Genomic DNA, 57,671 nt, shown 5'->3' on the forward strand with positions numbered 1-57,671 from the left:
GAAAGTAGGCTGAGTCATTCACCCTTAGAGCAGTTCTGCATGAAGCCAGAAACGGTTAGCCAGATAGCTATTAATGAGCGAAAAGCTAACTCTAATTCCTGGCCTGATTCCTCGTCTCTTTAGAGCGAGGAGCGGCTCAACTTCTGATTGGAGCAAATTTCCACTTGATAAGTGGGAACTGTATTTCATGGCAGAGGACCCGAATTTGACCGCTCGGGAGAAAGAACAATTGACACAATTGAAAGATCGGTACCCATCATTCGGCGCAGACCCAACTCAGTGCAAAGACTTAGCCGCACAATTCCCTGAAAAGCTCGAAGAGATGAAGAACATCTGGTTCGCGCAAGCTGGCAAGTACAATGGACTACCTCTCGACGATCGCTCAACATCTGCGGTGTTAGGTGAACCTCGTCCCCAGTTGAGTGAGCCGCGAAATGAATACACTTACTACCCTGGTTGTTCGGAAGTCCCGGAAGCCGTAGCTGTCAACATTCGGGGTCGGTCTTACAAGATTACCGCAACGGTCTGTTTCTCCGATTCAGATTCAGAAGAGATCTCGACAGTACCCGCGATTCAAGGAATGACTTTATCCGTGGGTGGTCAACTCCATCAGATTTCTGGACCTATGGACTTGTCACAAGGAGCAACAATCAACATCGACGGTCGCTCCTATAACATCAAAACAGTAGTTGAGAAAGTCCAAACTCTGCCAGCCAAGGTTTTACCGGAACTAAACCAACAAGTCAAAGGGGTTCTTTTCGCCCACGGCGGACGTTTTGGCGGTCACAGTCTTTACATCCATGAAAACCAGCTTTGTTATGTCTATAACTGGCTGGGACAATATGAGCAAAAAGTCAGTTGTCCCCTCCCAGAAAATCCCAGTGGCAGTTATTTGTTCTCTGTCAAGTTCGACAAGACTGGTACAGACGAGCAAAACAGCACCTTGGGGAATGTCAGTCTGTATATCAATGATAGACCGCAAAGTGTAATCATCACTACTAACGGGATGTCATTGCGATCTTATGCAGATAAAGCACCCTTTAAAACCCAACCAGGCAAATTTTCCCTCTCTGGTGAAGGGTTGAATGTTGGTCGAGATGGCGGACAGCCAGTATCCCGTGATTATGAATCACCCGGTGAATTTGAAGGAGCAACGATTGAACAGGTCGTTGTCTATGTAGAAAATGATCAAGGAGAAACAAATACAGACAAAGAGTTCGCTGGCATGTTATGGCGCGACTAATTTCACCAGCCCACAGTGAGTATTAGTTTGTCAAGGAAGTTTTGAGAGGAATGGCACTTCCTTAACCAAAACTTGACCCAACCCAGATTCCCGACTTCGCAGAAGTTGTCGGGAATCTAAATCCATTCGACTACTTAATTAAATCTTGCCAAAAATCCCCAAGTTAGTATGACTTCAGTTTCCCCAAAACCCCAAAACTCAGTTTCTCCTCCCAGCAGACCACCAGATAAAGATATGGTGTGGATTCCAGGAGGTACATTTCAGATGGGATCTGCCAACCCCAAGTATCCCGAAGAAGGTCCCATTCACACCGTAACCGTTAGCGGTTTTTGGATTGATAAATATCCTGTCACCAACAAGCAATTCCAGAAATTTGTCAAAGAAACTGGATACGTTACCTTTGCCGAAAAAGCCCCGAAGGCAGAAGATTATCCTGATGCTAACCCAGAACAGCTAGTACCAGGTTCAGCTGTATTTATTAAACCAGATAGACCCGTAGCTCCCCAGACTTTCTGTTGGTGGCAGTATGTACCTGGTGCTAACTGGCGACATCCCCAAGGACCAAACAGTTCGATTAAGGGTAAAGAAAATCACCCAGTGGTGCAGATTGTCTATGAAGATGTCGTCGCTTATGCTGAATGGGCAGGAAAACAACTCTCGACGGAAGCACAGTGGGAATTTGCCGCGCGGGGTGGCTTAGATGGGGCGGAATTTGCTTGGGGGAATGAATTTATGCCCCAAGATAAACCGATGGCTAACACCTGGTTGGGGCAGTTTCCTTGGCAAAATCTCAAATCTCAGCCACCAGGGACAGAAGCAGTTGGTTCTTACCCCCCAAATGGCTACGGACTCTACGACATGATTGGCAATGTTTGGGAGTGGACAGAGGACTGGTATCAGGAAAAACATCCAGAAAACCCAACTAAATCTTGTTGCATCCCCAAAAATCCTAGAGGTGGTACAGAAAAGGATAGCTATGACCGTAAAGTACCACCTTCTATGCAGAAGCCTCGTAAGGTACTCAAGGGAGGTTCTTTCCTCTGTGCGCCTAACTACTGTGCCCGCTACCGTCCCGCCGCCAGATATCCAGAAGCAATTGATACTTCGACGAACCACATTGGTTTTCGATGTGTAATCAATGTTGATTGAGAAGCAGCACTCGGAAAACTATCAGCAGATGTCTATTAACCCACATTCTTTCCCTGAAGTGTCACACTACGAATTTTGGTCGATTGAAGTTTGGGGACTAGCGACTGGGAGGAATAATTTAAGTAGTTAAAGTATTTTATATTACCAGTCGCTAGACTCCAATCCCGTGAAAACCGATTGTGCCAGTCGAGGGTGCGGAATGTGGGTTTTAACAAAACAGTCAAATTTGCTGGCGATAGTTGCCATATTAGTATCTGTTGGAACTTGTGCCTTCGTGCCAATACTGATTCGATCGTCCCAGACCGAAGTGGGACCAGATGCGACCATCTTTAACCGCTACTTGATAGCAACAACGGTTTTACTATTATGGAATGGCTTGGGGACTGCACACCGCTAGGACTTACGCAAAGAAACCCGGTTTCTTTGCTGGTTGTCCAGATGCCGAAACCATCGCTTATGACTCCAAGACTCTTTGGTCAATTCTGACACAGAATTATTTATCGCTTTATGCAGAACCCCAATGTTGCTGCTGTAGCTGGTGCATATGATTAAACAACTTCCAACAATATTGCTCTGAAAGTCCGCAAGTTACGGCACCGCGCAGCACAACATTGAAATACCAGTCATTGGGCGCAATTTCTTCTGGCAATTTATCGACAACTACATAAGTTCGTACATTGTTATACAGTTTTCCTCGGCAGGATACGCTGATAATTTCATGTCGATAGCCGCCGCTTGGCACTTCTTCTCGTTCGTCGAGGGCGTCGCTCAACCGCCAAGGTAACCGATACAGCACTCCTTCGACATGGGATGCTGAGTCTGGAACCACATCGAGCGCCCCACATTGGCGACGCCCTGAGAGGCGGTAAAAACCCAGTCGATACCCTTTAAGCGTTGCTACACCAATGACGTAGTTATGCGTGTTTTCACCAAGAGTCCGCTTCAAATCAACCGGACACATGCAGGAACCGTAAGCGAAATAATAAAATGTCGGTTCTTTCTGGCGCTGCTGTTGCGGGTTGTCAGGTAGTTCGCAAGGGTTGGCTAGTCTCTGAAACTGGTGCAGCGGGCTAGGTTCAATGTTCATAAACGACTAAGAGTTCTCGAGCAAAAAATTATAAAATAACACAACTCGCTAGAAAACTCATATATTTAGACAGCTAGGGAATGAGAAGAGCATGACTAAATTCTCCATTCCTCATCCCCATATCCGCTATCTGGTTAAGACGATATTAGAATTCAAAATCTTCTTTGACTTTGGCATCATTCAAACTCACCTCGACGCTAAAGCGTTTTCCAGGTTCACCTTTAAAGGATTTTAGTTGAATATAATTGTCTTGACTTCTAGAAGTCACGTCTTGAAGAACTTTCCCCGCTTTAGACAGCAAAGTTAATTTAAGATCGGGTGGCAAGTACTTTTGACCGCCCGTCGGATGTAACTGAAGTAAAATTCTTAATTTTTCATCAGTTTCTTCGATAACGTTCACTAGCAAGGCGATAGTTTGACTGTCTAGTTGTATGCCTAAATCAATGAGTTTGCATCTGCTCGCAGCACCCGATTCAACATTTCTGGTACTCCAAGCTAAACCAGCTTCTGGACTTATCAAGGCGTCAATTGCTTGCCAGGTGTCGTCAAAAATATTTTCTAACCATTGACTTAACTTGGTTCTGGTTTCCTTGACAGATTTGAGTAAGTTTTCATAATTTTTTGTGGCGCTTGCAGCGACAGGTAAATTGAAAGCTGACGGCGACAAGAAACGGCAGTAAGATAACAGGTGATTTGGCTCAGGATCGAATACATCAAAAGGGATATGGTAACAACCGTCTGGGCACAGTTGTAAATTTAATTGACTTAAGCAATCGACCAGTTGATTGTAATTTAAAAAACCTCTGATAATTACTTGCTCTGCTTCTTCTAGCACCTCAATTCCCACATAAAAATGAGCAATTTTTTCTGGGTATTGGATGGTATTTTGAGGGATAATTACCATTTCATCAAGTAGGTGTTCGGTAGCGATAGCACAAAATTTAAACTCACCCAATCCATCTGGTATTCTTGCCTTCAGCCATTCTTCAAAGCTAACTTGTGCCAGTGCATTGAGATAAGTTTGCCACTGAGTTGCTTCACCAGCTACTTTGTTGCTTAACTCTCTTGCTTGCTCAAAGTGTTCTGGTTCAAGCTCTATAACTTCGGGTGACAAAAGTCTGAAATCTGTTAAATTCATGGGGGAAATAAGCATGACTTTGCTCCTTTTGTTGTTTAGGGATGTTGTTCAAAATAAACACGAAGTTGTTGAGCATATAAGCTGTTCATCTCGCGGTTTTTCCCCGTTCTAATTTCTTCGACAGCTGCTTGGAAAACTTCTCTATCGGCAAAAGCTTCTGTAAGTTCAACTATGGTTTTGAGATAATCTGGTTCGGGGGGAATTTGAGTTAAACCCATACTTTGTGCCTTTTTCAAAATCTTGTCCAGAAATTGTTGCACGCTCAATGTTCGTATTTTATTGAGAAGTTCTCCCGGATTTAAGATGCGCCTTGCTTGATCCCAACTGGTCATCCCTAAAGCAGGAGCGATTTCTTTTAAGGATAAGCTTTGACAGTAATATAATTTTAAACCGGGAATGAATTTTTCAGCAAAATTAGCATACTTTCGGCTTTTTTGCAACTCGGTAATGCGCGAGGTTATTTCTTGCTGAATGGATTGGGTCAATGCTAACCTCAACTCCTGATGCAGAAAATCCATAAGTTCCCGCTGTTCTACATCTAATTCATTGAAAGAATCGTGAGGTAAATCGGGTCTGATTACATCACTTCCTGTATCGGGGTCGTGAATTTCTAAAGGTTCTCTATAACTCCAAATATCATACTGCCTCAATTGCGTTGCTAGCTGTTTCAGTCCTTTCATTAACTCGATTGGAGTCATGACAATATTTTGTTTCTGCAAGCGGGTGAGCATTTCTTGCAGTTGTTCAGTTGAAGGGTCTGGGGATTTTTTGGCACCTTTTTGTTGCTGGCGTCTGTCTCGACGGTAGACAGCGTGAAAGACTTCTATTAAGATGCGATCGCGATCTGATAATCTTTCTATTTGCTTGGGTCTAGCTCGATTCAACAGCGCCCAATCGCTCAAATTTTTCCAGCCAAATTCTGATAAAAAATCTTTGATTTCTTGATTTTGTTTAGTTTGTAAATAAGCCCAATTGGCTAAACTCATGCTCGATTTTGATTCTGAATTAAAGGTTCGCAGCACTTCAACGGTGAAATATTTGTAAGTTGTTGTGCTAGCTTGACCTTGTTCATCTAAGATTAATTGAGTTTTGCGATCGCTATCCAAAATAATTGCAGCTTGACCATCGTCATTGAGAACGTAAGGCAGCAAATCTCGATAAGTAAAAGACTTGTCCCCGCCGAACAGATTATCGATTTTTTGACAAGCTTTGAGGATAGGATAAGAAACATTACACCTCAAACAAAGCCCAGCATTGGCACGAGTTGCAGCATCAACAGAATATTTTTGGCTGTGAAAGTAGGAAATTAAAATAGATTGAATGTCTCGATTTTGGGCAGGGTGAGAATTGGAAAAATCTTCTAATTGTTTTTGAAAAAACTCCTGTGCTGCAGGAATGACCCGATATTCGTATCCAACTATCTCAGATTTCAAACTAATTTGGCACAGTTTCCAGTATTGCCACAGGGGTGCGATCTCTCCCATAGGTTGTTTGAGAAATGATTGACTACTTGCGGTACTTGCCATCAAAGGATTAGACATCAGTGTCCTCCTGGATACATTGAATTTGATTTTAGACTTTTGTCTGTTCAGGAATTACGCAAAGAAACTCCCAAATAAACCGGGTTTTTATAAAAAATTGTCGGTTTTTGATGTAGAAACGTTACATGTAACGTCTCTACATCGCAGCCAGAAACCCGGTTTCTAAGTGTTAACTCATCCAGTTGCATGGAATAAATAGATGCAGGGGTTTTGAGCTTATGCAGTTTCCGGTAACCGACCTCTACTATGATTAGACTTCGCCAAAAACTACCCTCAAAGGCGGGCGAGACGCCCACCCCACAAGAGATATGGTCGAGGTCTATTAGACTTCGATCATATCTCTTTTGGGGTAGGTATCCTGCCTGCCTTTGACTTTGTTTTTTGGAGAAGTCTCTTAGACTGCCAATAATTTTCTGAAATCCCGTTCTATGTAATCTGCTTCGCGGAAAGGTTTACCACCAAGCTCAACCCATGAATGCGATCGAAACGGTTCAGTTGCAACACCCACACACAAAGTTGCCGATAACCCCTTACTCAAAGCAAACAGAACAAAAGCCAAAGATAACTCCAGACAAGCTGCTCTTCCCAAGAAAAAAAAGCTCGATTGACGCACCGCTGACCATGCAATATCTGCCTCCTCAACACCGATTTCACGCTGACAAAGATGCTTCAACCCACCGAGAATTTTAGAGATAGTTTCAAACGGCAGACAACGCACAGCGATATACGCAACAACTACCGTACAGACTCCCATCAAACGTTCTATCAAACTCAGTTTCACAGTAATTGGTTTTAGCGACATTTCCTGAGCCATAATTTTTACCCACATCTTCTAGACATAACTTTTTTGGTTTTGTGGGGTGGGCATCTTGTCTGCCACCCCACAAGAGAGAACTTTTTTGGTTTTGTGGGGTGGGCATCTTGCCCGCCCCACATATTGTTTTTGCCAGAGTTATACTAATTCACGAACCGCTTGGCACCCGATGAATCAGCCCAACTTTCAGCAAAGAACTTACCAGCGACTCCATATCTTTTCTAACAACATCTGCATCAACTTCATATTGAGACAACACCTGTTTCAGCGCTTCCTCAAACTCACCTGTTTGCGTCATAGAATTCCAAAAATCGGCTGCACTTCCATTCAAAGCGTAGTAAACATTTTTCCGCAAATCCAATAGCACAGCACTGTCATCAAATAATGTTGTCGCTATGTATTCGGGTACCCAAATATCTTTCATTGTTTTCTCCTCCTTTGATTTGTTCATCTGTAAAATTAAACTTTAGTTTCCATCCAGAAACTACTATTAGCCTCTACAACACGACGCAGCCAGAGTTCCATCGCTAGTACCTGACTGAAATACCACGAACCAGGAGCGAGTCCCATACTGAATTGCTGCATAAAAGCATGGAGATCTCTGAGATCAATCAAACCCATCTCACCCAACAGAGAAGTCTCGAATAATTCGGCGATCGCAGCCTGATTTTTGCGGAAACCGACAATCTCATCAACTGTGTAATCACCTTTAGTAGTGCGTGTAAAAATGCTCTGAGGCAAATCGCTCTCAAGCGCTTTGGGCAGAAGCGGTTTGTATTTAAATGGATTTGTTCGTTCCTCTGGAAGAGCAGAGAGACAGGCATCAATTACCAACGAATCAAGAAAGGGAAATTCTAAATTGACATCAAAAGTTTCAGCTACCTGCTGCTGAACTAAACTGTGGAATGCGGTTCCGTGTATCGCAACTATAGAGTTTTGTTCTCCTGGAGAGTCGGCAAAAGGTCTTGCGACAGTTGCCCAATTCTGTAGCGAAGTAGCAACTAAATCCACAGTTTTTTTCGTACACCAACTAGCAATATTTGGAACAGAATCCCATACCATGTCCTCGCTTACAGAATGCTCGTCTATCAGCATCTGGGACGATAACTGTCCAGTCATCAGTTTTCTAGCTTGTTGAAGTATCCACCGACGATATGAAGTGAAACTCAAACCAAAAGCACCATTTATTAAAGCTAATGGCGACAAATGGCTAACACGAGACCACCCATAAGCGTGTTGGAAAAATGTTTTTATCTTGGCGCGGCGTAATAAATCTGCCAAATAGGAATGAGAAGCTAGAAGCACCGCATCTCCACCCTCTCCACTCAGATGAAGTTGAGAGCCTTTCGACCTAATAATTCCCATCTCGTAGCTGATTTGGCCTATATCGAGCATACTTGGCTCTGGTGCATCTGTGAGAGGGATTGATTCCAAGTTACTATACTCGGCAGGCAGCTCGTGACTTTGAATCATTACCGATTCAATATTTGGGTAAAGAGCGGCTGCATGAGTAGCCCATTTAACGTCTTCTGATTCATTTTGCGAAACGCTCTTGACAGTTATTGTATGTAACTTATCACCCGGCAACGCTAGGTTCTTTGCTGCTATTAAAGCCAAAGTAGTTGAATCAAAACCACCACTCAAATCGCTGGTAATGTTGCTGTATAAGCGCACTCTACCTGCAACAGCAGTTATTAGCTGTTCGCGCAATTTTTCGGCAGCTTCAGAGAAACTACTGTATTCCTGTGGTGCGTGCCAATACCGCTTACACGTCGGTTTACCCGAAGATATTTGTAAATAATGACCGGGGGGAATAGCTTGTACTTGGCAAAAAGGAGAGCGATTTTGTAGATTGTTTAGCGTTGTCAAACCTGCTAAAGAATTAGCCAGCCAACAGGGATCTACTTCTGCCTTGAGTAATTGCTGTAGGGCAACTCCCAACGAAGAGTAAACTATAAAATCATCATACATTGCATAAAACACGGGTCTAAGACCAGCCACATCTACAAATACGTATGTGTCAGTCTCGTTTTGAACAATCAGGTTATAGTTACCAGGCAATCTAATTAGTTGGCTGTAGTCGTTTTTTCTGACAGCATTTTGGAACAACTCAACCAAAGTTTCATAAGGTGCTAAACAAGTACCAACTATAGCCAGTTGAACAGTACCTTCAAAAATCGTAATTATTTGCTGTTTTTTCCAATTTCCGCATACCCAAAAGGAATTCGCCCCCTCCCAAACTATTTTTCCATCTATTGGTTTAGGAAGAGTTGCTCCTGAAGAATTAATTCTTGATGAAAAACCACAAAACCAGCGTTTCATAGGTTTTATCCTGCTTTTACTAACTGGGCAAATGTACAAGGGTAAACCTTGGTTCCTGGTTTTTTTACTCAGGAACCAGGAAACCTGAGAGACTTCTGAACAACTGAACCCGTTGGTCGATCGACTTACGATTTGATTGCCCATGCCGTCCCCTTGAGGGGACGACGTTGAGTTATTCGCTCTGGATTAGTGACAAATTAGCGGTAGTAGTAACGCCGATGATCGCGGTGTCCCCGGCGGTAGCGCCCCAATGTAGCCTTAATCGCATCGCCGACTTGAATTAGTTGGGGTTTACGGTATTGTTTGGTGTCCATTTTTTTCTCCTATTTATTGGTTGCTTGGAATTGATTTTCGATTTGATTACTCACGCCGTCCTCTTGAGGGGACGACGTTGAGTTATTTACTCTGGGTTAGTGACAAATTAGCGGTAGTAGTAACGCCGATGATCGCGGTGTCCCCGGCGATAGCGCCCCAATGTTACCTTAATCGCATCACCTACTTCAATTAGTTGGGGTTTGCTGTATTCTTTGTTGCCAGATTCAAAGTTAGTAACCATTTTGTTCTCCTTATTGGAAACATGGATTTGAGTTTTGTTGAGATTAGACTAGAGACAACCTTGTCTTTTGTCTTCTCTCTACCTTCTTAATAGGTGGAGTTGAAATCAACTGATGCACTTTTAGAAGATAGAGGAGAAATTTGGATTTGAGACAACCTTGTCTTTTGTCTTCTCTCTACCTTCTTAATAGGTGGAGTTGAAATCAACTGATGCACTTTTGGAAGATAGAGGAGAAGTTTGGAGTTAAGGTAACCTTGTCTTTTGCCTTACCTCTGCCTTCTTAATAGGTGGAGTTGAAATCAACTGATGCACTTTTGGAAGATAGAGGAGAAGTTTGGAGTTAAGGTAACCTTGTCTTTTGCCTTACCTCTGCCTTCTTAATAGGTGTTGTTGAAATCAACTGATGCACTTTTGGAAGATAGAGGAGAAGTTTGGAGTTAAGGTAACCTTGTCTTTTGCCTTACCTCTGCCTTCTTAATAGGTGTTGTTGAAATCAACTGATGCACTTTTGGAAGATAGAGGAGAAACTTGGAGTCGAGACAACCTTGTCTTTTGCCTTCTCTCTGCCTTCTTAATAGGTGGAGTTGAAATCAACTGATGCACTCGCGATCGCCAGATAGGATAAAGTTTTTACTACAGACAATATTGTCTTTTTCTTTATTCTGTATTTTTAAGATCAAGACTTATATGATGTCAGTTGAATTGCCCATAATAAAAAAACCTCACCCCGTTGTTACGTAGGGACACGGCATCATAGATATCTCGGACAAACAGATAACGTTAATAATGCCGTGTCCCGGATCCTGATTATGGGTAATCGACCGGACATGATATTACGCAGCAATGGGATATATAGTGATGATGGTGCGTTACGCTTCGCTAACGCACCCTACATTTACTCAATATTGTTGTTCAATCTGGCAGGAGATTAACTTTTACAAAGATGGCGATCGCTCGGACTCACATTTGGGTTGGTTTTGAGATAATCGTGCAAGCGATCGCACCCATGTTTCAATAAAATATCTAGCTCCAATAGCTCTAAGTTCCACAAGAATACATGGCGATCGCTACCTGCTGAAACCAGGGTCTTACCGTTAGGACTGATACTAACGCTCCTAACTTTATCGCTATGGCCTGTTAGTCTCCTAAGTTCTTTGCCGTCAATGCTCCAGAGTTTGATACTGTTGTCATCATTAGCAGCAGCGATTGTCTTGCCGTCGGGACTCCAAGCGACGCTATAAACCCAGCCGCCATTTCCGTTGAGCGTCAAAAGTTCTTTGCCTTCCAAGTTCCAGAGTTTGATGGTATTGTCAGTACTCGCTGAAGCAATTTTCTTGCCGTCAGGACTCCAAGCTACACTCCTCACTGAATTGCTATGTCCTTTGAGCGTACTAAGTAACTTGCCGTCGGCAATTCTCCAGAGTTGGATATTGTTGTCAAAACCTCCCGAAGCTAGCGTTTTACCGTCTGGGCTGATGCTGATGCTATAAATCGAATCGCGTCCTTTGAGTGTCAAAATTTCCTTGCCGTCGGCAATTCTCCAAAGTTTAATTGTGTTGTCATCGCTTCCTGAAATCAGCATCTTGCTGTCGGGACTGATACTAACGCTCCTCACGGCATTTTGATGTTTGAGCGTCAAAAGTTCCTTGCCATCTGCAATCCTCCAAAGTTTGATACTGTTGTCATCACTTCCTGAAACCAGCATCTTGCCGTTGGAACTCCAAGCGACGCTATAGACTTTACCGCTATGCCCTTTAAATGTATTAATTAGCTTGCCATCCCTACTCCAAAGTTTGATGGTTGCGTCATCGCTTCCGGTGGCAATTGTTTCGCCATCAGGGCTAAAGCTAGCACTCCTGACGACATCGTTATGCCCCGCAAGCTTCTTGAGTTCTTTGTCCTCAAAGCACCAGAGTTTGATGGTTTTGTCAATATTTGCCGCAGCTAAGGTCTTGCCGTTGGGACTCCAAGCGACGCCATAAACCCAACTATTATTGTTGAGCGTTTCAAGCAGTTTGCCTTCCAAGTTCCAGATTTTGATCGTCTTGTCAATGCTCGCACTCGCTAGCATCTTGCCATCTGGGCTAAAGCTAACGTTCCAGACTGAATCACTATGCCCCTTGCGCGTCCAGAGTTCTTTGCCGTCGGCTATTCTCCAAAGTTTGACGGTTTTGTCATAACCCGTCGAAGCCAGCATTTGCCCGTCTGGGCTGAAACTGACGCTCATCACATCTTCCTGATGCGCTTTGAGCGTCTTGATTTTTTTGCCATCTAAACTCCAAAGTTCGATCGTGCCGTCATAAGTCCCCGCAGCTAGCATCTTGCCGTCGGGACTGATGCTGACAGCGATGACTTCAGTATTATGTTTCAGCGTCCTAATTTCTTTGCCGTTCAGGTTCCAGAGTTTGATAGTGCCGCCACCAGCAGAAGCGACAATTTTGCCATCGGGGCTGATACTGACGCTATTAACTCCAGCCCCATATTTAAGCGTTCTAATTTCTTTGCCTTTAAGGGTCCAGAGTTTGATGGTGCCGTCATTACTTCCAGAAACCAGGATCTTGCCGTTGGGGCTGATGCTGATACTATTGACCGCAGCAGTATGCCCTTCGAGGGTCCCGATCTCCTTGCCCTCAAGATTCCAGAGTTTAATCGTGTTATCATCGCTCGCCGAAGCTAGGATTTTGCCGTTGGGACTCCAAGTGACGCTATTAACCCGATTTTTATGTCCTTGCAAGCGATTGTTTTCTCTCACCCAGTAAACTGCTTGTTGTAGGGCGTTCGCAGCTCGAATCTCTGTCAGGGGTTCTACGCCAATAGCGCTTTTGAGTAGTTTTCCTGCTTTTAAACCTTCGATCAAGGCATCTAACTTTTTGTCTGAGGCAAACAGTGCTTCTGAGGCTTCGCTATAAGCTTTGATCTCTGAATTCTGCCATCGCCACCAAGCAAAAGAGGCTACTGTGGAAGCGATCGCTAAGCCACCAATCAGTCCCCAGATTGTAAGTTGTCGCCGGAGTTTTTGTTTTTTGAGTTTCTTGTCGCGCAATTCTAAACTCAGTTCGATCAAACTTTTTTCTCCCTGACTGAGTTCATCTCGACGTTGCTGATACCAATATTGGGCATCTGCCAAAGGCTTCCCTCGCAACAGCGCCCCTTGATCGAAACTGCTAGCGATCCACTGACGTACAGAGGCTCGTAGTTGCTCTTGCCAGAGGCGAAACTCGGCGTTAACCTGCATCCAATGCCCCAAGCGTCCCCAGCAACGAATTAGCGCTTCATGCACGATTTCTACGGTTTCTTCCCCGGTGGAGGCGTTGCAGTTTGTTACCACCAAACGCGCAGATGCCAAGCGCGTCACCAAATCCCAGTTTTCTTGTTTTACCTCATCGCGAGTCGCCAAACGGCGGTTATCATCCGTCCCTACCCCAGGCTGCACTAGCTGAATCAATACCCGTTGCGTCCTCAGTCTATCTGCTTCATCAAGTTGGGCATACACCGTCTCGGCATGGTTAGCCAGCGCCTCCTCTACGCCGCCAATCTCCTCGTATGCCTGATGAGTCAACCACCCGTCTTTCTGTTTTGACCACAGTTGAGTTAGGGCAAATTCCAATAACGGTAAACGTCCTGAATGTCCCGATGCAGCATGAATGAGTTTATTTGTCAACCCTTCTTCTAACTTTACCTGCATGAGTGCCGCAGGTTTTGCGATCGCTCTTTGCAACTCCTCGCGGCACATCGGACCAAGATTATGCACTGCCCCTTGCAAGGCATCGCTAAATGAGCGATTGGATAGAGCATGTCCGTAAAAGTCCGCCCTCAAGGTAAGAACTAAGGTAAACGCTCCAGCTAATCTTATTGCTGTTAGCAATAAATCCAAAAAAGACTGACGCTCCTGTTCTGGAGTTTGGGTGTAAAGTTCCTCAAACTGATCGGCTATGAGGATGAAGCGAGAACCTGAGTTTTGCTGGAGTATTGTTTGAATAATTTTGTATAAAGCTTGGTCATCTTCTTTGAGTGCAATTTCTAATTCCAGTTCAGTTAAACGGCAGGAATTCGCTTTGTGATTTTCGTTTTGATACCACAGAGAAGCTAACGCGATTGCCAAAGCTTTAAAAGGATTGTTCCCCGGACGAAAAGAGATAATTAACGGCGTCCCATTCTTCAATTGCCAATCGCCAATCGCCAATCTCTCATCGCGTCGCAGCGACGGAATCAACCCAGCAAATACTACGCTAGACTTCCCACTGCCACTGGGGCCAACAACAGCCACCAACGGCTTTGTTTTTACTGCTTTAACCAAATCCAAAGTGAACTCTTCCCGTCCAAAAAATAAATGTACATCTTCTTCTCGGAAGGCAAATAAACCGCGATAGGGACAAGGAGGAATTCCGCCTAATTGTAACCAATTCGGCGGTTCTACTGCCGGATTCATGCAAATGACGGGCAACCAAGAAGCACCGGGAAAGTCATCTTCTAAACCTTGTAACTTTCTGCGCGATCGCTGCACGGAAACATATAAAGGAAGTCGTTCAACTGCAAAAGCTGCTAAAAACTGTTTAAAAAAATCCTGTGCCACGCGATTCGGTACTGGTTCCCGCATCACGATAGTTGCAGTCAGATTCAATTTTTCCAAAGCTAACGCTAATCCCAACCCATCGCAGGAATTAAAAATTGCCAGTTTTAACCCATTTTCAATAGCAGCTTTGAGAGCTTCTTGTAACTGTTCGATTGTCAGACTGTTGTTTGTCTTATTCTCATTTAAATAAATCCGGCCTGTTTCACCCTCGGTTTGACTATGACCGGCAAAAAACAGGATATCCCAGCCTAACTTGTGCCAAAGCTGTGCATTAAATTCAGCTCGCGAGGGATTGACGAGAAACTCAACTTCTGCATCTGGGAGTTGCTTGAGAAAGTTGGTTTCTGCCTCCAAATCGATGCCTTGACTATCACCCAGAATTGCCAAAATTCTGACTTGATTTCGCCAGATTTTTGGCTGTGAGGAGTTCCGGCGTTTATACTCAGGTCTAGAGAGGGCGATTTCTGCCAGAGGATAATCTTCAAACAAATTCCAGCGATGCCAAGGTAATCGGCGCAGCAAGTCATCGTTGGTTTCAATAATCACCCGAATTTCTTCTTTTGTGTCCAGTTGCGATCGCAATTGTCGGTCGATGTTAAGAAACTCGGCACAGCTGAGCCAACTATTGATGCCTTCTTGTAACTTTTGGCACGCCTCACTAAACCCAACAACAGAGACGTTAGTAATACTACCTTGATCGATTTCCAGTTCATCGTCATCATCTTCAACTGCTAACGAGGAACGCAGTTGTTTGCGATCGCATAAATGCTGATAAATTGACTGCCAATTTCTATACAAGTTAACCAAATCTGGTGCTGCGGGTAAGCTGCCAATAAATTGCTCAGCACCGGGGTGTTCTGCGATCCATAACTGAGCAGTGACTCGCGGAAATCCGCTGTATAGATCGCCACTTCCCAAATGGATAACAACTGTCTTACTCATGTCATATCTGTTGACCTCGCTGACAACTTGATTAAGACCTTTCCAGAGGTGTTCGTGCTGAAAAGTTATCATAAATCCTGGCTTAGTACCAACAGTTATATTGTGCCGCAGTTTCCCTGATATTGAAGCGAGCTACTCAATGAGCCACCTGTGAGAATTACAGATATGTTGAGCGATCGCGATTATTATAACTTTGCGTTCTAAATCACAATTTATTGTTTTTTCATGTCAAAGGCATCACCCGTTTGAGTGAAAGCCTCAGCCTAGCAAGACTAAATAATCCAAGTTGCTAGTTATCTCAATAGCTAATAGCTAATGGCTAATGGCTAATGGCTAATGGAAAGATATTATTGAGTTTGGCAATTAGCAATTAGCAATTAGCAATTAGCAATGCCCAAGTTTATAACTAGCAACTTGCGTTAAATAAAAAAGATAGGACTTACGCACGACCGAGCTTATTCTCTGTCATGTCATGGCAACCTCTGCAATAAGTAGGTGCAGGTAAATAAAGTGAAAATAGTTATGCAAGCGTGGGGCGGGCTCCAATGCCCACCCCAGAAGAATTTTATCTCTCTTGTGGGGTGGGCGCCTCTTGTTCAGTTTATTTATACTCACCTACTTATCTGATATCAAATCCACTCGCATCTCAATGATTCATCTTCTTTCTTCCTCTGTGTCCTCTGCGTCTCTGCGGTTAAATCATTCCAATCCAGCTGCAAGCCGAAAAGTGCATAAGTTGATTTCCATTGCATCTATTAAGGATCGGAACCTAAATAACACCGGCTTTCCAGCGCTAACTACAAACCCGTTATCTTAGTACCATTCGCTCAAAAACTGCTGGAAACCATAACCAATAAACAAAAACTCAACCTATGACGCAGTTTACACAAGTGCTTGATATTGTGCAAAGCTACAGAAGCGTTCTCTTCCGTTTCCTACCATTTTTATGGACAGCAGCGCGGGGAGAAACAATCTTTATGGTTACTGCCGTTTTGTTGCAGGGAATTGTCCCAGCACTGAGCGTCTGGATTACCAAACAAGTAGTAGATACAGTGGCAGTAGCTTTAAACCAAAATCAACAACTTGGCTTTGTAGCCTTGAGTAGCTTGGTAGCGGCATGGGTTGGCGCTTTGCTGTTAGAAACACTTCTGAGTCCTTGGGTGGGAGCAGTGCAAGGAAACTTGGGTGAAAAGCTTTCTGCTCATATCAACTTGCTTTTCATGCGTAAAGCCGATACTTTTACCGATTTAAGCCGCTTTGAAGATGCTAAATTTTATGATGAATTGCAGCTTCTCCAGCAACAAGTCAGCCATCAACCGCTGAATTTAATTATGAATTTGGCTGAAGCAGGCAAAACTTTATTCACCGTGGTAGCGATGTTTGGGCTGCTGGTTCCACTAGGGTTTTGGATTCCGTTTTTAATTGTAGCAACTACCATACCCCAAGCATATGTTTCTTTCCAGTACGAGCTAACAATTTGGGATAATATGTTGGAAAAAAGTCCGCAAGCTCGGCGGATGCAGTACTGTTCCACGGTAATGCTCACCGATACTTACGCTAAGGAAGTGCGGCTATTTAAGCTCGGTTCGTTTTTTATTAATCGTTATGTCCAAGCATTTGCGTCTTTCCATCAAACGATGCGTCACCTGCGGGGAAAGCAAGCTTTTTGGGCTTCAAATTTGGCGATATTAAGTACTTTAGGAAATGGCTTGGCTTTTTACTGGGTGGTGCAGCAAGCTTTTAGAGGGGAAATTAGTCCAGGTAGCGTTCTGCTGTTTGTACAATCGCTAGCTTACTTGCAGCAAAATCTAGAACAGTTGGTTAATACTGCCACACTTTTGTTTGAAACTCTGTTGTATATGCAGCAGTTCTTTAGTTTCCTAGATAGCCAACCAACAATGGCAGCGCACTATCAAAGTAAGCCGATGTTTGACCAAGAAGACGCAAAGACGCCCAGAAGGAGAGACGGGTCGAGCGACTCTTCTCAAGCGAGAAGCAACTGGTCTGAGCCTCCCGAATTTATTACTGGAGAAGAAGAAAAGGAAGACACGGGGACGCGGGGACGCGGTGACACGGGGAGTTCTTTAACAACACTCGACCCTCTCGCTTGTCTCCCATTCTCCACCTCGTCTTCAAAGTTGGAATCCCCTGACTTTAGGCATGGGGTTTCCCCTTGTCCTCGCGTCCCCGTGTCCCCGCGTCCTCTTCAATCAATTCGTCAGGGCATTACTTTTGATCGGGTACACTTTTGTTATCCAGATCGTCCCTCCGCTTTGATAGATGTTTCCTTTACGCTTTACCCTGGCGAAACAGTCGCTTTGGTTGGGGAAAATGGTGCTGGTAAAACTACATTGGTAAAGCTGTTGACTCGGCTATACGACCCTACAGCGGGTGCAATTTTAGTCGATGGTGTAGATTTAAAGGAATTAGATTTGGATGGATGGCGACGACAAATTGCTGCGGTGTTTCAAGACTTTGGTCGCTACGCGCTGACGCTTTTGGAAAATATAGCTCTGGGAGATCTTGAAGCTTTGGATAATCTTGAACGCATTAGACGTGCAGTTAAAAAAGCTGGGATAACTACATTAGTTGAAAAGTTTCCAGCCAGAGAAGAGACTCTTTTAGGCAAGCAATTTGGTGGGACAGAACTTTCTGGAGGACAGTGGCAAAAGTTAGCTCTTGCTCGCGCTTTTGTACGGGAAGATGCCCAATTATTAATTTTAGATGAGCCTACGGCTGCACTCGATCCTCGCAGCGAATACGAGGTGTTTTGCCGCTTTGTTGAGCTAGCGCGGGGTAAGACTACACTTTTGATTACCCATCGACTGGCTTCTGTGCGTATGGCTGACCGGATTTTAGTTTTGAAGCAGGGACGTTTAGTTGAGCAGGGGACTCACGAGGAGCTTTTGCGATGTGGAGGGGAGTATGCTGCGCTTTGGAATATGCAAGTTCAGCAATATGGTTTGTAGAAAATATGCCAGTCGGTTGATTGGCGCTCTTGTGTCAAACTGGGCGATCGCAAATGGTGAAACCCTGATGTGACGGTAGTTTTCCCTCTTGCTCAACTTTACTCGACGATCTTTGAGGCTTTCTCAGGGACAAGTTCTGGGACTGTCTATGTGACAGTTGATTGTCAGGAATATGCCCTAAAATGCGCGAATTACTGAAATGAGAAAGCCAACGGGCAAAATGAAAAAGTAAATTGCCATAAAGCTTGGGGAAAATACCAAAATGAATGCGCGAATTACTGAAATGAGAAAGCCAACTGGCAAAAGGAGAAAGTAAATTGCCATAAAGCTTGGGGAAAATACCAAAATGAATGCGCGAATTACTGAAATGAGAAAGCGAACAGGCAAAAAGAGAAAGCAGATCGCCTATGACAGATAAAATTACGCTGCGCGGGAAAGGGTTACCCCTAGGCGGCATCGATGAAAAAGTGTTGGCTACCTGTGGAGGGGCGTTCGCGCAGCGTGCGGTCGGCATATCGCTTGTATATTCCGGAAATTTGTCTGGGATTAAACGAAAGGTGGACATTGCCCACCAAAATGCTAGAAGCTAAAAGCAGGGATAGTCGCAGGCAATCCCCACTCTACAAATATGTTGGCTTTATGGAAAAGTACCAGTCATTGGGTGGCGCTGGTAATCTGATTCCAAGCTTGAACGACTTGCTGCAAAGGTTGAGGTAGATTATTTTGAACCATATCGGCGTAGCGGGTAGTACCGGCTGAACTAGAAATTGTGACGGTAATAAAGTCGGCAGATCCGCTGGGTGCTGGGTAACTCATACCATTGAAACGAGACAGCGAGTTGCGTTGTAGTAACCGCTGAAATTCTCGTAGTTGTTGGGGAGAAATTTGGCGCACGCTGCGATCGCTATCATTAGCATCGCCGATCCTGACTCGCATTAATCGTCCGTCATTCATCAGAACGGTTTCATAGGTCAAACCCGCAAATCCACCACTGGAGATAGCTCGAAAAATCATACCTTGCGTCAGAGGAGGCGGTAGTTCGCTGGCGGGAATTGGAAAGGGTTTGAGCTTGTTAGTATCTTTGGTTTGGCTAGCCGCTGTATCTAATTTGACTAAGGAACCGGAGTCGTTGGTACGATAAACCCAGGTTTGATTCTGATAGGTTACGACAACGCGCCACCCTTCGACTAAGGCTTGGGTGCAAAATTGATCGGGGTCGGGGAGTCCGAGACAGCCATCGGGCCAAGTTTGGCGGCTAAATTGAGTTATTCTTAGTTGTCCGGGAGCAATGCCGGTTTTGCCGGATAGATCCTGGCGCACGGCGTTTGCTACTCGCGGGGGTAGGCGGTTTTCGTTTGCTGGACGTTGAGCGATAGCATTAGCAGTTTGGGGTATTTCTGGGTAAGCAAGGGCAGCATTTATGACTGTCAGGCTGGTGCTTACAGACAAGATACTAGCTAAAATCAGAGCTTTTAAAATCCCCATAGTTTTTGTTTGATTAAAGGTTTTTTCAGGGTTACGGCGATATAGACTTGGTTCGCTGTTTATTGGTTCCGTCAGATCTGCTGTGGTAAGCTAGCTCATCTATATCAGTGTTTTTTTTAACGAACCGCTCCAGGCGCAGAGGACGCAGAGAAAGAGAAAACAGAGAATATTTCATACCAAATCCGTAAAGATTACCCTCTTTATTTTCTCTCTTCTTCTTCTTCTTGGCGTTCTTGGCGTCTACCCTACGGGAAGCCGCTGGCGCGTCTATGGCGGTTCATTTAAAAAGGGGGTTGTAATGTGCATATTTGGGATTTATATATAAAATATGCTGCCAAGTTTACTCAAACATAAAACCCAGTAACCGGCCTAAGCCTATTCCTAACCAAGAAGTTACGGTTAAAATTAAAACCGCGTTAAATTTGCTGAATAATGTTTTTAATTGCTGCAAAAATGAAGTGGAAAACGCACAGTAAATAATACCTAAAGCTGAATACCAAACTGCCATTTCAGATAAGGACACGGCTGTTGCTAGAAGGGGCAGGTTTGACAAGGTCTTACTTGAAGGTTCGACAATTAAATTAAGAGCTAGAACCCCAGCCGCAAGGGAACCAAAGATGGCGATCGCATACCCAGATATTTGGGGAATTAATGCACAAGCTAATACTAATGACCAAACCCAACCTGGAGCCATAATCTGAGCTAGAGCAAAACCTATCCAGCCGCAGCTTAATAAAACTCCTGCTAATAAACCCCAAGGAAAATCTTGTGAAAAAACCGTTTTTGTTGGCGACTGTTGCCTGGTTGTTGAAGTTGAAGATTGTGGGGAAGTAACCGGATCTTTGTAGAGCAATTGCAACCATTCTTGAATTGATTGCGGGCGTTCGTGAGGTTGAAATGCCATACCTTGGAGAATGGCTTGATTTATCCGATCGCTAATATCCGGATTCAACTGTTTCGGCGCTATTAATGGCGTATTCTCAGCTCTCGCAGGGGCTGCTACGGGCAACTCTCCCGTTAAAATTGCATACAATGTCGCCGCCAAACCATAAACATCTGTATACACACCCAATTTGGTTTCTTTTTCATACTGTTCAATTGGTGCAAAACAATCCGATCCAACTTCGCGGGCAATACTAAAATCAATTAACACTGCTTCCACACCCCCCTTGTGAAGGGGGGCAAGGGGGGATCCCCCCTTGTCAAGGGGGGCAAGGGGGGATCGCAACATAATGTTTTGTGGATTTACATCCCGATGCAGTAAACCTCGATCGTGAACGGCTATTAACGCCGCACCGATTTGCTCAATGTAGCGCAGTGCTTCATCTTCTTGTAAAATTCCTTGGTTTTCCACCCGACTGGCTAAATCTTCTCCCTCGATGTATTCCATTACCATGCAGAATAAACCACGTTCTTCTATTAATTCCTCAACTCGGACAATATGAGGATGGGTGCATCTGGCTAGTCGTAGTGCATCGTTGAGAAAATCTTGATGTAACTTGTCAAAATCAGGTCTTTGTTGCGCGCGATCGTTTAAAGTTTTGATAACAACGCGCCGATTGTTTTCATTTCGGGCCAGATAGGTAATACCAAAGCTACCTTCACCCAGCACTTTCTCGATCGTGTAGTTGCTACCCTGTAACTTTTGTCCAAATGTCCAAGTCATCGCCGTTAACTAGCCAAGGTACAATTTTTGAAATTTTAACGCAAGTAGGGGTGGGTTTAACGAAGCCATCACCTTTGTTTCGACCTAGATCTCTAGGTGACAAATCAACGATTTTTCAGAGAAACTTTGGTGTTGGCGCGGATTGGTTGGTAAAACCCGCCCCTACAGCTAATTGCGAGCTTACTCATATCCTTACATTAGCCATTAGCCATTAGCCATTAGCCGCCGATTTTTTACAATATTTCAACGTTTACCCAGACGCTTCTAAAGAATTTTTGCTCGCTTTCTGGCGGCAAGTCTTTACATGGAGTTTCGCCTTCCCGTTTGACGCTTCCATCATCGCTGAGGATTTGAAATTTGTTGTCTAGATTTGGATAGATTACAATTGCCTCTGGATTAAACCCTGGCGGTAAATCAACAATTTCTATTTCTTCTGGTTTTTCATCTCGATTTCCCGACCATTGATAAAATCTGAATTCGTCACCGCTGTGATAAGCTCCTGCGGCTATAATGTATAGTTCGTGGCTTTCCCAGTATTCGATACTCCTGATCCCCAACCCACCTAAATCCAGGTCTATTGGCTCTCCAAATTTTGCAGAGATATCTTCTTTTTGCACAAGCTCTTCCGGATTTTCCAGAGGCACTACCAGCGCTTTACCTTCTCGAATCGGATTGCGGAATCCAATTAATAATTGTTTGTCTGGTGTGGTACACAGTCCCTCAATATTTAACGCCCCCTTTTCTTTTGGGGCTAATTTTTCAGCTGATTCCAGTTTATACTTTTTAAGTCTTTCATCTTTTTCCATATCTTCTAAAAGTTTCGAGTAAGAATGCCCAACTTGTTGAGCGGGAAAACTTTCACCTTCAACTGCGAACTGATTGGCGAACAAGTTACGGCGTTCTGGTCTTTCTTTGCCATTTTTGTTTCTGCCATGGGATGTAATATAGTAAATTGATCCATTTAAGATGGTTGCAGCTTCAATATCTACTTCCCTGCCTTTGGGGTTATTTGTAAAATAGTTATTGATGTCGATTGATGCCAGCGGTTTTCCCGAAGAGGTTGAGTCATAAACTCTTAAAATATTGTCTTCATCATTCGCGACTACCAAATATTTTGTATCGAATAGAGCCACAGAACCCGAAGCATCGCAGGCGCCAAAATGCTTTAATTCATTTTCGCAGGTGAATCTTAATTTTTTCATTGTTATATCCTCCCACTTTGAGCGTAATGCTCCCAGCGTTCCGATTTTAACCCTGAATCTGTTCCATCATCATGCCCGTCACTGTATACTTGCGTTAATTTTGGCACATCCACAGTTGGGCAGATGTTAAAACAGTTGGTTAACAACCTTTTTACAACTTGGGCAGACGGACTGTTCTCGTTTCGCCGCACCTTTAAGGGTAAGGCTTGGCTTGCCTTCCTAGCTGCGCTTAGCATGATAATCTCCGTCTTGCTAACTCAGGCTTTAGCGCAGACGGGATTGAACGATATTCAAGGACATTGGGCGCAACCTTGTATTGAAGAATTAGTCCGGCGAGAGATAATTAGCGGTTACCCGGATGGTAGTTTTAAACCTAGCAATCCAGTAACGCGGGCTGAATTTGCGACATCAATCGCTAAGGCTTTCCCCAATGTAACTCCTGTTCGCGATCCGATGAGATTTGTCGATATTCCGTCTAATTATTGGGCGGTGGAGGCAATTGGCAGCGCCTATCGAACGGGTTTTCTTTCGGGTTATATTGGGCGGACTTTTAACCCAAATTTAAAGATTACCCGCGAACAAGTATTAGTCGCTTTGGCGAGTGGGTTAAAGTATACGCCTAGTCAGCCACCTGCTGAAATGCTGGATGGGGTGTTTGAGGATGCCCAAGATATTTCTAACTATGCGCGCAATGCGATCGCAGCTGCCATAGAAAAGCAACTCGTGGTCAATTACCCGGATGTCCGCAGCTTCAAACCCAGTCAACTGGCAAATCGCGGCGAGGTAGCGGCTTCCTTGTGTCAGGCAATGGGAATTTCTGGTGTTGTGCCTGACCAGTATATTGCTAAACTCGGCACGCCGGAGGCACTCCCATCTCCAGAGGCAACGCCAACAACGCCAACACCCCCGCCTACCGTACCAGCGGTGCCAACAACGCCACCACCCCCGCCTACAGAGGAAGCATCAGTAACGATAACAACGCCACCACCCCCGCCTACAGGGGAAGCATCGGTAACGATAACAACGCCACCACCCCCGCCTACAGGGGAAGCATCGGTAACGATAACAACGCCACCACCCCCGCCTACAGGGGAAGCACCAACAGTACCAACACCACGGAAAATGCCTACAGAGGAGATCCGGGGTGTTTGGCTGACGAATATTGATAGCGACGTGTTGTTTTCGCCCTCGCGGCTTTCCCGCGCCTTGGAACGCCTGCACAAGTTGCATTTGAATACTGTATATCCCACGGTTTGGAATTGGGGTTACACGCTTTATCCGAGTGCGATAGCGAGGGGGACAATCGGGCGATCGCTTGACCCGGAAATTGGCTTGCGCGGGCGCGATATCCTTAAAGAAATTATCGACCAGGGTCATAAAAAAGGCATGACTGTAATTCCCTGGTTTGAATTTGGTTTCATGGCACCGGCGGATTCGGAATTAGCCCAACGCTATCCCAACTGGATTCTTTCGGGCAGAGACGGTACTCAAATTTGGAAAGAAGGCCGCCACGACCGGGTTTGGCTCAATCCTTTCCGTCCAGATGTACAGCAATTCATCGAAGATTTAATCCTGGAAATTGTCACCAAATACGATATCGATGGAATTCAATTTGATGACCATTTCGGCTTTCCCTCTGAGTTGGGTTACGACCCATTTACAGTGGCACTGTATCAGAAAGAACACAACGGTCAATCTCCCCCAGAGAATTTTAAAGACCCGGAATGGCTGCGCTGGCGGGCTGATAAAATTACCCAGTACATGCAGCGAATTTACCGAGGTATTAAAGAGCGCAAACCCAACGTGATTGTTTCAGTATCTCCCAATCCTCAAAGATTTTCTTACGAATTCTTTTTAACCGATTGGGAAACTTGGGATAAGCAAGGATTGATCGATGAATTAATCTTGCAAGTGTATCGCGATGATATCGCTCGCTTTATCGGGGAATTGGAACAACCGGAAGTGCTTTCGGCACGGCAGCGCATTCCCGTAGGTGTCGGTATAATGACTGGGGTGAAACCCCGGTTTGTGGCAATTCCCCAGATCCAACAGCAAGTAGAAACCGTGCGCCAGCGCAATTTTTCTGGAATATCGTTCTTTTTCTACGAAAGCTTGTGGACTTTAACCCAAGAACCGTCCGCCCAACGTCAGAATGCAATCGCATCCCTGTTCCCAGAACCAGTCAAGCGACCTGCTATTGTGTCACAACGGTAATCGGTAATAACTCAACTGGCTAAAATAGCTAATCGCTAATTGCTAATTGCTCCTGGGAATATTTCCCGGGAGCAATTAGCCTATCTAAAATTGCGCGCGATCGCTGCTTCTGGGATATTTTGGTTGGGTGAGGTTGTATTCTGTTCCAGGATAATTACGGAACCCGCAGCATCGGTGCGATAGAACCAGCGTTGCTTGCCACTGGCTACGGTTAAACGCCATCCAGGGACGGATGCGGGGGTACAGGATAAACCAGACTCAGCTAAACCCAGACAGCGATCGCGCCAAGTTAACCGTTGAGCCTCGACAATATAAATTGCAGACATTGGCAACCCCGACTGCAGGGACAAGTGCTGCAAAACCGCATTAGTAATCGGTTCTGATACGGTTGTAGTTGTTTCGGCAGACCTGATCGCTAAAACGTTAGATTTGGTAGGCAGCGTTGGTTTGACACCAAAGTATAAAATTCCGGTCAGTAGCAAAGCTAATACAAAAGGACGCGGCTGCTTTTCTGTTTGATTTGGGGTTGTTGCGGTTAAACCAGTTGCAGTAATTTTTTCCATAGCTAGCCTCGCCAATGCTTCGTCTGGGCTAAAAGGTTAATAATTGTTTGTTGATACTATCGAGTTCTGACAGTAACCGGAAATTTTTCCAATTGTTTACAGAACGTAAGATTTTGCTGGCTTTCAAAAAGTTCCTGTATCCAGGAATAAGAGCCATTTATCTATCCCAGGAATGTGCCTGATAGCACACGATCGCAGCTGCGCGACCTGCCTGGGGCAATTAGATCGGAGATATTTGCAATTAGATCTTTGTTCTGTCAAGAATTCTTCTTGCTCAGAACTCGCTCAGGCTTCCTCAATAACTAATTTGCTGCTTTGTTGGATATTTTTAAACGAGGAAAATACTGAATTCTGCTCGCTTCGATTACTTACTCATTTATGGGAGAGCAGGAGGGACTTCATTGTTCTTTTATAGTTCAATTGTATAAATCTTCTTTTTTCCCTCTAATTCTCGTATATTTCTAGAGGCAAGCCGTCTGGGTCTTTGAAAAAAGTAAAGCGCTTGCCCGTAATTTCATCAATTCTTATAGTTTCTATAAAGACGCCCTGAGATTTTAACTCGGCAACGGCTCGATCGATATCTTCAACTGCAAAGGATAAATGCCTCAATCCACAAGCTTCGGGGTTATTGACTCTTTGAGGGGGATTGGGAAATGAAAATAATTCAATTTGGTCGTTGTTGCCAACCTTTAAATCTAATTTATAAGAATTTCTTTCAGCCCTAAAGGTTTCTTGGATAATGGAAAATCCTAAAATTTCGACATAAAATTGCTTAGATTTTTCATAATCAGAGCAAATTATAGCAACGTGGTGGATGCCTGTCGTTTGCATATGGGGAAGTCTTATTTTTTCACGGGTTTGGGTTTTTGGGCGGGTTGTTGACCGGGGAGTGCAGGTAGACCCAATTGTTGCCAGAATTTGTCAAAACTGGCAGGTTGGATGGCTCGCCAAGCGAAGCCACCTGCGATCGCTAACCCCACCAAAGCTAACACGCTAGCAATCAGTCCAGATAAAGCGCCCATCCCGCCAGAATTGCGTCTGGCACTCGATGCAGGCGTCCGCGCCGCCGACGCAGGACCACTCATGAGGGTAGAACTTGCCGCTTTCGGTATTGGCGATGCCGGTTTGCTAGCTGTCGCTGGGCTGACAGGCGTCGCAGCTGCCTTAAGCGTAGCCGCCATCTGCTGGGTCACCGCCGGGGGTTTCTGTCCCGTGCGCGCCCACTGCAACAGCGCTGCCGGAGCGATGCCGCATAGATTAGGACTTTGCAACGCGAAGAGCCGTTGTAATAGCTGCTGCAGGGTGGACACCAAAACAACCAATTCCCCCGCACGTTCCCCAGACAAACCATAGGCACACTGGGCGACAGCCAGGGACAGTCGAGCTTGTTTGCTCAAAGCTTGACCTGGGGGAGGCGTCAGCGCGGGATGGGAGGCATTCGCATTCGTCAATTGCCAGCCGCTGTTCGGGAAAAAGCGCAGGAATTCTCTGGCAGTTGTTTCCAAATCCGGTTCTGGGGCGCGGCTAGAGAGAAATTCTATTTCCTCATAAACGACTTGGGGCAAGTAGCAAGAACCCACCCGCGAGTAATCCTGCCATTCGCGAGTGCTGCTGCCCATCAACGTACTGAGGTCTAAAACAATTAAAACTGGCGGGGTTGTAGCCATAACCTTCATAATTTTAGATTTTAGATTTTAGATTTTAGATTTGGTAATGGGTAATCGGTAATGGGTAATCGGTAATGGGAAAAATCAGTTACCAATTAGCAAATTTTAGATTGGGTAATAGGTAATTGGTAAAAGCAATTAGCAATTAGCAATTAGCAATTACCCATTACCCATTACCAATTACCCATTACCACTGACAATCCATCAGCCGCCAATACCCAGACGACCAGCTAATCCGGGGCTTAAGGGAATTAGCGTCACCAGCATCAAAAATAGCGCCAACAAACCCAAGGCGGCGCGTGCGTCGTCGGGTTCTGTAATGTCGTTCAAACAGGGTCTTTCCAGATCCCGTTGTAAGAACACAATTACAATTGCCCAGTATAGGGCAAGGGGATTGGCTAGGGTGGCGATCGCTAAGACAATTAACGTCGCCACCCCCGCACGGGAAGCTATTTGGCGTCCGTAGATTGCCTGAACAATTCGACCTCCGTCTAATTGCCCCGCTGGCATTAAGTTTATCGCCGTAATCACCAATCCTAGCCAACCAATCACCGTTAGCGGGTGAACGTCAACTATTGGCTGCTGCAACGCAGAACCTAAAACCACCCGCGCCAAACTTCCCACTAAAATCGAGCCGGAGAAAAATTGAGCGGGTATTTGAAAGAAACTGCCTGGATGGGACAGCGATAAACCAATAACCAGCATAGACAGGGAAACAATCCCACCCGCTGCGGGTCCAGCAAAGGCAATATCGAACAGAACGTTGCGGTTAGGTAGCAGCGACTCAAAGCGAGTGATAGCGCCAAACGAGCCAATCTGCCAGGTAGGAATAAAGTAAGGTAAACTGAGGCGGATATTGTGACGCAATGCTAGCAGCCAATGACCGATTTCGTGGGCAGCTAAAACCGCTAAAAAGCCAGCAGCGATGGGCAAAGCATCGTTATACCGATTCAAGTTGTTAAAGAAATCGAAGCCCATCAGTATCCCTGCTGCCTCGAAACAGGTAGCGATCGTTGCCAGCAACAGTATAATTGCTAGGACTTTTTGGGGGATGGTTGAGGATTTTGGGTCGTTGCGACTGGGTAAGACGATAAAGACCGGCTTTTCATCCTGATTTGCGACTAAAAATAGCCGGTAGCGATCGCCGAGTCGCTCGTTTAAAGCTGCTGACAACCTGGTGTGGACGGCTTGAGCTTCCCCCCGCAGGTTACCTTTAAAGATAGCTCCTTCCTGATAGGGAATCGTTTCGGTAGCAAAGAACGTATCGATGCCGAATATTCCTTGAATCGTCTTGAGATCAAGATCGGGAATCGACAGCAATTCTATGGTCGGAATCTGGGGTAATTCTGGTGGCGCGTTTGGTGTGTTTTCCGACTGTGGCGCTGCTTCCTTAGGGATTTCGTTGCCATTCTCCACCGCTGAAGTTGGCTTTTGCAGCTGTGCATCCTTAGCTGCGGCGCGCAGTTGACTTCCCAGGAAAATATACAATCCCGCCGCAGCAACCAACAAAAACAGGATGCTGACTAGGTTGAGATAAACCCCGGCGGCGAATAATCCAAAGAACAACAGCCAAGGTGCCATCAGCACTACGGATTGTAGCCAAGCTAGAATTCCCAGCTTACCAAAAGGTTGAGATCGATAGAATCCCCAACCTAATATACCGACAGCCGCGAGTAATATCAGTACAATTACAGAGGTTTCCGTTGCAGTAAACATTGCCTCACCTAAGCCTCCTTGGGAGTGTGGAAGCCCTGTGTCAAAAGACCAGGGAGTAAACTAGACTGGGGCAGTTTAAGAAGCCGTCTTGATTTAAAAAGCATCCCTTGTAGCCATCTTTTTGATGAATTGATTTACAAAACCTATGACTAATGCCAGTTACGCCGCCTGTATTCGTGGCAATATCAAAGCTTCCCGTTTTACGGCACAGTAAGCGCCCTACGTATTCACCTACTTTTTTCCCGGAAGTGACAACAGCTTTGACGATATTACCAGTCCTGAAACCAAAATGAACCTGTTTACGTTCGCGGTGACGAGTAGGAAAACCGTAGCGGTCAGTGCCGCAGATTTGACGAGTTCCCCAACCAGTACACTTAATTCGCAACGGCTGCTGGGTTAGTAACTTTATGCTGTCAATACTTCGGACACAGGCGGCATCAATCCAATGTTGCTTGGGTAGCTCAAATCTTGTGCGGTTGTACTTAGTTTGTCCTCCAGTTCCCGTATTTGTGGGTAAGATACTTTTTAATGTATGGAACAATGCCCACCGAGTCGAGTTCACAGCAGATGCATCCTTTAATGGAGTTTTCGCTTGACCTTTAATATTCTCCAATCTCGCGCCGTCCTTTTTCAAGAACTCGTCTACAGACAAAGTTCCTTTTTTTAAGTTGCATTTCTCACAACTGAGAGTGAGGTTGTATACTCGGTTAGTACCACCTTTAGCGCGTGGGTGAATGTCTTCAATCTGGAGTGGAACGCCTTCAGTGTCGCAATAGGCGCATTTACGTCCCCATTTCTCCAGAAGATATTCCCTCACCTCGTAACCTGCCAACTCCCCCTGCTGGTATTCCACAGCTTCAATTTCTGGGTTTTGGAGTTTTTGGGTATCGAATTTAACTAACTCCATTGCTATTTGAGTGATGGGTGCATACCGACAAAGCCGTTTTACCCAAGTCTCAACAGTGAGAACACGATGCATTAACGATGCAGGTAGCCACCCCTCTTTCCGCTTGCGGTTATCAAAACCTGGTTGGCGATATCGAGCTTTGCGATTACGACGACTACGGCGCAACGTCCTTCGAGATGCCAAAGAATCTTTGATTTGCCATCCTCTGTGTTCCAACTCGGCACACCAGATAACTTTGTTGTCATCACCGATGGCAATTCCAGTAAATCTGCTACCAGGGTCTAGTTTGATGGTTAATGTCTTTAACTCTTGCCCTCAACGGATAGTCTGGTCAGCTAGGGCTTTTTGGCTCTTGCCTCTTGCCCCGTCTCTTTAGAGCGGGGTTGCTGATTCTCGACTGCAATTCCAGTCAACCTACTACCAGGGTCAAGCTTGATAGTTAACGGCTTGAGATTAGGGCTTTCAACTCCGTGTTTGAGTATCAGGGTAAAAGGATACATTCTGAACACCGCAGCTTTTCCCAAGGTCAGCAACTCCCTTGCTCGTGCAGGGGTAACCGGATTTAGAGGTTGCTTGTTTGTACCGATGACAAAAACATGGTTTTGCATTGCTGCATACTCCTTACAGGTAATGTTTGCTATGCCTCCTGCGTCGGCACGCTGCGCGAACGACTTTGTTTAGGGTCGGTAACTATCCCAACGACACTGGCTTAACCCATAAACCTGTTTAATCGTTCGGTTCTAGAGTTCAGGACTAGCAAGCATCCTGAAGTAGGTCTTTAACTCTTGCCTTAAACGAGTAGTCTGGTCAGCTAGGGCTAAACGAGTCGCCTCTTGCTTTGTGTTTTTAGAGCGGGGTTGCTGACTCCACCAGTTAAATTTGCCCAACCGAGTCAGGCCATAATTGCCAAGCATACGGCGAGGAGCGCCGTTTTTGTACCCAGGGAATCGGGCATCCTGGCATATTCCCTTTCCCGGTTTCCCAAAGTCCCGTGCCGAAAAAATTTCTTTTTTATCTTCCCCCACGAGATAGAGCAGTATCCATAAGAAAAACCCGGTAGAATCAATATCGCTCCTCTCGACTCTACCGGGTAATGTTCCAAGCCTGGGGGGAATCCAGGTATTGGAAATCTGTTTTTAGTTTTATGCTGTGGCTGTATAATTTGCCTAACTTAGCACAGCAGTTCAACAAAAAGCTGCTAATTTTTATCTTATCGTCATTTGCCGTCGATGTTGAATTTACTTAACTGTTCTGTCCTTGTTGTGTCTATACTGGCATATCCGCTCTGGCAATGACCAGTCCTTTTACTGAATCTTCATCAAACAATTGATCGTAATCCGATGTCATGAGCCAATTTTATCAGCAGAATTACTGAATTAGCGGTATTTGCGGCAATCCAGTGCAAATACTTAAATTTATGACTTTTGTGAAGTTTGGGTAAAGTTGGCGCTGCGATTGCTCCCTGCCAAGGTAAAAATTTGTCTTGACAAACCAGATAGTGGTAAGATAGGAGATCGTGTCGAATTAAAGTCAGGATATGCCAAAGCTAAAAACTCGCAAATCGGCGGCAAAGCGCTTTAGAGCGACTGGCAGCGGCAAGATTGTCCGCCGTCACTCGTTCAAAAACCACATCCTAGAGCATAAAAGCTCTACCCGCAAGCGTCGTCTATCCAAGATGGCGGTAGTGGACGAACGGGATGAAGAAAACGTGCGCTTGATGCTGCCTTACTTGTAAATGGGTCATAAGTCAATTACCCATTACCAATTACCAATTACCGATTACCAATTACCAGAGACAACTGACAACTAACTATGACAAGGGTAAAACGCGGTAACGTTGCTCGCAAACGCCGCAAGAAAATTCTCAAACTGGCAAAAGGATTTCGCGGATCGCACTCAACGCTGTTCCGCACGGCTAACCAACAGGTAATGAAGGCGCTGCGGAATGCGTATCGCGATCGCAAAAAACGCAAGCGCGACTTCCGTCGTCTTTGGATCGCTCGCATTAACGCCGCCTCGCACCAACACGGCATGAGCTACAGTCAATTTATGGGCAAGCTCAAGAAAGTGAACGTCGAAATCAACCGCAAGATGCTGGCGCAAATGGCTGTCCTCGATCCAGACAGCTTTACCAAAGTTGTGGAATTGGCAAATTCTGCTAAATGAAACTGACAACGGATGATGTAGCGGATGTAACCGATGAGTTGGCAGTGAGGACAAGAGTCCCCCTCTCATCTGTTGCATCTGCGATTTTCCGTTACGGGGTTGTTGGTTTGGCTTTTTACCTATTACCTTTTAGCTTTTCTGCGCGTGCAGCCTTTCTGCAACAAATTCAGCAGCGGGGCTATTTAATAGTTGCGGTAAAAGATAATTTGCGCCCGTTGGGTTTTCGAGACGAAACCAGCAACCTGCAAGGTTTAGAAATCGATCTGGCGCGACGATTGGCGGCAGAATTATTAGGCAGTCCCGATGCGGTAAGGTGGAAGCCAGTAGCAAACCGCGATCGCCTAACCCTTGTATTAGAAGGCAAAGTGGATTTAACCATTGCCAGGGTAACCGCAACGCCAATGCGATCCCGCATCGTCAGTTTCAGCATTCCTTACTACATGGATGGCATCGCTTTAGTCACTAAAGATACATCGGTGCAGCGCCTGGGAGATGTGGAAACCAGAACTGTTGCCGTATTAAATGGTTCGAGTACGATTGCTAAAGTAAGGTATGCCTTACCAAAAGCCGAGTTGGTGGGAGTAAATTCTTACCAAGAAGCGTGGAGTCTATTGGAGTCGGGGAGTGCTGCTGCGTTCGCCGCCGATGCCAGCGTCCTCACAGGCTGGGTACAAGCATATCCCCAGTATCGCTTGTTACCAACGTTATTATCCGCCGAACCGCTATGCGTTGTCATGCCCAAAGGAGTGCAGTACGATGACTTGCGGCGGCGAGTGAATGATGCGATCTCCCGCTGGAAGGCTGAAGGTTGGTTACAGCAACGGGCGATCTATTGGGGCCTGCCTTGGGATAATTTAAATTAAAAGTCGAGGTAAGTCCCCCGCCATAAACCAGGCGGATGTACCCTTGGCTACCCCTTGTACCGCCGATGTTTTGGCAGTGGGATACACCTCGACCAAAAAATAAACGCGCAGCAGGATTCAGAAACAACACCGTTGTTTTTACCGTCAGCTTGTGGTACAGTAAAACAATGCTGACAATGAACTTCACCTACCGAATTTATCCTGACGTAACCCAACAGCAACTCATGCTTGATTGGTTGGAAACCTGCCGTAAGGTTTACAACCATGCTTTGAGAGAGTTGAAAGATTGGCTGGCGTCGAGAAAGTGTTTGGTAGATAGATGTTCTTTGAAACAGGAATATATTATTCCTGCGGACATGCCGTTTCCCAGCTATCAGCGTCAGCAAGATCAGTTGCCGAAAGCTAAGAAAGAAAATCCAAAGCTGAAAGAAGTATATTCTCAAGTGCTGCAAACTACGGTTCGTAGACTGCACGATACTTGGGAAGCCTTTCAAAAAAGGGGTTTTGGGTTTCCGAGATTCAAAAAGTTTGGGCAATTTAGATCCTTCGTGTTTCCACAATTCAAGAACAATCCTGTCACTGGCTACCAGATTAAGCTGCCCAAGATCGGAGCAGTGCCAATCAATTTGCATCGACCAATCCCAGAAGGATTTACGGTTAAGCAGGTGCGGGTTGTCTCTCGCTGTAGAAATACTCAATGGTACGTTGTTGTTACCATTTCTTCTGATGTGTCGATTCCCGATGTTCCATTTCATGGACGTACTATTGGGATTGACCTCGGACTGGAAAAATTCCTGACTACTAGCGACGGCTATACAGTTGAACGCCCTAAATTTCTGAAAACTCTGCAAAGCAAGCTGAGATTGCTGCAACGCAGAGCAGCAAGAAAAAAGAAGCGTTCTCAAAACTGGGAGAAAGCACAGATCAAAGTAGCCAGATTGCATCACCATATCGGTAACACTCGCAAGAACTTTCACTTTCAAACCGCTCATAGCCTTTGCAACCAGGCACAAACTATCTTTGCTGAAGACCTCAATACGGTAGGACTCAACCGAGGGATGCCCAGAAAAGAATGTGTTGATGCTTCGTTTGGAGCATTTCTGTCGCTGCTTGAATGGGTGTGCTTCAAACGAGGCTGCTATTTCCAACGGGTAAATCCTAGAGGAACTAGCCAAACTTGTCCTGAATGCGGTGCAACGGTTGCTAAACCTCTGAGTGAGAGGGAGCATATTTGTCCTGAATGTAGTTATAAAACTCATCGCGACCATGCTGCGGCTCAAGTAGTTTTATTGCGAGGATTAGAAAATGTAGTACCCCTGGACTGGGGGGAAAGGAAACTGCCTAGTAATGGCGTACTGCCCTTGGATCTCGTATCTAGATAAGTGCCGATCTAGGAATGCCTATCTGTGAAGATAGGAAGCCCACGGTATAATGCGACGCCAGGAGCATTTACCGTTGGGAGGATGTCACAAATTTACATCTGCTCGGATAGAAAAATCTATGGAAAACCAATTTCCTGTTGTTTATCTTTCCCTCTTGCTGGCACTACTATCTGTAACCGCTGGGATAATTTTTCGCCAGATCCTCAAAACTCGCAAAGTCGAAAGTAGCTTCTCGCGGCTGCAAAATAAGCTGAAAAACGAGAAAGGCACTGCTCTTGAATATTACGAACTCGGCACCATTTATCTCGATAAAAAACTATTCGTGCAGTCGGTCAACCTGTTCCAAAAAGCGCTCAAAGATGTAGAAGGTGAGGCGAAGGAAAATATTGCCCTGATTTACAATGGCTTGGGATTTGCTTACTTTGCCCAAGAGCAGTACGACTTGGCAATTCGCAACTACAAAGAAGCTTTGAAACTGTGGCCTGAATATGTGACGGGGCTTAACAATCTCGGTCATGCTTACGAGCGGAAAAAATTAACCGCTCAGGCATTACAAACTTACGAAGAAGCGTTGAAATACGAGCCGAACAATCAAACGGCTAAACGTCGTGCCGACTCGTTGCGTAAGCGGTTGGTTACTACTTAACTCAAGTTGGTAGTTATAACTATCATGGGAAATTGCTAATCGCTAATTGCTAATTGCTCGCGGGAATATTTGACCGCTGTACCATTAGCCATTAGCTATTAGCAGCCCTAAAAAGGTAACTAGCAGCTGACGTTACTTAGGGATAGGGTGGGCAATGCCCGCCCTATTTTTTACAGCATGGCAGCTAGAGTTCTTACTCCAACAACGCCATCTGGTCTCATGCCCCGGGCACGCTGAAACGCAATCACCGCGTCACGGGTACGTGGCCCAAAAATACCATTTACTTCTCCTTTGAAGAACCCGCGTTTCTTTAAATACATTTGCAGCTTGCGAACAGTTTCTCCCCGGCTACCCAATCTTAGGGCGGTACTGGTGTTGGGGCGCTCAGTGCGGTTGGAACCTGTTGCTCTTGGGCTAGGAGAGGTGTTGGATCTTCTTGCTGGTTGACGACGAGTTGGCGCTGCTTGGGGCGATGGAGTTGTTCGTTGAGAGGAACTTGTTTGAGCGTTAGCAGGCAAGCTACCCATGAGTAACCCAGTTGCGGAAATAGCTGCAACCAGCCCAAGGGTTAAAGAACTTGACTTAAACAGTTTAGCAATCACTATCCACACTCCTTAAAAAAATTGAAAAATTCAACTGTTTTTTAGCGAAAGCTGATATAAGGAAACCACTTTCTCAGCCTTTCTGGTGTCACCGTAGTGACTCATTATCACCGATTTGTGTCTCTGTTGTATCTAAGGGGCGAAAATTTTTTTGTTTGAACTTGCGAGCGCTTCTAATTTTTCCTTGGCTAAATTGTAAAAAAATATAACAATTATTACAAAATATTGCTGTTCCAGGCACGAGTTAATCTGGACAGGGATCGCGATCAAAGCTTAAAATCTCGTGATCAGAATGAGCCAGCCAGGGACAATGACCAAAATTCCAGCCATTTACCTGCAATCTTTCCTGAAACTGCCTCAGACAAGAGGGTTCAACGCAGGCAGTCTATTTTTCTTATTTGCCCTCCTGATAATTAATCCTTTGCCAGCAAATGCCGATCGAAGCACGATGGCAGCGCGGCAAGCTGAAGCCAGATCTAGGGTTTCTGCCATGAACAGCGCGCAGCAAGCTTACTATTTGCAAAACCAAGTTTTTACCAATTCATTGCAAAAACTTGGGGTGAGTCAGATATCTGCAAGTGACAGCTATAAATATGGGGTTAACAGCGATTCTAAAGACATCTCAGATTGGTCTAGTGCTAAAGCTGTCTACCATTTTGGCATTGGGATTAAACCGGGCTTCAAGAACTATGTCGGCGGTGTTTTTCTAGTGCCAAAAACTTGGCAGGGAGAAACTAAAATAGGAACTCAGTCAATCCTCTGCGAGGGTAGCAAACCCGATGTAATGCCTGCTATGCCAACCTACCGGGATGGTACGGTGCGCTGCGGTGTAGGGACAACAGAAATTAAATTACCCTTAGCCAAGTAATCGAATATGAGAATCTAAATGTAGGGTGCGTTAGACGAGAGTACGGCACCGCAACCACTGCTTGCCAAGTAATCGAATATTAGTTATTAACGCAAGTTGCTAGTTATAAGCTTTGGCGGTGGTAATTGGTAATTGGTAATTGGTAATTGGATTAAAAGGGCTGTGTCATCGTTACAATTACCCATTACCCCAGTCAGAAACCCGGTTGATTCATAGATTTCTCGCTGTCAACCCCACGATTTTTCAGAGAAACCGGGTTTCTTTGGCTCGATGTAACTAGCAACTTGGGTTATTAGTTATTATACCAAATCCGCTGCCATGACCCCCCTTTTAAACCGCGTTAGCGTTCGCTCAGCATTGCGGATGCGCTCAGGGATTCGCGAAGCGCGAATTAGACAGGAAGGACACAAAGAAGAAGAGATGGTATTATCCGGAAATAGTTAAACAAAAACACTAATAACTAATACAGGACTTACGCAGCGACGTAACCGTTCAGGGGGTGCGCCTACGGCGCACCACCCGGCAAGCGAGGTGGTAAATATTTGAGAGTATTTGGGTGGGCGTAAAAATAGCAGCGAGCAATTGTGGTAATGTGAGACTCATGGAAGAGCCGCGCCCCAGCATCATAGAGCAAATCCCCCCTGATGATTGGGAGAACAACGACCGCCAGCGTCAAAAAATTGGTGGAGTCAATGGCGCAGCGGATTGAATCATTAGAACAACAGGCTCTTGAATTACTCTCAGCCCAGCAGCAACTATTAGAAAAAGTCAATAAAACATCAAAAAACTGATCATCACCACCCTCAAGTGCTCCACCAGGAAAAGGTCAGAAATCACGGAAAAAAAGTGGTAAAAAGCGGGGTGGTCAGCCTGGTCATGAGGGGAAAAGCCGCAACTTATACCCAGTAGAAAAATGTACCTCGGTGATAGACCATCATCGAGTAACATGCCCATGTTGTGGAGAAAGCCTCAAGGGAGAAGATACTTTCCCCGATCGCCACCAAATAGTTGAGATTCCACCGATTGAACCAATAGTTATAGAGCATGGTCTGCACCAATTAACCTGTGAGCGATGTGGAACTTCGACTCGTGCCACATTACCCGACAACGTAAACCCAAGTGGATACGGTGTGAGAATTGTGGCAATAGTAGCATTATTGAGTGGATTATACCGTAACAGCCACCGCATGGTACAAAGTGCCCTGGCGGACTTGTTTGGTATCTCAATCTCTAAGGGATCAGTCAACAAACTGAGGCTAGAAGCCAGCAATGCAGTTGCCGATTGTGTGGATGAAGCAAAAGTTTAAATCCAGCAACAAGAAATTGTGGCTGCGGATGAAACAAGCTTCAATCAAGCTAATATTGACGGTGGCAATCCACAACAAAGACAAGCATGGCTATGGGTAGCAGTCACACCGCTAGTCACATTTTTTGAGATTGCACTAACTCGTTGCACTCAAGCGGCTAAAAATCTTCTGGGTGAGGATTTTGCCGGAATTTTAACTTGGGATAGGCATGGCGCATACAACTGGGTAGACATCTGACGTCGGCAATTATGTTGGGCAGATCTCAAGAGAGAATTTATTAAAATCTCAGAACGTCCTGGGGTATCGAAAGAATTAGGAATTCGATTACTTCAACAACAAGAAAAGTTATTCGAGTTATGGCAGAGGGTAAGGGATGGAACTCTTGCTCCTGGCGATTTTGTGGAATTAGTCAAAGATATTCGCCACCAAATAATATCACTGTTACAACAAGCCGCAGACTACGAGATCGCGTTAAAGGAGAAAACCCCTTTGGCTAAAACGGTTCTTACTTGTCGCCAACTACTTAAGGTTGAGGGTGCGATGTGGTTATTTGTGAAAACTCCAGGTGTTGAGCCAACCAACAATGCGAAAGAGCTATTCGTCCGGCTGTAATATGGCGACGTACCAGTTTTGGTTCCCAAACCCAAGCAGGAAGTATTTTTGTGGCACGAATGCTGACTGTGGTTACCACACTTAAATCCCAACAGCGTCATATTTTGGAGTTGATCGCAATTGCCGTGAAGAGCGATCGTGAAGGTAAACCTGCTCCTTCTTTACTTCCAGAAGTCGTCTGTTGTAAAGATGACGCTTGAATTTTTAATCTAGCTTTATATAGTTAGTTTCTTGCTCACAATAAGTGGTGCTGCTTGTATTCACTCAATGGTCAAGAGAGTTCGTGCGGAAATTATTGTTGGATCGCGCCGAGATCTCATACATATTGATGCTCAAACTCCTCTTGGGGTGGTGCGCCGTCGGGCGCACCCCCTGAACGGTTACGCAGCGACACCACATATGGTAGAAATGGTGCGTTACACTGGGTTAACGCACCCTACATATAGAGATGTGGCGTAAGTCCTGTAATAACCAACAACTAAGGCAACCAAGGATATTGGCGAAAATCCGGTTGGCGTTTTTCCAAAAATGCCTGTTTTCCCTCTGCACCTTCCTCGGTCATATAATAAAGCAAAGTGGCATTTCCCGCGAGTTCTTGCAAACCTGCTTGTCCGTCGCAATCGGCGTTAAAAGCAGCTTTCAAACAGCGAATTGCAATTGGACTTTTTTCTAATATTTCCTTTGCCCATTGAATGCCTTCCTCTTCTAACTGTTCTACGGGAACGATGCAGTTAACCAACCCCATTTCTAAAGCTTGTTTTGCATCATATTGGCGACACAGATACCAAATTTCCCGTGCCTTTTTTTGACCGACAATTCTGGCTAAATAACTAGCACCAAATCCCCCATCAAAGCTGCCAACTTTAGGGCCAGTTTGACCGAAAATAGCATTATCAGCCGCAATAGTTAAGTCGCAGAGGATATGCAGCACATGCCCGCCGCCAATGGCATACCCAGCTACCAAAGCAATGACGACTTTGGGCATCGAGCGAATTAAGCGTTGCAAATCTAACACGTTGAGGCGGGGGACGCCATCATCGCCCACATAGCCCGCGGTTCCGCGCACGCTTTGATCTCCGCCAGCACAGAAGGCATATTTCCCATCTGTATGCGGACCTGCACCCGTAAAAAGTACTACACCAATGCTCGTATCTTCGCGGGCATCGGCAAAAGCATCGTAGAGTTCAAAGACGGTTTTGGGACGAAAGGCATTGCGTTTGTGAGGACGGTTAATCGTAATTTTGGCGATGCCGTCCGTTTTGTGGTAAAGGATATCTTCGTAGGTTTTGGCGACTTGCCATTCAACTTGCATAGATGGGGATTTTGAGGTCAAGTGTCTTCTAGTATCCACTCGGATGCGCGATCGCCCAAATCGATGGGAAAGCTAACCGCTTTGCCCAAGCGGGGTCGCTCGCGCGTCTGTTCAATATATTTTTGCACTTGGGCTGTCGCTCCCAAAGCCACAAGATAACTGGCGATGGTATCGAGGTGCGCCATATATTCTGCCTCGCTGAGAGGAAAAGACGCTTGCTCCAGATATTTCCACATCACCTGGACAAAAATCTTCCCCTGAGTGCGGCGCAGCTGCATATCGTAAGAGCGTCCCCACTTGGAAAGCAACAACTGGTGTAAGTCAGATCCCGTCATAGCCTTTCAATATAGATAGTCTTCGATCCGATGTCCCTCTAGATTATGAGAGGGGTGTCAAAAAATGTAATAATACCCAGGAGAAAGCTGTAACAGTTTGTTCAAGAGATTGTTGCAACTGGCCTGCTAGGGCAGATTTTAGCTTGAGCTTGCCTTTGCCTCATACTTACGTGCCAGGAAGTGTGAGTTTCTCGCCAGATAGGGTGGGCTACACCCAAATCTAACGCCTGTGGACAAGAAAGTGGTGACACCCTTGAATGAAGCAGGAAGCAGAACTGGAGTAGAACTGGTGGATAGGTGGTTTCTTTGATCTAAAACAGGCTCAAGATGTGGCAATATTCAACCAATGCCTCTGAAGCAGCTTGTTTACCAATGTGGTAAGTGTGGCGTTTGTATCGCTCGCGATTTAAATGCCGCTGACAATTTGGCAAATGCCCCAAAACACCGAGTACGTGCGGCAAGCGCGGAATTGACGCCTGGGGACTGTTGATGCCGTCATCCTTGGTTGGTTTTGTCTTGCACAAAGTAGTTCTATTGCCTAACTACGGATCGGTTCTGCGTAGCAGTTGTTGACAAAAATACAGTTTTAAGCGTAGGTTATGGCTCAACTTTCTGGATCGGCGGATGTACCCGATATGGGGCGTCGCCAGTTTATGAACCTTTTGACCTTTGGTACGATTACAGGAACAGCTCTGGGTGGGCTTTATCCAGTTGTTAAGTACTTTATTCCTCCCGCCAGCGGTGGTGCTGGGGGTGGGGTAACCGCCAAAGATGCTTTGGGCAACGATGTGATTGCCAGCGAGTTTGTGGCTAACCGCAATACAGGAGATCGCGCCCTCGCCCAAGGTCTAAAAGGCGACCCCACCTACATTGTGGTAGGTGAAGATAAATCGATCGCCGACTACGGCATCAACGCAGTCTGTACCCACTTAGGCTGCGTCGTACCTTGGAATATTGCCGAAAACAAGTTTAAGTGTCCTTGTCACGGTTCGCAGTATGATAGCACCGGCAAGGTGGTACGCGGTCCTGCACCGTTATCCTTGGCACTGGTTCACGCCAACGTGGAAGACGATAAAGTTGTCTTTACACCTTGGACAGAAACCGACTTCCGCACGGGCGAAAACCCCTGGTGGGCTTAAAATTGCTAATCGCTAATCGCTAATAGTGAAGAACAATTAGCAATTAGCAATTAGCAATTAGCAATAGCTATTGATTTGACGGTGTTCACTGGAATTGTTGTTATTTGCAGATGAAAAAAGCTTGTTTATCGGCGATTTTACAGAGTAGCAAGCGGGTAATTTCTAGGACTTTGCTGCTTGCAATCGCCACAGTAGGAATTTTCCTCGCCAGCGGTCTATCCCTGTCCCAACCCGCTGCTGCCTATCCTTTCTGGGCGCAGGAAACTGCCCCCGAAACCCCCCGCGAACCTACGGGACGCATTGTTTGCGCTAACTGTCACCTCGCTGCCAAACCCTCTGAAGTTGAAATTCCCCAAGCGGTTCTCCCCGATACGGTATTTGAAGCCGTGGTGAAAATTCCCTACGACACCAACGCGCAACAAGTATTGGGCGATGGTTCCAAAGGCGGTTTAAACGTCGGTGCGGTTTTAATGTTGCCCGAAGGGTTCAAAATTGCTCCGGAAGACCGCATTCCGGAGGAAATGAAAGAAAAAATTGAGGGACTCTATTACCAAACCTACAAGGAAGGTCAAGATAACGTGATTATTGTTGGTCCCTTACCGGGCGAACAATATCAAGAAATCGTCTTCCCCGTTCTTTCTCCCAACCCCGCAACTGACAAAAATATCCACTTCGGTAAGTATCCCGTTCACTTGGGTGCAAACCGGGGACGCGGTCAAGTTTATCCCACTGGCGAGAAAACCAACAACAACGCTTTTAACGCTTCTGCTGCTGGTACCGTTACTGGAATTACCAAAAATGAAGATGGCGGTTATCAGGTAACGATCAAAACCGATAACGGCGAGGTAGTCGAAACCATTCCCGCCGGACCGGAATTGATTGTTTCTGAAGGACAAGCGGTAACTGCTGGCGAACTTTTGACCAATAACCCCAACGTAGGTGGATTTGGTCAAGATGATGGCGAAATTGTGCTGCAAAGCGCCACTCGGATTCAATGGCTAATGGCATTTATTGCCGCGATTATGTTAGCCCAAGTGCTGCTAGTGTTGAAGAAGAAACAAGTCGAAAAAGTCCAGGCTGCCGAAATGAATTTCTAAGTCTGGGTTTAAACCAAAATCAGAAACCCGGTTTCTATAAGAAACCGGGTTTCTGCTGTTTGGAAGGCGAGGGGGCGGGTTGATACGACTGACGCGGGGACACGGGGAGGGGGAGACGGGTCGAGATTTTTATTCAGGGTAATTAGGCGGACATCATATAGGTTATCTGTAAAACCCGCCCCTACAACCAACAATATCAGGACTGACGCAGGCGGGGCCAAAAACAAAGGTGATGCGTCCATCTTGCCGCTCTAAACCCAAGATTTTTGCGAGAAACCGGGTTTTTTTGCCTAATATGATGTCTGGCTAATTACCCTTAATAAAAATCTCGACCCGTCACCGTGTCACCGTGTCACCGCGTCATTCCTAGTTTTCTTTGTGGTTAGGGTGGAACCTGGTATTTTTTACGACTTAAAGGATGCCATCCAACGGAAATTATGCCAATATGGTTGTTATATTATGCCTCTGGGAGGATGTATTGCAGGCAAGAGCGTGCAAGGATTCTCAGAGCGATCGCAAACCTTGTCTGAGAACCCAAACAGGGGTCACAAAACCCGTGAAAACTGCGTTAGCTGCTATTACCGTTAGCTTAACCTTGCTTGCAGGAGTCAGCCGCGCCCAAGCTGTACAAGTCACGCTCTACAATGGTAAATTGGGTGGTACTCCCAATAGTCAAGGTTGGTTTAATTTTGGCAACACTGGTGCCACTGAGAACGCCAGCGGTGGTGTTACCAACTTAAACAGTCTTAGCAGCAATAACATTTATGCTGGCTACAGCAACCGCAATGTTAGTATTTCATTATTTCCATTGACCATTACCCCTACCACCCTAGTCAACCCATCATTTCCCACACTCGATAGCAAGGCTGGATACACGCTTAGTTTCACGGTACAAATCCTCAATCAAGTCAACGATGGCGCTAATGGCCCTAACCGCGCAGGTTTCAGCGTTATTGCTCTCAGTAGTGACAGGCAAGGTATCGAAATAGGCTTGAGAACAAGTGATATTTTCTCTCAGTCCGGTTCTTCTTTCACGGTGGGAGAAATTAACAACTCCCCTACCATTGCACCGCTACTTTCAGCGCTGACTACTTATAATCTCAACATATCTGGCAACAGTTATTCTTTGACTGCTGGTGCTACCCCTATCATCAGCGGATCGCTACGAGACTACACCGCAGCTACTGGTTTTGCTGGTAACATTTACAGAACCGCTGACTTCATTTTCCTCGGCGACAACACCACCTCTGCGCGAGCAAACATCAACTTAAGTGCTGTTTCTGTCACCAGTAATACCGCTGCTGCTGCGGTTCCTTTCAATTTCAATCCGACATTTGGTTTATTAATTCTGGGTGCATGGACTGGATTTCTTCATTTGAAAACTAAACATAAATGAGAACCTTTCTTGCACCCGTTCAAAATTTCCACATCGCAAAATTTTGGTTATTGATTCTAGCAGGAGGCTTAATTGCCTTACACCTTCATTCCAGTTGGAAGGCGAAACTTACTAACTTATTCGTCACCAGCGTTTTGTTTATTGGTGCTATCATTTTCAAATTAAAGCAGAAACGCATCACCTTAAACTTAGAAAGCAATCTGCTATACAAAATTCTTGGGGCGTTACTCATTGCTTTTGTTTTCTTCAGTCAGGCATTCTTGCCCAATTACGACTTTTTAATTCGGCTTTTACCTTTCATTTCAGGTTTAGGACTGACTCTCTTGACTTCCGGAATTAAAGGATTAAAGCAATATTGGCAGGAATTAATGTTGCTTTTGGTTCTAGCGGTTCCTCTAGAATTGCTAATCGTTCCGGTAAATCATATTTTTCATATTACCAAGCTCCTGGCTAAGATTTCAACTTTCATCCTGTGGTATGTAGGTTTTCAAGTCACTCGTCAAGGTGATTTAATTATTTTACCTGAAAAAGCCACCTGGGTGGGGCCGAATTGTTCGGGTGTTTTAACGATGCTTTGGATGCTGCAACTGGCGATTCTTTTTTTAACCACTTACCCCACCAACTGGAAGAAAAAAATATTAGTTCCCGCAGTTGCTATTCTAATCGTCATAGGTGTCAATGGCATTCGGATCGCAATTATGGCAGTTTTAGCGGCTTACAATTATCCAGCTTTTGAATACTGGCATTCTGATAATGCTCAGATATTTTCTACAATTCCCTTAATGATTTTTTGGTGGTTTTGTCAATCTTTAAGGCAGAATAGGTAATTGCAGATTGCAGATTTTAAATTTCAGATTTAAATCAAACAGGACTTATATGATGTCCGGTTAATCACTCATATTTAAGAATGACGCGGTGACATGGTGACGGGTCGAGATTTTTATTCAGGGTAATTAGGCGGACATCATATTACGCAAGGGCGTTGCCAGAAACCCCCTTTCTTCGTCGATTTCGAGCTTCCTCTCCCAAGGATTTTTCCTGCGCGATCGCTGTCAAATCTAAAATCTCAAATCTAAAATCTAAAATTCCCTAATATCGATCTACAATGGCAACCAGCTAACCAAGTGAAAGCCGATCGCTCATGAACTTGCTAACTTATTCTCTCCACCTTCTTGGCTCTGGTGTTAATGCATACATATTGGCTCGGCAATTACGCGACCCCCTAACCCGGCCTAACATATTAGCGGGTTACCAACTAGCCGAATCGGGTGCGGTTCCTTTCCTGGAAGCACTCAGAGATAGAGCCGCAAACGAAGGCGATACCTGGCTTGCAGATCGACTCACGCGCCACGCAGCCGACGAGAAGCGTCACAGGTTAATTTTCGCCTAGGGACTCAAGCGGTTGAACAAGCGCGCGCTCAATTTCAAGCAGGTATCGGAAAATACCAAGGAAGGGAAACCAAGCGAACGCGATCGCCGTCCCTTCTTTGCAGCTTACTTTGACGGCTACTCCCAGGAAAGCTTAAAACCGCAAAACATAGACTGGATAGTCTTTTTAGCCAGCACGTACATTTTAGAACTCGATGCGGTCAAAGATTTTGCCCGCATGGCGAAGGTGTTACCTGAAGACGATCCGAACAGCAAAAACCTCAAACAGGGTATTTTGAGTATCGCTAAGGATGAAACTCGTCACGCTGCGTATCTTTACCTTGAGCAGCATTCATCTCACACCTAAAGATTGCGGGAGCGTGGTAGCCCCGTCAATTTATTGCGGGGCCCAAACGCGACACGAGCAGATTTATCTGCTGTCAATATTAGTTAAGATTAATTAATGTTATTATCCAGGTCAAAGCCAGTGGATTATAATCAAAGTTGATTTAGCAAAAGGTGACAGTAATTGGCTAAAAGCAAGAGTTCATCATTTATCACAGAGATTCCATTAATTGTAGATAGCAAGCAACAGAAAGAACTACTGTCTCGCTTTCAAGCGGCAAGGCAACTGTACAATGCTTGCCTAAGCGAAGCAATGGCAAGAATGAATCTGGTGAGAAACTCAGAAGTCTTTCAACAAGCCAAACAGATAAATAAAGAAATTAAGAAAAAGAGATCTGACGCATTCAGCGCTGCCAGAAAATCGTACAGATACTCTGATTACGACATCCAAGCATACGCAACCATTGTCAGCAATTGCTCAAAATGGATAGCCCAACTGCTTGATTCAAATACCCAGCAAGTTTTAGCCACTCGCGCTTTTAGAGCCAGTGAAAAAGTCATGTTTGGGCGATCCAAAAAGGTTCGCTATAAAGCTCCCTCTAGATTTAGAAGCGTTGAAGGCAAAACCAACAAGCAAGGAATTAGGTGGAAAAACAACAAGGTAGTTTGGGGTAAATTAACCATTACTCCTGACATTGATTATCAAAACCCCGTCATCCAACATGGCTTAAACAGTCCAGTTAAATACGTTCGCCTACTGTGGCGAGAACTCAATGGTAAGCAGCGCTGGTATGTCCAATTAATTAACGAGGGGCATCCCTACCAAAAAGAGAAAAACTATGTTTCCGATGGAATCATTGGGCTAGATATTAATATCTCCAACATTGCTTTTGTCGGTGACAACAAAGCCGGACTGCTAGCTTTCGCTTCGCAAGTACCTAAATATGAAACTGAAATCAAAGCCTTACAGCGTCAGATGCAGCGATCTCAAAGATCCAACAATCAAGAAAACTACGAGGCTGATTTTTCCGCTCAGGTAGGGCGTAAAATTGTTGTCAAGAAAGGTAAGGTAAAATCGGGTAAGCGCCAATGGAAAAAGTCCAAGACAGATCAAAAGTTGGCTCGCAAAAAGCGAGATTTAGAACGGCGTAAAAGCGCTTATGCTAAGTCCCAAAACCGGAAGATCGTCAACGAGATTTTGAGGCATGGTAAGCATATTAAAACCGAAAATGTATCGGTGAAGGCATGGCAGAAGCGATATGGTAAGGCCATTTATGCTAAATCTCCCGGTTTTGTGCAATCTGAATTAGCGCGCTCTTGCTGTAAGTGCTGGCGGGCAATTCATCAAATTTTCTACTTCATGTACTGCACTATCACAAACCCATTTGACTGGTGAGCGGATTAAGAAGAAACTGTCAGAGCGCGTTCACTATGACCTAACAGGAGTTGTGATGCACCGCGATCTTTTTAGTGCATACCTGAGTAGATTCATCAATAATGACGAAGATAACCTTCTATTGCACCTCGCTCAAAGTGAGTGGGAAAGGTCGGAGCCAATCTTAATGCAGGCATGGAAGGAATTTCAAATAAACTGCGAACAATTAGGCGCGCGCCTATAGTAGGCTGAGTCATTCACCCTCGGAGCAGTTCTGCATGAAGCCAGAAACAGTTAGCCAGATAGCTATTAATGAGCGAAAAGCTAACTTTAATTCCTGGCCTGATTCTCCGTCTCTTTAGAGCGGAGAGTGGCTCAATGTAATCTCCGATGAGCGTGTGAGATGAATGCGTGTTTGGTGAGGAGGATTCCCTGACCAATGCTGTAAGCGAGGGAAGGGAATCACGACGAACCAAACAATCTCCTACATATCTTTATGATTAATTGATACACACTGTCGTGATGTGTGTTACCATAAACCTATAAACACGGTAGAGTTAGTCACCGATGTATCACGCAGTTAAAGTCAGAATCTATCCCACACTTGAGCAAGAACAATACTTAGCTCAAGCCTTCGGTAATTGTCGTTGGTTATACAACTATATGCTCCATCTCACGACGAATACCTACAAAGAAACAGGGAAAGGTCTGTCGAAAGCTGCGATGGATAAATTGCTCCCCCAGTTGAAGCATGAGTTTGAATGGTTGGAACTGGCTTATTCTCAATCGTTGCAACGTGTCACCTTCAATCTCTCCACTGCGTTTCAAAACTTTTTCGAGGGTAGAGCTAAGTATCCGACGTTCAAGAACAAATTTGCGAAACAGTCGGTGGCTTATCCTCAGAATGTCAAACTGAAAGTGAGTGAAAACGCAATTAAATTCCCTGGTACATTGGGTGCGATCAAAGCTGTGTTCCATCGTGTTCTACCAACAGGTAAACAAGGGTGTGTCACTGTCTCTAAAACCACTGATGGCAAGTACTTTGCATCGATTTTGTTCGAGACTGGCTCTCAAAAAGTCGAAGCTAAAAACGCGGCTATCGGGGTGGATCTGGGACTGAAAGATTTTGCAGTGACCAGTGACGGTGAAACGCATAACCAATCCAAACGCACCCAGCGCAAATTGAAAAAACTGGAACGCAACCAGAAACGTAAACAACGAAAGCTGGCTCGAAAGAAAGGTCAAAGTAACCGGAATAAAGCAAAGCGCCTTGTTGCGAAAGTGTGTGCCAAGATCGCGAGAATCCGCGAAGATTTCCTCCACAAGCTATCCCGCAAAATAGCCTACGAAAACCAAGTGATTGTGGTGGAAGATCTAGCAGTCAAGAACATGGTCAAAAATCCGAATCTAGCCAAAGCGATCGGCGATCAAAGCTGGGGAATGTTTTTGACGATGTTGAAGTACAAAGCCTCTCGTTATGGACATCAATACGTGGAGATCAATCGGTTCTTTCCATCGTCGCAATTGTGTTCAGAAACGTTGCTCCCGATTCCGATGCTTCAGAACGGGATAGATAGCTTAAACATTCGCTCTGTAGACTGCCCTCACTGCGGAAAACAGCACGATCGTGACATCAATGCCGCGATCAATATCAGAAATGAAGGTTTGCGGATTTTGGCGTTGGGAACCAGCGCTCCTGCCATTGGAGGGGATGTAAGACCAAAGCGATCTGGACGTAAAAAATCTACGATTGCAGAGGCGATCCCCTGTGAAAATGGAAGCCTACACCATACCTGTTAAGGTTGGTGTAGGTAGTTCACGAAGGACTTCAGCGGCGTCTTTCGGATATTGCTGCGGCAGAAATTGTCGCAGAATGGCGACAGCGCAAAGTTAACGCTTTGATAGCGATGGCTAGCAATTTGTTCCAAAAAGGTGGAAAAATCCCCTCAATGGTACAAGAAGGCGCACCGACAGATTTACCCGATGTTGATGTGGCTGAATCTCAGTTAGCTATCGCCTAGTCTCTTAGCCTTGAAATTTATTTCAAGGCTAAGTTGAAGCTCGCTCATAAACACCAAAATTTAAAACTATTGACGATTAAACGCCGTAAATTTATCAAAACATTGGGAGTAGCAGCAGTAACCTCCCAGTTACCCATATCGAGCGCATTTGCATCTCGTAACTGCATAAAACCACCCCGGATAAAACCAGGGGATACGATAGGATTAATTGCCCCTGCGGGTATTGTAGAACCAGAAAGTATCGAACCAATAATCCAAAAATTGGCAACCTTAGAATTAAAAGTAAAATTAGGAAACCACCTGCTAGATCGTTATGGTTATCTAGCAGGAAAAGATAGCGATCGCGCCGCCGATGTCAACTCTATGTTTGCCGATAAATCAGTGCAAGCGATTCTAGCAGTGCGAGGCGGTTGGGGATGCAATCGCATATTACCATTATTAAATTACAAACTCATCCGCAATCATCCCAAAATTATCATGGGGTTAAGCGATATCACCGCTTTACTATTAGCAATTTATACCAAAACTAATGTAATTACTTTTCACGGAATCACCGGCACTTCCACTTGGAATGAATTTTCCCTAGATTACCTGCGGCGAATTTTATTCAACGGCGAAGTGGTAACAATGCAAAATCCCACTAACACCGATCTGCGGGTGGAAACGATTAGAGGCGGAACAGCAAGGGGAAAATTAGTCGGGGGGAATTTATCCGTCTTAGCGGCAATGGTCGGATCTACTTACCTGCCAAAATGGCAACATAACATCTTATTCTTAGAAGATATTAGAGAAGAAGTTTACCGGGTAGACCGGATGCTGACTCAGTTAGAGTTGGCAGGTATATTGTCGCAAATATCCGGTTTTGTGTTTGGAAATTGCCGACAATGCGATCCAGAAGAACCGGATAAATCTCTCACCCTAATGCAAGTCTTGCAAGATCGCATCTCGCCATTAGGTATTCCTGCCTGGTACGGTGCGGCGATCGGTCATATTCCGGATAAATTTACCCTGCCAATTGGCGTGGAGGTTGAAATTGATGCCACTGCCGGTACTATTAAAATGCTGGAAGCGGCAGTAAAGTAATCCAAAGGAACTTCAGGAGCAAAGGAGAAAAATTAATTGCCCTCAATTCACCGCAATTAATATAAATTGATAAAACTTGATAAACAAATATTAAGAACCGTTCGCCTATCAACCAATCGGACGATCCAAGTGGAGGATGTACAATGGTGTAAATTTCAGGTAGTTTGAAAAAGCGATCGCTTACCGCTCAAAACCAGTTAAACCTAACCCTTAAGGGTGAGTCTAGACATACAAAGTCGGCTGGCGAGGACTATAGAATAAGGAAGGCGCTCTAACCAATTTTAAAATCTCTTCTTCCCTCTGGGTGGGAAGCGGTTCGTTAAAAAAATCTTATTGACCCTGAACAATAATGGAAAATTTCTCATCATCTAATAAACCAATGTTGCCTGTTTTACCAGAAATTATTGATGGACTGCCTAATATTTCCGGATGGGAAGAGGAAGTGCAATCCGTTGTGCAACAAAACGCTCCAGTATTTTTACCTAGAACGAATCTGAGATTAAGCGAAATACAGGCAGCATTTGCCATCACGCTGCACATGCACCAGCCTACCATCCCCGCCGGACAAAATGGCGAATTGATTGGCAACCTGCAATACATGTTTGAACATCCCCAGGAAGGAGACAACCACAACGCCGGTGCATTCGCTTGGTGTTATAGTCGCATGGCAGACTTTATCCCCGAATTAGTAGCGCAAGGATGCAACCCGCGCATCATGCTGGACTATTCCGGCAATCTTTTGTGGGGACTTAGACAAATGGGACGCGGGGATATCCTAGAAAACCTCAAGCGCATTACATGCGACCCTGCCTACCAACCTTATGTAGAATGGCTGGGTACGATGTGGAGTCACGCCGTCGTCCCTTCCACTCCCATCCCCGATATCAAACTGCACATCCAAGCATGGCAACATCATTTTGCGGCAATATTTGGTTGGGAAGCATTGGCGCGAGTCAAAGGGTTTTCTCCCCCAGAAATGCACCTTCCCAATCATCCCGATACCTTATTCGCTTTTGTGAAAGCACTCAAGGAATGCGGTTATCGCTGGGTAATGGTGCAAGAACACTCAGTCGAAACCATTGAAGGCTTACCTTTATCTGAAAAATATTTACCCCATCGTTTAATTGCGCGCAACTCCCACGGCGAAACCCTGAGTATTACAGCACTAATTAAAACCCAAGGTTCCGATACAAAATTAGTCGGACAAATGCAACCTTACTACGAAGCCAAAAATTATGCTCCCAAACTATTGGGTAACGTATTAGTTCCGCCACTCGTTACCCAAATTGGCGATGGGGAAAATGGCGGGGTGATGATGAACGAATTTCCCAACGCCTTTAAACAAGCTTGGGACGAAATGGCACAAGGCGCGGGAACCAAAGGCGTTGTAGGAATGACGGGAACCGAATATCTAGAACTAATCGAAGCGGCGGGTTGCGACGGGGATGATTATCCCGCCTGTCAACCAATCCAGCAACACCTAATTTGGCAGCGAGTTTCCCAAGAAAACTGTACCCCCGATGCGGTGGAGAATGCGATTGAGCAATTAAAACAAACCCATCCTAATTTTCACATGGATGGGGCTTCTTGGACAAATCACTTGAGTTGGATCGAAGGGTATGAAAATGTTTTAACTCCGATCAATAAACTCAGCGCTTTATTCCACGAAACACGGAATACTCGCTCTCGCGAAGCACTGCTTTACAATCTTTTGCTGCAAACCAGTTGTTTTCGTTACTGGGGACAAGGAATTTGGACTGACTATGCGCGCGAGATCTATCGGCGGGGGGTAACACCCCCTGTAACAGCTGGTTAATTTTTCTGCTAATGAATCCGGAACAACGGTAATCACCCGGATTAAAGATTCCCAGAGAGGTGGCATTATATGCTGCCATATCCGTAAAGCGATAGGAGCGTCAAAACTAGCGATCGAGATCACATCCAAAACATGATGCGATCGCCTCCAAAACCAGCATTTTAGCTCAGACTCAATAATAACGATTATGGAGGGGCCAACTAACGACCCAATAAAACAATGGAAACCATTAAAATGACCAGATTAATAAACTTTTTACAAGAAGACTTAGCTGTCCCCAATACATCTATATCCCTAGCTATGCGACAAAGTGAAAATTCTACCAGTACCTTACCGATTATTCTGTGGCAGTACGGACTGATCACCTTGTCCCAGCTAGACCTGATATTTGATTGGTTAGAAACAGCATAAGATGGTTAACTCGACTACCTTGAATCGCCGAAACCGGGTTTGTTTAGAAACATAACAAACCCGGTTTCCCATTTAAGGATCAATCCCCAGTAATCGACAACCCATCAACCCAAATTCGCGGACACACACCCCCTGGAGTCACCTTCTCCTCCTTCTCCACAAAAACAATCGACTTCAGGACTTGCAAAAAGTCTCCCGCCACCGTCGCCGAATCAATACTCGTCCACTTACCGTTACTCACCATCCACCCATCAAACGGTAAAGAAAACGAACCTTGCAACGCTTTCACCCCGGCATGGAGTGCTTGCAAGTCATCGACATAAATAATATTTTCAGCAGTATCAAGACTGTACTCCCGTTCCGCCGGATCGCCTGGGAAGGCGTGATAAAAGTGCGATCCAACTGTCACTTTAGCTCCCATATTAGCATGTCCGGTTGGCTGAGCATTCAACCGTTTCGCCGTCCCAGAACTGTGGAGAAAACCCGTTAAAATCCCATTTTCCACCAGATAAACTCGGCGAGTTGGCGTCCCTTCCCCATCAAACGTTTCTGCCGAAATATTCCCAGAATGCAAAGCATCATCGCACACAGAAAGCAGCGGCGAAGCAATTTGCCCTCCCAAAGATTCCGGAGTCGAAAGACTTTGCTTATCCAGAATACTTTGCGCGTTGAACAGATTAGAAAAAGCACCCAACAAATCTAAAAACGCTTCCGGCGAGAAAACCACGCAATACTTACCCGACTTGACTTTTTCATAATTCAAATGAGAGATAGTTTTCTCTGCCGCTTCCTTCAGGCATCCATCAATATCTAAAATATCGACGCTGCGGTTAATTCTAACCGCACCAGCACTGCGAGGTTTTCTTCCTTCTTCCTCTGTTTTGCTGTAAAGATAGATCGAAGCATAGGAGCGAGATTCGTTTCGCAGCGCGCCTTCGCTATTGAGATAAAACTTGTCAATATCTCGTTGCGACAGTCCGTTATAAGGCACGCCTTTAATCGCCGGATGCGCTTCCATGAGTTGCTTCTCAACCGCTATCAAGCTTTCGATTAAGTTAGAAACTGGTGCTTGCGTTGCTTTCTCATTGGGTATATCTGCCACGGGAGCAAAAGCTTCCGGACTAAAATCTGGTACGTGTTCCTTCGCACCAAAAAAACTTGCCTCGTAGGCAGTTTTTAAAGCTAATTCCAGTCCATTGGCATCTACATCTGTCGTGCTGGTAATGCCTACAGTATTATTTTCATTCCAAACTCGAACTGTCACCCCTGAACGCTGGGATGCCTTAACCTGCTTCGGTTCTCCCCGATCTACTTGCACGCTAGTTTCATCGACACTCGATCCATAGATATCGAATTTCTTGATACCGAGTTGCGCGGCTTTTTCCTTGGCGTAAGATGCAATTTCGTTGATACTCGACATAGATTTTGCTAATTGCTCATTGCTCATTGATCATTGGTAATTGGTAATTTGTAATTGATCATAAAATACCTCTTACCTCTTACCTCTTACCTATTACCCATTACCTATTACCGTCCACCTACGGTAATTGAATCCACCTTAATATGCGGTTGTCCAACAGTTGTGTAAATATTACCGCTGACCGAGCCGCAGAAACCGGGGGCGAGGGATAAATCTTGGGAACACATCGAAATCTTGTTCATGATTTCGCTTGCTTCGCCGATGAGAGTGGCTCCTTTTAACGGCTTGGTAATTTTGCCATTTTCAATCAGATAAGCTTCATCGACTCCGAAGTTAAATTGCCCCGTAGCACCGACGCTACCGCCGCCCATCTTTTTGCAGTAAATCCCTTTATCCACAGAAGCGAATAAATCTTCTAGGGCATAATCTCCGGGAGCGATGTAAGTATTTCGCATCCGCGACGCAGCAGCAAAGGTATAATTTTGCCGGCGTCCGCTACCTGTTCTGGGATGTCCGGTACGCAACGAACCTGCTCGGTCTGCTAAGAAGTTTTTCAGGACGCCTTTTTCAATCAATAAAGTGCGTTGAGTCGGCATTCCTTCATCGTCCATATCGACGGTGCCGAAAGCGTTTTCCGAGCGTCCTTCGTCCCAAGCGGTTAAACTTTCGTGGGCAATCTTTTCGCCTTTTTTATCGGCAAAGGGAGTCGTCTTGCGTTCAATTTGAGTTGTTTCTAACAAGTGTCCGCAAGCTTCGTGGAAAATTACCCCGCCAAAGTTATTCGCCATGATAATCGGGTAAGTTCCCGATTCCACGTAATCGGCGTAGAGCATTTTTCCAGCTGATTCTGCTACTTGTTCCGCCGCGCCCTCGTAATTCCAATTTCTCAAGAAATTAGCATCGCTAGTAGTACCAGCACGTTCGTTGATTGAGGAACGATTTGCCCCGTCGGCGCACAACAAGTTATATCCTACCGATTGTGTCAGACGGATATCGCGGGCAAAAGTCCCGTCGCTGGCGGCAACTAACACTTCTTGCCAATCTCTAAAATAGGTGGCGCGTCTGGATTGCACGTGGGAGGCTTTTTGCTTTAGCTTGTCATTCGCAGCGAGCAGAATTTCTCCCATTTCCCGCATCGAACTGCATGAGGCCAGCCAAGTATCTTTTCCTTTTTTTGTAGCGTAGTCTCGCAGGAGTTCCAAGTTTATTTCCGGAATATAGGCATTGGGTGCCGGGAGTTGCAATCCCAGAATCGAAAGACCTTTTTCTAACGCTGATTTTAATCCAGAGAATGATAAATCGTTGGTGCTGACGTAGCAATCAGCTTGGGAGCGAAACACGCGCACTCCTGCGCCCGTGGTAAGGCGGGGTGCGATGCTGGTAATGGCGTCGTCTTCTGCGAGGCAGCTGATGTAGTTGACGCGCTCTAAGAAAAATTCGATCAAGTCTGCACCTGCGGCACGTCCCAATCCCAGCAGGGTAGCTAAGGGAGCTTCCCAAGTTTGATCGAAGCGCGCGGGTGTAGGGCTATATTGCAGCGTCGGCAGTTGCTGAGACAGAAGGAGAGTACTCGAATAAGTAGAGAGCGTCATCGGTGGGCGTCCTTGCTCTTGGGTTGATTGACTTTTCTCACGCTTATATAGTTTAACAAATCATTAAAGCCTTGCCAGACAATGACTTGGCAGCCTAAGCTATAATCTGGGCAAATTACGGATTGGTTGTTAAAGTAGCCAAGTCTCCCTAGTTTCCCCCTATCCAATCAGTGCATCTCCACGCCAACAAACCGCTAAAACTCTCCTAAATTAGAGATAACTTTACCTGCCCGTTACAGCGTGCTACCTCCGGAATTATTCAACCAACCATTTTTGGTAATCCAAATCTCAAACGGTTATTGCTGCCTACCCTTGGTGGGCGGTACTAGCTGGTCTATTGGGCGGAGTGGGGATAACAATTTGGTCTTGCCAGATCGGTTAATCTCCCGCCATCATGCAGTATTACAGTGTAACGAGGAGGGCGGATTTTATCTGCTCGATTTAATTAGTAGAAATGGTTCGTTTGTCAATGGGTGTAGGGTTATTGTTCCTCTCAGGTTACGCCATGGCGATCGGATAAAATTTGGCAATACTAATCTAGCCTTCTGCTGCCTCAGTACAAACCTCGTGCTAGATGGAACATCAACACAGGATACCAGCAATACCCAAATCGGGACGCGGTTCGTTTGGCGTCTAGCCTCGGTAATGGTTATCGATATTCGCAATTTAAAGTTATTAACTCAGCAAATAGACAAACAAATCCTCGCCTCCTCCCTCGACACTTGGTATCGAGAGATTACGAATATTATTACCTCCTTGGGTGGCTTAGTAGACAAAAATGTCGGCGGCAATGTCGGAGTTATCAAAGCTATCTGGTTTCATCGCTATCATGGGTTCAATAATGTAGATATTCTCCAGGTTTTTCAAGCCATCAGCGCCATCAACAAACGTACAATCCAGTTAAATCGAGAGTCCTTACCTTTCCGGTTAAGCATCGGGGCAGGAATTAATACGGGGTATGGACTCGTTGATAATATGAGGATTGGCGAACGCCTCTACTACTTATCTTTAGAATCTACCTTTAATGCGGCTTCTCTTCTTGGTTCTGCTACTCAAGATGTTGGGCGCGACTTAGCTTTAGCCGAAAGCACTTACAAATATTTATCGATGTTAAACAACCTTGAATCTATTTTTCAGCAATATACCGTTAATCTCAAAGGCTACAACAATCCCGTAGTTACTTACGCGGGTTTGTTTGCCGATCTAGATCGGTTTTTCCAGTAAATTTTAACTCAGATCTTGCACCAGTCGCCAGACGAGGCAGAGCCTCCCCAGGGGTTTCTGCCTCAAGATCGCATCACGGGACTGGCGTGATGATTGATTAAATACCACTTCTGCGCCATGCGCTCAAAGATATTTGTTGCTAGGGACTGCGCTTGCATTCTCCTACCGTTGATAACTTGAAAGACATTTTCAACCAGGACAACGTAAGCAATATCGCCCCTGACTTCGGCGACGACTATTTCTAGTTCAACTTCGATGTAATTTGTATTCTTAAATATCTGCTCCCAAGAATAGCGAATGTCTTTCCAACCTTTGAGCGCTTGCCATCCAGGATGAACGCAAATCGTCGCCACTCCTTGCGACCAAACGCTGCTCATCGCTTCGATATCTTTTCGTTCAAAAGCTCGATAAAAAGCTTTATTCGCTTCTAATACTGCGGTTTTATCCTCGTTCATTGCTAATTTCAGATTTTAGATTTTGGCAGCATGACAATCCTGTTTCCCTCTCCCTATTTTTTATAATAAAGTGACGATTGATACAGAATTTTTTCTTGATGGGTATATAGCGTGCAATCGGATAAAGGGTAAGCCACGCAGGTAATCGTGTACCCGGCTTCAATTTCTTCAGGACGAAGAAATTTTTGCTCGCTTTGATCTACCTCGCCACTGACTAACTTGGCGACACAGGCGGAACACTCGCCGATTTTGCACCCGGATGGCAAGCGAATACCAGCTGCTTCTGCCATATCGAGAATATATTGATCGTCTGGTACTGCAATTGTACGGTCTAAACCGATTGCAGGATTTAGGAGACGGACTTGATAAACTGCCATTTATCTAACTGTTAACCAAAATATGGGATTTCGGGTTGGTTCAATAAATAATTATGATGCGATATGCGTAGCCAGTCTCGCTCACGCTCTCCCACCCGCCCCTATATTAAGTTTTTTTGAAATATCCCATAGCTTACGCCTATTGTTATAGCTAAAACAGCACTTTGTTGGCGTGCGATCGCCTACAGCCACAATTGTTTCAGGCTCTGCTGTGCTACGCTATACAATTGCAAATTAAAATAAATCTTCCCAGCAAAATATACGCATTAAGAAAATTGGTGTTATATTTAAGCTTACGTAAAGAGGAGCTTAACCTGCTGTTAACCTCCGGCTGTACGAGGGCAAGTCCCAAGGCCGCCAAAAGCCGCCCCAGGACGCGCAATCGGCAAGCTCAGCCATTAGAGGGGAAAAACGCTGTCATCAGAGGATGTCTTCTACACCATAAGTTAGAGATTGCTCATAGAGACGGCAACCAAGCATGGGACGCTGCTTTCAACTTGTAGTACTGGTTGGGAACCAAGGGGGGGCAACGCTAATGTCACAAAATGCTGTGCTGGTGCCATTCACCAAAACTTCTAAGACACAGTTCTGGCACTACCGCTTCATCCGTATTAGGAGTGGGGTCGTTGGTTTGAGATGTTGAAAACAGCGGCAAGAGTGCCGTTGAGAAACCATCGACCCGCGATACCAGAACTGAATCATTAG

The 57,671-nt window shown here is 45.3% G+C and carries 49 protein-coding genes and 2 pseudogenes; 27 read left to right on the forward strand and 24 right to left on the reverse strand.

All coding sequences use genetic code 11. From position 1 onward, the window contains the following. Positions 1-229 precede the first annotated feature (229 nt). Positions 230-1,243: a hypothetical protein gene (locus ACE1CM_RS02515; RefSeq protein WP_374875828.1), complete on the forward strand. Its 1,014-nt coding sequence runs from the start codon at positions 230-232 to the stop codon at positions 1,241-1,243. A gap of 168 nt (positions 1,244-1,411) precedes the next feature. Further along, positions 1,412-2,392 carry a formylglycine-generating enzyme family protein gene (locus tag ACE1CM_RS02520; protein WP_374875829.1) on the forward strand — a complete coding sequence of 327 codons (981 nt, stop codon included), beginning with the start codon at positions 1,412-1,414 and terminating at the stop codon, positions 2,390-2,392. Between the two features lie 141 nt (positions 2,393-2,533). Here the strand turns inward: ACE1CM_RS02520 and ACE1CM_RS02525 are convergent, their stop codons facing one another. From ACE1CM_RS02525 to ACE1CM_RS02565, 9 genes are all read right to left on the reverse strand, one after another. Then, the gene (locus tag ACE1CM_RS02525) at positions 2,534-2,719 is read right to left on the reverse strand and encodes a hypothetical protein (RefSeq protein ID WP_374875830.1); all 186 of its coding nucleotides are present in this window, start codon (positions 2,717-2,719) and stop codon (positions 2,534-2,536) included. A gap of 178 nt (positions 2,720-2,897) precedes the next feature. Further along, on the reverse strand, positions 2,898-3,479 hold the full coding sequence (locus ACE1CM_RS02530; protein WP_374875831.1) for a gamma-glutamylcyclotransferase: 582 nt from the start codon (positions 3,477-3,479) through the stop codon (positions 2,898-2,900). Positions 3,480-3,624: 145 nt separating this feature from the next. Continuing rightward, positions 3,625-4,632 carry a DUF1822 family protein gene (locus ACE1CM_RS02535; protein ID WP_374875832.1) on the reverse strand — a complete coding sequence of 336 codons (1,008 nt, stop codon included), beginning with the start codon at positions 4,630-4,632 and terminating at the stop codon, positions 3,625-3,627. 20 nt (positions 4,633-4,652) lie between these two features. Beyond that, a complete protein-coding gene (locus ACE1CM_RS02540; RefSeq protein ID WP_374875833.1) occupies positions 4,653-6,158 on the reverse strand; it encodes a hypothetical protein in 1,506 nt (501 codons plus the stop codon). 394 nt (positions 6,159-6,552) lie between these two features. Further along, entirely contained in the window at positions 6,553-6,972 is a 420-nt protein-coding gene (locus ACE1CM_RS02545) for a lasso peptide biosynthesis B2 protein (protein WP_374875834.1), read from the reverse strand. A gap of 148 nt (positions 6,973-7,120) precedes the next feature. Continuing rightward, positions 7,121-7,396 (reverse strand): PqqD family protein, encoded by a 276-nt coding sequence (locus ACE1CM_RS02550; RefSeq protein ID WP_374875835.1) that lies wholly within the window; start codon positions 7,394-7,396, stop codon positions 7,121-7,123. Positions 7,397-7,431: 35 nt separating this feature from the next. Beyond that, positions 7,432-9,294 carry an albusnodin/ikarugamycin family macrolactam cyclase gene (locus tag ACE1CM_RS02555; RefSeq protein ID WP_374875836.1) on the reverse strand — a complete coding sequence of 621 codons (1,863 nt, stop codon included), beginning with the start codon at positions 9,292-9,294 and terminating at the stop codon, positions 7,432-7,434. Positions 9,295-9,715: 421 nt separating this feature from the next. Beyond that, positions 9,716-9,850: a lasso RiPP family leader peptide-containing protein gene (locus ACE1CM_RS02560; RefSeq protein ID WP_374875837.1), complete on the reverse strand. Its 135-nt coding sequence runs from the start codon at positions 9,848-9,850 to the stop codon at positions 9,716-9,718. A gap of 928 nt (positions 9,851-10,778) precedes the next feature. Further along, a complete protein-coding gene (locus tag ACE1CM_RS02565) occupies positions 10,779-15,437 on the reverse strand; it encodes a CHAT domain-containing protein (protein WP_374875838.1) in 4,659 nt (1,552 codons plus the stop codon). Positions 15,438-16,237: 800 nt separating this feature from the next. On the opposite strand from ACE1CM_RS02565, the gene ACE1CM_RS02570 reads away from it, so the two are divergent. Next, the gene (locus tag ACE1CM_RS02570) at positions 16,238-18,334 is read left to right on the forward strand and encodes an ABC transporter ATP-binding protein (RefSeq protein WP_374875839.1); all 2,097 of its coding nucleotides are present in this window, start codon (positions 16,238-16,240) and stop codon (positions 18,332-18,334) included. 407 nt (positions 18,335-18,741) lie between these two features. Next, positions 18,742-18,924, forward strand: coding sequence for a S16 family serine protease (locus ACE1CM_RS02575; RefSeq protein WP_374875840.1), 183 nt, complete (start codon positions 18,742-18,744; stop codon positions 18,922-18,924). 64 nt (positions 18,925-18,988) lie between these two features. Here ACE1CM_RS02575 and ACE1CM_RS02580 read toward each other — a convergent pair whose 3' ends face one another. The 3 genes from ACE1CM_RS02580 to ACE1CM_RS02590 all read right to left on the reverse strand — a co-directional run bounded on the left by ACE1CM_RS02580 (position 18,989) and on the right by ACE1CM_RS02590 (position 22,687). After that, positions 18,989-19,819 (reverse strand): hypothetical protein, encoded by an 831-nt coding sequence (locus ACE1CM_RS02580; protein ID WP_374875841.1) that lies wholly within the window; start codon positions 19,817-19,819, stop codon positions 18,989-18,991. A 340-nt stretch (positions 19,820-20,159) separates the two neighbouring features. Beyond that, positions 20,160-21,485, reverse strand: coding sequence for a serine/threonine protein kinase (locus ACE1CM_RS02585; protein ID WP_374875842.1), 1,326 nt, complete (start codon positions 21,483-21,485; stop codon positions 20,160-20,162). A gap of 233 nt (positions 21,486-21,718) precedes the next feature. After that, a complete protein-coding gene (locus tag ACE1CM_RS02590; RefSeq protein WP_374875843.1) occupies positions 21,719-22,687 on the reverse strand; it encodes a DUF3616 domain-containing protein in 969 nt (322 codons plus the stop codon). A gap of 123 nt (positions 22,688-22,810) precedes the next feature. Here ACE1CM_RS02590 and ACE1CM_RS02595 point away from each other — a divergent pair, with 123 nt between their 5' ends. Further along, positions 22,811-24,901: a family 10 glycosylhydrolase gene (locus ACE1CM_RS02595; RefSeq protein ID WP_374875844.1), complete on the forward strand. Its 2,091-nt coding sequence runs from the start codon at positions 22,811-22,813 to the stop codon at positions 24,899-24,901. A gap of 80 nt (positions 24,902-24,981) precedes the next feature. On the opposite strand, the gene ACE1CM_RS02600 is transcribed toward ACE1CM_RS02595, so the two are convergent. The 5 genes and pseudogenes from ACE1CM_RS02600 to iscB all read right to left on the reverse strand — a co-directional run bounded on the left by ACE1CM_RS02600 (position 24,982) and on the right by iscB (position 30,362). Next, the gene (locus ACE1CM_RS02600; protein ID WP_374875845.1) at positions 24,982-25,464 is read right to left on the reverse strand and encodes a hypothetical protein; all 483 of its coding nucleotides are present in this window, start codon (positions 25,462-25,464) and stop codon (positions 24,982-24,984) included. A 444-nt stretch (positions 25,465-25,908) separates the two neighbouring features. Next, positions 25,909-26,295, reverse strand: a complete 387-nt coding sequence (locus tag ACE1CM_RS02605) for a VOC family protein (RefSeq protein WP_374875846.1) — start codon at positions 26,293-26,295, stop codon at positions 25,909-25,911. 11 nt (positions 26,296-26,306) lie between these two features. Then, entirely contained in the window at positions 26,307-27,131 is an 825-nt protein-coding gene (locus ACE1CM_RS02610) for a hypothetical protein (protein WP_374875847.1), read from the reverse strand. 204 nt (positions 27,132-27,335) lie between these two features. Beyond that, positions 27,336-28,847: a site-2 protease family protein gene (locus ACE1CM_RS02615; protein WP_374875848.1), complete on the reverse strand. Its 1,512-nt coding sequence runs from the start codon at positions 28,845-28,847 to the stop codon at positions 27,336-27,338. 40 nt (positions 28,848-28,887) lie between these two features. Then, positions 28,888-30,362, reverse strand: a pseudogene (iscB, locus tag ACE1CM_RS02620) (RNA-guided endonuclease IscB). 929 nt (positions 30,363-31,291) lie between these two features. Here iscB and rpmI point away from each other — a divergent pair. The 5 genes from rpmI to ACE1CM_RS02645 all read left to right on the forward strand — a co-directional run bounded on the left by rpmI (position 31,292) and on the right by ACE1CM_RS02645 (position 34,811). Continuing rightward, positions 31,292-31,489, forward strand: coding sequence for a 50S ribosomal protein L35 (rpmI, locus tag ACE1CM_RS02625; protein WP_374875849.1), 198 nt, complete (start codon positions 31,292-31,294; stop codon positions 31,487-31,489). 77 nt (positions 31,490-31,566) lie between these two features. Further along, positions 31,567-31,920 carry a 50S ribosomal protein L20 gene (gene rplT / locus ACE1CM_RS02630; RefSeq protein WP_374875850.1) on the forward strand — a complete coding sequence of 118 codons (354 nt, stop codon included), beginning with the start codon at positions 31,567-31,569 and terminating at the stop codon, positions 31,918-31,920. Continuing rightward, positions 31,917-32,783 (forward strand): transporter substrate-binding domain-containing protein, encoded by an 867-nt coding sequence (locus ACE1CM_RS02635; protein ID WP_374875851.1) that lies wholly within the window; start codon positions 31,917-31,919, stop codon positions 32,781-32,783. The genes rplT and ACE1CM_RS02635 overlap by 4 nt, the downstream gene beginning before the upstream one ends. A gap of 35 nt (positions 32,784-32,818) precedes the next feature. Beyond that, positions 32,819-34,165: an RNA-guided endonuclease InsQ/TnpB family protein gene (locus ACE1CM_RS02640; protein ID WP_374875852.1), complete on the forward strand. Its 1,347-nt coding sequence runs from the start codon at positions 32,819-32,821 to the stop codon at positions 34,163-34,165. A gap of 118 nt (positions 34,166-34,283) precedes the next feature. Further along, positions 34,284-34,811 carry a tetratricopeptide repeat protein gene (locus ACE1CM_RS02645; protein WP_374875853.1) on the forward strand — a complete coding sequence of 176 codons (528 nt, stop codon included), beginning with the start codon at positions 34,284-34,286 and terminating at the stop codon, positions 34,809-34,811. Between the two features lie 170 nt (positions 34,812-34,981). On the opposite strand, the gene ACE1CM_RS02650 is transcribed toward ACE1CM_RS02645, so the two are convergent. Beyond that, complete coding sequence (locus tag ACE1CM_RS02650) at positions 34,982-35,413, reverse strand: peptidoglycan-binding protein (RefSeq protein WP_374875854.1); 432 nt, start codon at positions 35,411-35,413, stop codon at positions 34,982-34,984. Positions 35,414-35,723: 310 nt separating this feature from the next. Here ACE1CM_RS02650 and ACE1CM_RS02655 point away from each other — a divergent pair, with 310 nt between their 5' ends. The 4 genes and pseudogenes from ACE1CM_RS02655 (at position 35,724) to ACE1CM_RS02670 (ending at position 38,659) form a co-directional block, all read left to right on the forward strand. Beyond that, a complete protein-coding gene (locus tag ACE1CM_RS02655) occupies positions 35,724-36,281 on the forward strand; it encodes a type IV pilin-like G/H family protein (protein WP_374875855.1) in 558 nt (185 codons plus the stop codon). Between the two features lie 318 nt (positions 36,282-36,599). Further along, on the forward strand, positions 36,600-36,725 hold the full coding sequence (locus tag ACE1CM_RS02660; protein ID WP_374875856.1) for a hypothetical protein: 126 nt from the start codon (positions 36,600-36,602) through the stop codon (positions 36,723-36,725). 157 nt (positions 36,726-36,882) lie between these two features. Continuing rightward, positions 36,883-38,400 (forward strand): annotated as a pseudogene (locus tag ACE1CM_RS02665) (IS66 family transposase). Positions 38,401-38,467: 67 nt separating this feature from the next. After that, positions 38,468-38,659, forward strand: a complete 192-nt coding sequence (locus ACE1CM_RS02670; RefSeq protein WP_374875857.1) for a hypothetical protein — start codon at positions 38,468-38,470, stop codon at positions 38,657-38,659. 19 nt (positions 38,660-38,678) lie between these two features. Here the strand turns inward: ACE1CM_RS02670 and menB are convergent, their stop codons facing one another. Beyond that, positions 38,679-39,512: a 1,4-dihydroxy-2-naphthoyl-CoA synthase gene (gene menB / locus ACE1CM_RS02675; RefSeq protein ID WP_374875858.1), complete on the reverse strand. Its 834-nt coding sequence runs from the start codon at positions 39,510-39,512 to the stop codon at positions 38,679-38,681. 17 nt (positions 39,513-39,529) lie between these two features. Continuing rightward, the gene (locus ACE1CM_RS02680; RefSeq protein WP_374875859.1) at positions 39,530-39,847 is read right to left on the reverse strand and encodes a DUF3067 family protein; all 318 of its coding nucleotides are present in this window, start codon (positions 39,845-39,847) and stop codon (positions 39,530-39,532) included. A gap of 346 nt (positions 39,848-40,193) precedes the next feature. On the opposite strand from ACE1CM_RS02680, the gene ACE1CM_RS02685 reads away from it, so the two are divergent. The 12 genes from ACE1CM_RS02685 to ACE1CM_RS02740 all read left to right on the forward strand — a co-directional run bounded on the left by ACE1CM_RS02685 (position 40,194) and on the right by ACE1CM_RS02740 (position 51,898). Next, entirely contained in the window at positions 40,194-40,337 is a 144-nt protein-coding gene (locus ACE1CM_RS02685) for a hypothetical protein (protein WP_374875860.1), read from the forward strand. A gap of 109 nt (positions 40,338-40,446) precedes the next feature. Next, positions 40,447-40,986 (forward strand): cytochrome b6-f complex iron-sulfur subunit, encoded by a 540-nt coding sequence (petC, locus tag ACE1CM_RS02690; RefSeq protein WP_374875861.1) that lies wholly within the window; start codon positions 40,447-40,449, stop codon positions 40,984-40,986. Positions 40,987-41,096: 110 nt separating this feature from the next. After that, on the forward strand, positions 41,097-42,083 hold the full coding sequence (gene petA, locus ACE1CM_RS02695) for a cytochrome f (RefSeq protein ID WP_374875862.1): 987 nt from the start codon (positions 41,097-41,099) through the stop codon (positions 42,081-42,083). Between the two features lie 445 nt (positions 42,084-42,528). Beyond that, positions 42,529-43,479 carry a hypothetical protein gene (locus ACE1CM_RS02700; RefSeq protein WP_374875863.1) on the forward strand — a complete coding sequence of 317 codons (951 nt, stop codon included), beginning with the start codon at positions 42,529-42,531 and terminating at the stop codon, positions 43,477-43,479. Beyond that, entirely contained in the window at positions 43,476-44,306 is an 831-nt protein-coding gene (gene crtA / locus ACE1CM_RS02705; RefSeq protein WP_374875864.1) for a cyanoexosortase A, read from the forward strand. The genes ACE1CM_RS02700 and crtA overlap by 4 nt, the downstream gene beginning before the upstream one ends. 314 nt (positions 44,307-44,620) lie before the next feature. After that, a complete protein-coding gene (locus ACE1CM_RS02710) occupies positions 44,621-44,869 on the forward strand; it encodes a hypothetical protein (RefSeq protein ID WP_374875865.1) in 249 nt (82 codons plus the stop codon). A gap of 12 nt (positions 44,870-44,881) precedes the next feature. After that, positions 44,882-45,214: a hypothetical protein gene (locus ACE1CM_RS02715; protein WP_374875866.1), complete on the forward strand. Its 333-nt coding sequence runs from the start codon at positions 44,882-44,884 to the stop codon at positions 45,212-45,214. A 162-nt stretch (positions 45,215-45,376) separates the two neighbouring features. Next, positions 45,377-46,588: an RNA-guided endonuclease TnpB family protein gene (locus ACE1CM_RS02720; RefSeq protein ID WP_374875867.1), complete on the forward strand. Its 1,212-nt coding sequence runs from the start codon at positions 45,377-45,379 to the stop codon at positions 46,586-46,588. A gap of 546 nt (positions 46,589-47,134) precedes the next feature. Then, on the forward strand, positions 47,135-48,367 hold the full coding sequence (locus ACE1CM_RS02725) for an RNA-guided endonuclease InsQ/TnpB family protein (protein ID WP_374875868.1): 1,233 nt from the start codon (positions 47,135-47,137) through the stop codon (positions 48,365-48,367). Positions 48,368-48,657: 290 nt separating this feature from the next. Further along, the gene (locus ACE1CM_RS02730; RefSeq protein WP_374875869.1) at positions 48,658-49,671 is read left to right on the forward strand and encodes an LD-carboxypeptidase; all 1,014 of its coding nucleotides are present in this window, start codon (positions 48,658-48,660) and stop codon (positions 49,669-49,671) included. A gap of 379 nt (positions 49,672-50,050) precedes the next feature. Next, positions 50,051-51,487 carry a glycosyl hydrolase family 57 gene (locus ACE1CM_RS02735; protein ID WP_374875870.1) on the forward strand — a complete coding sequence of 479 codons (1,437 nt, stop codon included), beginning with the start codon at positions 50,051-50,053 and terminating at the stop codon, positions 51,485-51,487. 234 nt (positions 51,488-51,721) lie between these two features. Continuing rightward, positions 51,722-51,898: a DUF2949 domain-containing protein gene (locus ACE1CM_RS02740; protein ID WP_307731467.1), complete on the forward strand. Its 177-nt coding sequence runs from the start codon at positions 51,722-51,724 to the stop codon at positions 51,896-51,898. A gap of 79 nt (positions 51,899-51,977) precedes the next feature. Here the strand turns inward: ACE1CM_RS02740 and ACE1CM_RS02745 are convergent, their stop codons facing one another. Further along, positions 51,978-53,318, reverse strand: coding sequence for a TldD/PmbA family protein (locus tag ACE1CM_RS02745; protein WP_374875958.1), 1,341 nt, complete (start codon positions 53,316-53,318; stop codon positions 51,978-51,980). A gap of 107 nt (positions 53,319-53,425) precedes the next feature. Continuing rightward, the gene (locus ACE1CM_RS02750) at positions 53,426-54,910 is read right to left on the reverse strand and encodes a TldD/PmbA family protein (protein ID WP_374875871.1); all 1,485 of its coding nucleotides are present in this window, start codon (positions 54,908-54,910) and stop codon (positions 53,426-53,428) included. A gap of 273 nt (positions 54,911-55,183) precedes the next feature. Here ACE1CM_RS02750 and ACE1CM_RS02755 point away from each other — a divergent pair, with 273 nt between their 5' ends. Beyond that, positions 55,184-56,134, forward strand: coding sequence for an FHA domain-containing protein (locus ACE1CM_RS02755; protein ID WP_374875872.1), 951 nt, complete (start codon positions 55,184-55,186; stop codon positions 56,132-56,134). A gap of 62 nt (positions 56,135-56,196) precedes the next feature. Here ACE1CM_RS02755 and ACE1CM_RS02760 read toward each other — a convergent pair whose 3' ends face one another. Next, positions 56,197-56,589, reverse strand: a complete 393-nt coding sequence (locus ACE1CM_RS02760) for a nuclear transport factor 2 family protein (protein WP_374875873.1) — start codon at positions 56,587-56,589, stop codon at positions 56,197-56,199. Positions 56,590-56,642: 53 nt separating this feature from the next. Then, positions 56,643-56,966 carry a 2Fe-2S iron-sulfur cluster-binding protein gene (locus ACE1CM_RS02765; RefSeq protein WP_374875874.1) on the reverse strand — a complete coding sequence of 108 codons (324 nt, stop codon included), beginning with the start codon at positions 56,964-56,966 and terminating at the stop codon, positions 56,643-56,645. Positions 56,967-57,671 lie beyond the last annotated feature (705 nt).

The organism is Microseira sp. BLCC-F43 (assembly GCF_041929235.1).
Lineage (GTDB): Bacteria > Cyanobacteriota > Cyanobacteriia > Cyanobacteriales > Aerosakkonemataceae > Microseira.

Coding starts and splice junctions, on each gene's coding strand:
- ACE1CM_RS02765 (WP_374875874.1), bottom strand. CDS start 56,966: ATGGCAGTTTATCAAGTCCGTCTCCTAAATCCTGCAATCGGTTTAGAC.
- ACE1CM_RS02655 (WP_374875855.1), top strand. CDS start 35,724: ATGACCAAAATTCCAGCCATTTACCTGCAATCTTTCCTGAAACTGCCT.
- ACE1CM_RS02585 (WP_374875842.1), bottom strand. CDS start 21,485: ATGACTTGGACATTTGGACAAAAGTTACAGGGTAGCAACTACACGATC.
- ACE1CM_RS02565 (WP_374875838.1), bottom strand. CDS start 15,437: ATGATAACTTTTCAGCACGAACACCTCTGGAAAGGTCTTAATCAAGTT.
- ACE1CM_RS02745 (WP_374875958.1), bottom strand. CDS start 53,318: ATGTCGAGTATCAACGAAATTGCATCTTACGCCAAGGAAAAAGCCGCG.
- ACE1CM_RS02580 (WP_374875841.1), bottom strand. CDS start 19,819: ATGGGGATTTTAAAAGCTCTGATTTTAGCTAGTATCTTGTCTGTAAGC.
- ACE1CM_RS02640 (WP_374875852.1), top strand. CDS start 32,819: ATGTACCCTTGGCTACCCCTTGTACCGCCGATGTTTTGGCAGTGGGAT.
- ACE1CM_RS02735 (WP_374875870.1), top strand. CDS start 50,051: ATGTTGCCTGTTTTACCAGAAATTATTGATGGACTGCCTAATATTTCC.
- ACE1CM_RS02535 (WP_374875832.1), bottom strand. CDS start 4,632: ATGCTTATTTCCCCCATGAATTTAACAGATTTCAGACTTTTGTCACCC.
- rpmI (WP_374875849.1), top strand. CDS start 31,292: ATGCCAAAGCTAAAAACTCGCAAATCGGCGGCAAAGCGCTTTAGAGCG.
- ACE1CM_RS02660 (WP_374875856.1), top strand. CDS start 36,600: ATGACCCCCCTTTTAAACCGCGTTAGCGTTCGCTCAGCATTGCGGATG.
- ACE1CM_RS02575 (WP_374875840.1), top strand. CDS start 18,742: ATGACAGATAAAATTACGCTGCGCGGGAAAGGGTTACCCCTAGGCGGC.
- crtA (WP_374875864.1), top strand. CDS start 43,476: ATGAGAACCTTTCTTGCACCCGTTCAAAATTTCCACATCGCAAAATTT.
- ACE1CM_RS02545 (WP_374875834.1), bottom strand. CDS start 6,972: ATGGCTCAGGAAATGTCGCTAAAACCAATTACTGTGAAACTGAGTTTG.
- ACE1CM_RS02615 (WP_374875848.1), bottom strand. CDS start 28,847: ATGTTTACTGCAACGGAAACCTCTGTAATTGTACTGATATTACTCGCG.
- ACE1CM_RS02750 (WP_374875871.1), bottom strand. CDS start 54,910: ATGACGCTCTCTACTTATTCGAGTACTCTCCTTCTGTCTCAGCAACTG.
- ACE1CM_RS02710 (WP_374875865.1), top strand. CDS start 44,621: ATGAACTTGCTAACTTATTCTCTCCACCTTCTTGGCTCTGGTGTTAAT.
- ACE1CM_RS02555 (WP_374875836.1), bottom strand. CDS start 9,294: ATGAAACGCTGGTTTTGTGGTTTTTCATCAAGAATTAATTCTTCAGGA.
- petA (WP_374875862.1), top strand. CDS start 41,097: ATGAAAAAAGCTTGTTTATCGGCGATTTTACAGAGTAGCAAGCGGGTA.
- ACE1CM_RS02610 (WP_374875847.1), bottom strand. CDS start 27,131: ATGGCTACAACCCCGCCAGTTTTAATTGTTTTAGACCTCAGTACGTTG.
- ACE1CM_RS02590 (WP_374875843.1), bottom strand. CDS start 22,687: ATGAAAAAATTAAGATTCACCTGCGAAAATGAATTAAAGCATTTTGGC.
- rplT (WP_374875850.1), top strand. CDS start 31,567: ATGACAAGGGTAAAACGCGGTAACGTTGCTCGCAAACGCCGCAAGAAA.
- ACE1CM_RS02540 (WP_374875833.1), bottom strand. CDS start 6,158: ATGTCTAATCCTTTGATGGCAAGTACCGCAAGTAGTCAATCATTTCTC.
- ACE1CM_RS02635 (WP_374875851.1), top strand. CDS start 31,917: ATGAAACTGACAACGGATGATGTAGCGGATGTAACCGATGAGTTGGCA.
- ACE1CM_RS02570 (WP_374875839.1), top strand. CDS start 16,238: ATGACGCAGTTTACACAAGTGCTTGATATTGTGCAAAGCTACAGAAGC.
- ACE1CM_RS02520 (WP_374875829.1), top strand. CDS start 1,412: ATGACTTCAGTTTCCCCAAAACCCCAAAACTCAGTTTCTCCTCCCAGC.
- ACE1CM_RS02700 (WP_374875863.1), top strand. CDS start 42,529: ATGGTTGTTATATTATGCCTCTGGGAGGATGTATTGCAGGCAAGAGCG.
- ACE1CM_RS02685 (WP_374875860.1), top strand. CDS start 40,194: ATGCCTCTGAAGCAGCTTGTTTACCAATGTGGTAAGTGTGGCGTTTGT.
- ACE1CM_RS02595 (WP_374875844.1), top strand. CDS start 22,811: ATGTTAAAACAGTTGGTTAACAACCTTTTTACAACTTGGGCAGACGGA.
- ACE1CM_RS02680 (WP_374875859.1), bottom strand. CDS start 39,847: ATGACGGGATCTGACTTACACCAGTTGTTGCTTTCCAAGTGGGGACGC.
- ACE1CM_RS02760 (WP_374875873.1), bottom strand. CDS start 56,589: ATGAACGAGGATAAAACCGCAGTATTAGAAGCGAATAAAGCTTTTTAT.
- menB (WP_374875858.1), bottom strand. CDS start 39,512: ATGCAAGTTGAATGGCAAGTCGCCAAAACCTACGAAGATATCCTTTAC.
- ACE1CM_RS02645 (WP_374875853.1), top strand. CDS start 34,284: ATGGAAAACCAATTTCCTGTTGTTTATCTTTCCCTCTTGCTGGCACTA.
- ACE1CM_RS02525 (WP_374875830.1), bottom strand. CDS start 2,719: ATGGTCGCATCTGGTCCCACTTCGGTCTGGGACGATCGAATCAGTATT.
- ACE1CM_RS02740 (WP_307731467.1), top strand. CDS start 51,722: ATGACCAGATTAATAAACTTTTTACAAGAAGACTTAGCTGTCCCCAAT.
- ACE1CM_RS02530 (WP_374875831.1), bottom strand. CDS start 3,479: ATGAACATTGAACCTAGCCCGCTGCACCAGTTTCAGAGACTAGCCAAC.
- petC (WP_374875861.1), top strand. CDS start 40,447: ATGGCTCAACTTTCTGGATCGGCGGATGTACCCGATATGGGGCGTCGC.
- ACE1CM_RS02725 (WP_374875868.1), top strand. CDS start 47,135: ATGTATCACGCAGTTAAAGTCAGAATCTATCCCACACTTGAGCAAGAA.
- ACE1CM_RS02605 (WP_374875846.1), bottom strand. CDS start 26,295: ATGCAAACGACAGGCATCCACCACGTTGCTATAATTTGCTCTGATTAT.
- ACE1CM_RS02600 (WP_374875845.1), bottom strand. CDS start 25,464: ATGGAAAAAATTACTGCAACTGGTTTAACCGCAACAACCCCAAATCAA.
- ACE1CM_RS02550 (WP_374875835.1), bottom strand. CDS start 7,396: ATGAAAGATATTTGGGTACCCGAATACATAGCGACAACATTATTTGAT.
- ACE1CM_RS02560 (WP_374875837.1), bottom strand. CDS start 9,850: ATGGTTACTAACTTTGAATCTGGCAACAAAGAATACAGCAAACCCCAA.
- ACE1CM_RS02670 (WP_374875857.1), top strand. CDS start 38,468: ATGGTCAAGAGAGTTCGTGCGGAAATTATTGTTGGATCGCGCCGAGAT.